The organism is Methanosarcina sp. (assembly GCF_028693135.1).
Taxonomy (GTDB): Archaea; Halobacteriota; Methanosarcinia; order Methanosarcinales; family Methanosarcinaceae; genus Methanosarcina.
Genome location: NZ_JAQUVZ010000014.1, coordinates 1 through 57671, shown reverse-complemented (window position 1 = coordinate 57671; position 57671 = coordinate 1). Strand labels below are relative to the sequence as shown.

The window sequence follows — 57671 nt, the reverse complement described above, 5'->3', positions numbered from 1 at the left end:
GCACAGGATATCCAGATTCAATGTCAATAACCATTCCTTTTACAGTATTGATCGCAACAACAGCGTCCGCCCCCCCGGATTCGGCTGCAGTTCCAATGGACGTAATGTCTGCAACATTGGGAGTCAGCTTGACCCAGACAGGAACGTTAACAACATCCTTCACCGCCGCTGTAACTGCTTCTACCAGGCAGGGGTTTGAACCGACTGCAGCCCCGTAGCCTTCGGCATGAGGACAGCTCACATTCAGCTCGAAAGCATCTGGATTTGAAGGAAGCAGGCCCTCTGCAACTTCAGCAAACTCAGCCGGATTTCCGCCGAAGATGCTTGCAATTACCGGAACTGAGGAGTTCTTTTTTGCAAATACGAGCTCCTGCAGGAAGCCGGGATAGGAAGGGTTCGGAAGCCCCATGGCATTTAAAAAGCCGCAGTCCAGCCTGACCATGCTGGGGTTGGAGTGTCCGGTTTTTGGAGCGGGACCTATGGATTTGGTCACAACAGCGCCTGCTCCCCCTTCACGCGCAACCCTGCAGAGGGAAGCGCCGGTTGTCCCAAGCACCCCGGCTGCAAGAATGGTCGGGTTTTTTAATTTAAGTCCGGTGAGAGTATACATTAAATAACTCCATTTCCTGCCCGCAGGCAGTCTCTGTATCAATAATCGGATAAATTCTCCGTACCGCATGCCTCTTTGGAGATCTGAAGAAGCGCTTCATCAGCCAGCCTTCTGCCTCCCATCTCCACAAGCCTGTGCCCCAGTTTCCTGGCTCTCTCAATACCCCCAAGCATCGGGATAACCTCCTCGACCCGAACAACTTCTCTACCATCCAGGGAAAGGACTTCAGCCAGAACCTTAATTTCTTTCTTATCAGGTTTAAGCTCGGCATAGGAACCAATAGGAGTTGTACAGCCTCCTCCGAGTTCGGAGATAAGGATGCGTTCTAGTTCAGTAACAATCCGACTCTCGGTATGGTCAAGTTTGGAAACCGCAGCTTCAGCCTCAGTGCCTGCCCTTGTTACCACTGCAACCGTGCCCTGATTCGGGGAAGGGCAGAAAAAACCAGGGGAAAGGATTTCTCCTTCAAGGTCCCAGCCCATGCGCTCGAGCCCTGCTTTCGCGAGCAGGATCCCGTCATACTGCCCTTCTTTAAGCTTCCTGAGCCTGGTGTCGATATTGCCTCTGAGCTCCTGAGTAATAAGGTCAGGCCTGTAACGCCTGATCTGGGCAGCCCTTCTCAGGGAGCTGGTGCCTATAATGGACTGTTCAGGCAGTTCGTCAAGAGGAGTCCCGTCGTACGTGAGCAGGAAATCAAATGGAGTGTCACGCTCCAGAACTGCAACAGTAGGAATCTCTGGGGGGCGGACTGTTGGCATGTCCTTCATCGAATGGACAGCAATATCGATCTCTCCTGCAAGCATGACATCGTCAAGTTCCCGGACAAAAGCCCCGACTCCTCCGGATATCGCATGCAGGGGACGGTCAGTAAACCGGTCTCCGTTGGTTTTTATAATCTTAATACTGGTTTCAACGCCCTGCTCCTTAAGAAGGCGCGCAACATTCTCGGTCTGGGCAAGCGCAAGCTGGCTGCCCCGGGTACCTATTATCATTTGGAATCCTCAAACGTTTTAAAAGATAAAATCTTCAGAGATTTTCCATATAAGCTTCGAGGGTCTTTTCAAGGTCTTCTTTGCTGTGGGCTGCAGATATGAAGTTGGTCTCAAACTGGGATGGAGGCAGGAAAACCCCGCTTGCAAGCATCCTGTGGAAGAAAGCAAAGTAGCCATCCTTGTCACACTTCAGGACCTCCTGATAGTTATGAGGCTCTGCCCCGAAGAAAATCTTGAACATGGAGGCAATTCCGCACACATTATAGTCAAGTCCTTCGTCCTCAACGATTTCCGAAAGCACAGTGCGCATATAATCTCCGGTTGCATTCAGTTTTGCATGAATATTTTCCTTTTTCAGGTAATCAAGCATGGCAATGCCCGCAGCCACCGAACAGGGGCTTCCGCTGAAGGTCCCTGCCTGATAGACAGGCCCGGAAGGAGAGATCATTTCCATAATGTCCCGGCGGCCGCCAAAGACCCCTATTGGCAGGCCTCCACCTACGATCTTTCCGAGGGTGGTCATGTCAGGCACGACCCCGAAGTATTCCTGCGCCCCGCCCATTGCGAGCCTGAACCCGGTAATAACCTCATCGAAAATGAGCAGGACATCATTTTCCAGCGTGAGTTTTCGGAGGTCTTCCAGGTATCCGGGTAACGGGAGAACAGGACCTATATTCCCCATTACAGGCTCTATAATCACTGCTGCAAGATCGTCCCGATTCTTCTCCACAAGCTCGGTCATTGTTTCAATATCGTTATATGGAGCCTGCAGGGTGTGTTTGGTGAAATCTGCAGGAATGCCGAGGGAATCAGGCTCTCCAAGGGTAGTAGCTCCCGAACCTGCCTTAACGAGCACTGCATCATGAGCGCCATGAAACCCGCCTTCGATCTTAATGAATTTATTTTTACGTGTAAAGCCACGCGCAAGGCGGAGGGCACTCATGGTGGATTCCGTGCCGGTAGAAACGAAACGGAGCATATCAATGCTGGGATAATAACCTGCAATCTTTTCTGCAAGGGTTACCTCAAGCTCGGTGGGAGTCCCATAGAGCCAGCCCTTATCAAGCTGCTGTTTGATTGCCTCCTTTATTACCGGATGATTGTGCCCGAGGATAGCAGGACCATAGGCAAGGCAGTAGTCAATATATTCGTTTCCGTCAAGGTCCCTTATCTTCGAACCGTCCGCAGAATCGGTATAAAAAGGATAGGGTTTGATTGCACGCACCGGACTGCTAACCCCGCCCGGGATGAAGGTCTTTGCTTTCTCATACATCTGTCTGGACTTATCAAGTGTTACCTCAAACGTCATATAAATCTCACCGGATGAACTTAAATGTTCGATAAAGGACTGTAAATAGATTTAAGGGAGTAAATTAAAGTGGCTGGATTAAAGGGAGTAAATTAAAGGGACTGAATCAAAGTGACTGGATTAAAGGGGGTAAATTAAGGGGACTTTAGAGCTAAAAAGACCTTAAATAAAGGTCAATTCCCGGACTGAAATGAACTCCTGGCTTAAAGTTAATCTTTAAGTGAATCAGGCTTTCTTTTTCGAGTGGGCTTCCAGAACTGAGCTTCCGGATTAAGCTAATGCTCTATTCTGTGCTCTGTATTTATCTTTATAACAGAGCCTTCACCTATTAAGCAGTTATTGATGAAACCATTGATTATAGCATACAGGCAAAAGACAGGCTTAAAAACAAAAGGTAAGAAAAGGAGGAGGGAAAGAAAACCCTGGCAGAAACCTCCTAAAAACAAGAATGCCTGAAAAAGGAGCTGTTACCTCAGCATTCGGGCAGCATCCTTTGCAAAGTAAGTAATGATGAAATCCGCTCCTGCCCTCTTGATCGAAATAAGGGACTCGTACATGACTTTTTTCTCATCAATCCACCCGTTGGCTGCGGCTGCCTTGATCATGGCATATTCCCCACTTACGTTGTATGCAGCTGTTGGCATACCTAACTCGCTCTTAACTCTGTATATGACATCCAGGTAGGGAAGCGCAGGCTTTACCATCAGGATGTCTGCCCCTTCTGCCACATCAAGGGTAACTTCCCTGAGGGCCTCGTCGCTGTTTGCAGGGTCCATCTGGTAGGTCGAACGGTCCCCGAAGGAATAACCCGATCCGGCAGCTTCCCTGAAAGGTCCGTAGAAAGCAGATTGATATTTTGCAGCATAGGACATAATGGGAATATTCTCAAAGCCGCTGAAGTCAAGGGCCTGCCGGATTGCGGTTACCATCCCGTCCATCATTCCCGAAGGAGCTACCATATCAGCTCCGGCTTTTGCATGGCTGATAGCAATTCTTCCGAGGACTTCGAGAGTAGGATCATTAAGGACTTCTTTAGTTTCAAAGTCGATTATCCCGCAGTGCCCGTGGCTCGTATACTCACACATACAGATATCCGTGATCACCACAAGTTTGTCTCCGAGTACAGCTTTGATTCTTCTGACCGCTTCCTGAATGACGTCAGTTTCCCCGCAGGAAGAGCTGCCCTCTGCGTCCTTGAATGCAGGCACTCCGAAAAGGATCACTGCAGGAATCCCGAGCTCTGCAATCTCTTTTGCCTCTTTTACGACTCCGGAGAGCGGAATATTGTATATTCCGGGCATGGAAGAAATCTCAACGGGGGAATCAATAGTCTCATTCACAAAAATAGGCTGGACCAGGTCATTCACTGACAACGTGGTTTCACGTATAAGATCCCTGATTTTACCCGTCCTCAACCTTCTTAACCTGACTTCTGGAAACATGTGATCACTCCTGAAATTGAATTGTTTTACCTGTTAATTGCTTTCTGAAATATGAACTGCTTTACCTGTAAATTACTTTAATTTGAAAATTATTTCTGCCTGTGAGTTGCTTCTGCTTTCCTGTACGTTTCTGCCTTAATCTTTTACAGCATATTGCTCTTTAACCCGTACCTGTTCTTTTGTGCAGCCGGGCTTCACGGTTTCAAGCCTCGCCCTGTCTTTATCGAGGCAGAAGACCCTTGACACCACATCCAGGAACTCTTCATTTCCAAGTTCGGCAGCCTGGCGGAGGACTTTGGTAGGCTCGGCAAGGATCTTGTTGACAATTGAATGAGTAAGATCGTCAAGCACCTCGGTTTCGATCTCCCCGATAGTATGATAGGCACTGAGCCGATTGACTGCTTTTTCCCGTTCCCTTAAGCGGACATCATAGACCTGCCGGTAAAGCTCGGAAATCAAACGGTCAGCTTTCTGACGTTTGTACTGGAGATTTAAAAGCCTGATTTCTTCCAGAATAATCTCTTCAGCCTTTTTTGCTTCTTCTTTTCGCATCTTCAGGGTCTTTTCACTGATGACTCTTAGGTTGTCGATATTACAGAGCTCAACATTTTCAAGCTCCACAACGGATTCCTCAATATCCCTGGGATTTGCGATATCGATAAGAAGGAGTTTTCTGTCCCTGCCCTTCACGGCTTCTTCAATTATTTCCCGCGTAAGGATATAATGGGGAGCACCAGTTCCACTAATCACAACATCTGCGCCCGGAAGATAGCCCCTTATATCATCAAGCTTGACCGCGTGCCCTCCGAGCTCGTAGGCGATTTCTTCGGCTTTTTTAAAGGTACGGTTTGCAATGTAAATAGCCTGAATATCCTTTTCGGCAAGAGCCTTTGCAACCAGAACCCCTATTTCCCCGGCTCCGATTACAAGCACGGATTTTCCTGTGAGCCCTCCGAAGATATCTTCAGCAAGATCTACAGCTGCCGAACCTATGGAAACCGAACCTTTATTGATCCGGGTTTCGTTCCGAATTCTCTTACCTACCTGGATAGCTTTTTCAAAAGCCGTATCAAGGATCTTTCCAGTTGTTCCCGCTTTCTTGGAATAGGCATAGAGATCCTTTATTTGCCCCAGGATCTGGTCTTCTCCTACAATCATGGACTCAAGCCCCCCTGAAAGCCTTAGCAGGTGTTCCAGAGACTCGTCATGCCCGTAAAAGTCGATTATATGGGTGGAAGCTCCCATTTCCTTTGCAAAAGAGAAAAGTATACTGCTGCTTTTGGGGGAAACTACATAGATTTCAACACGGTTGCAGGTTTTTAAGACGACGCACTCGTACACATACTCATGATTGTACAGGTTATGGAGCAGCCCGTCCAGATCTCCGTGCCAGGCGGACTCCATTTCCTCAACCTTCGCTTTTTTATGGGATATAACCATACTTGAGATTTCTGTCACAGAGAGCCTCCGGATAGAATGAATACAGGAAATAAAATGAATAATATAAGGAGTTGTAAATTAAACTTTGTCCAGAAATCCTCAGCCATTTTTCACCAAAGGGTTTCTATTTAAAGGGTTATTAGAGGGTAATTAAAAGGATAATAATTAAAAGCTTTTTCATTCACAGAGCGTTTTCTTTCTCAAAGTAGTCCTTTTCCTTTCAATGTGTCCTGCGCTTTTCCAGTCTGATTTTACTTGCCTGAATCTCTGCGATTATCGGAGATTACCCGAGATTATCGGAGATTACCCGAGATTATCGGAGATTACCCGAGATTATCGGAGATTATTGAGTATGCAATTTCTGCTGCCTTTTCATATGATTCGGAAAATCCATTCCAGACACTTTCACTTTCAAGGACTTTCCAGAGAAGTACTTTCCTTTTCCTCTGCTCCTTTACGTGCAGTTTGAGGTAAGTTCTCAGTTCGTCCTGAAGCCGGATCATATCGGAATATGCAGGAGTTATCACACCTTCGATCTGCCTGCGAGTATATTTTGAGACCGCAGGACTGTGCCCAAGGGTAGAGATCCCGATCACAAGGTCTCCTCTTTTGATGACCGAGGGGATTACAACATTACCTAAAGCATCCACCTGATTAATCAAAATATCGCTTTCCCCTGCAATATCAGTGATTTTCCGATTAAGTTCGGAACTGCTGGTTGCAGGGATAACAAGAAAAGCCCCTGAAATAATTTCATTTAACTCAGAGTCCGCTGCTGCCGAAAGATCAAGTCGGAGCAGCTTTACCTGCCCTGAAGCCTCAAGTTCCCGCAGCCTTTCGGAAAAGTCGAGGCTGACAACAACAGTATCCGCGCAGCCACAGAAAAGTTCAGCCTTGCGCTCCCCAACAGAGCCGCCTCCGAAAATAACGATTTTCCTGCCTGAAAGGTCAAGCATGAGGGGGAGAAAATTATTTGTTTCAGCCATTTTCAGGGACCTCGAAGTATAAAGATGAATTAGATGAATTAATTAGTCTGCACTTAAAGCCTGACTCCGGTTTTTTTGAACTCTTTTTCACTGAAGAAAAGGGTGTAGTCCTTAATCCCTGTGGCTTCCGAAATCTTCTCAGCCACTTTTTCGCAGTCTTCGGGGTTATAGGAATGGACCATTGTAAACAGGTTATACTGCCAGTCAGGATAGCGGGGGCGTTCATAACAGTGCGTAACTTCGGGAAATTCAGCCATGATATTCCCTACCTTTTCGATCTGTTCATCAGGAACATTCCAGACGCACATTGCATTGGCTTTTATGCCTATGGCCCGGTGCCCGATTGAAGCCGCAAAGCGACGGATCTTTCCGGCATTCTGGAGGTTTTTAAGCCTGTCAACAACCTCCTGTTCACTGATTCCAAGTTCAGAAGCAAACCCTTTGAAAGGAGAATGAGTGATTGGAATTCCGTCCTGCACGAGTTTTAGCAGTTTTACATCCGTTTTATCCATAATTTCACCTGATATCAAACTTTACCTGAATCTTAAACAGATGCTTTGTAGGAAGATCAAGAAGAGGACAACCTGTTTTCTCCCGAATTTCGCTAAGAATCCTCTCAAGCCTGTCTTTATTTGGAGCAGAAAGCGTAAACCAGAGATTATATTGTGCAGCACTTCTGAGATAATTATGGGAAACTTCGGGATACTCGTTAATTAAAATAGCAATTTCCTCTACGCGGGACTCAGGCACTTTCAGGGCTACAAGAGTGCTTACACCCCCCATATTTCTCATGCTGAGGACAGGGCCTACCCTTCTTACTGCCCCTTTCCTGTGGAGTTCACGCAGCCTTTCAATTACCTCAATTTCCGGAAGTCCGAGAATCTCCCCTAACCTGGCAAAAGGTTCGACTTCGAGGGGGACTTCCTGCTGGATAAGGTTGAGGATTCTTTTGTCGGTATCATCAAGTTCTATTACCGAAACTTCCCTACCGTTATGATCCATATCACAGGAAAAATCGACAGCCTCTTTCCGGAGCTGATCTTTCAAATTATCAATGCCAATCATCTCGATCACGATCATTTATTTCCAGGCTTGTAGATACAGTAAGGCTCTTCTTCGAGATAGTCGCCTGTAGCAGCATAAGCTCTTGCTCTGCAGCCTCCGCAGACTTTTTTGTATTCACATATGCCGCACTTTCCTTTAAGCTCTTCGGGATCTCTCAGTTTCCTGAAAACCTCGGAGTTTTCCCAGACGTCCCTGAAAGACTGTTCCCTGATATTTCCGGCAAGCACGGGAAGGTAACCGCATGGATAGACTTCTCCGATGCTTGATACAAAGCAGAAACCGGTTCCACCGAGGCAGCCCTTTGTCATGGCTTCGTAGCCGTGGGTTTTGACGGAGATCTCGATGCCTTCTTTTTTTGCCCGCTGGCGCATTATCCTGAAATAATGGGGAGCACAGGTAGCTTTCAACTGGATTTCCGATTCTTTCTGCATGTCATAGAACCAGTGCAGGACACGCTCGTAGTCTGCAGGGGATACCTCATCAGACTCTTCTCCCCTGCCTGTGGGCACAAGGAAAAAGACGTGGTAAGCAACTGCCCCCAGCTCTTTTGCAAGCTCAAAGGTCTTCGGGATCTCCTCAAGGTTGCGCCTTGAAATCGTTGTGTTGATCTGGAAAGGAAAATCTGCTTTCCTGAGGACTTCGATGCCTGCAAGCGTCCTATCAAAAGCTCCTGGCACTCCCCGAAACTCATCATGAGTCTTTGCAATCGCTCCGTCAAGGCTAATGCTCAGTCGTTGAACTCCTGCAGCCTTCAGCTTTTCCACGATTTCAGGGGTCAGGAGGGTGCCGTTTGTTGCGAGCACTACTCTGAGCCCGGCATCAGTCCCGTAACGTGCGATCTCGAAGACATCCGCTCTGGTAAGAGGTTCGCCTCCGCTCACGATGAGGATGGGTTTTCCAAGCTCGACAACCTCATCAATGAAATGTTTAGCTTCTTCGGTTGTAAGCTCACCTTCGGGGACCGAGGAAGTGGAAGACCCCCTGCAGTGCACGCAGTTCAGGTTGCAGCCCGCAGTAAGTTCCCATGCGATAAGTCTTGGTGCATTTGTCATGGTAATCAGAGATTAAGGGTTTCTTTTTTAATTAAATTCAGAGATTTTAATGGAAGTCAGAGGGAAATAAGATTTACAAATTAACGATAACCGAAAGTAGCGTCATATTTTAAAGATTGAATAGAGGTCAGAACCAATACTACTTAAAGTTAGTATAATTAAAACTTGAGAGGTCATATTAATAAAGTAATATTAATATTCTGCCATTTCAAACAGTGACCGGTGAAAAGAGAAGAGGAAGTCATGTATTCATCCGAATGGTGGGCTGAAGATTTATGATTTAAATAGTTAAACAGTTAAATGTCTGCCCGAACAGGGAGAAAAAAATAAAATGAGAAGTTGTTCAGGTTGATATCAGCTGCTGCCACCCTCCAAGTAGTTCCCACCTTGTTTCTTCTCCATATGGGTTCGGATAATCAAATTCTCGTTTGAACACAATTATCGTCTGAACGTCGTATTCCATGTCGTTTTCTAAATTGAGAGTAGTTTCGTACTTGAATGGTTTTCGGTATGTTAAAGTAATATCTTCTTCAGAAAGCAGCGTATAAGGTATTTCTTCGCCTTCGTCTGGATTATATTCCCTTGAGAATATCTGGATCCTTGTAGGGATAACATCAGTTTGTGAATCTTCGGCAAAACTGTAATCGTATGCTTGTTTATTCCTGTAATTAATATCCATTGATAGAGTAACCTGTGTGCGCGTTTCATTAATTTTGGAGGAATTATACCAACTGAAATTAGTAATCTCTACATTGTTCCCGGGAAGACCCGATTCAAACGGGAAGTACCAGGCAATAATTGCAATCAAAAATATTACTATTAAAATGCCTAAGCTTTTAAGGGCTTTTTTCGACAAAGGTTTTCTAATTAAGTAAAATGCAAGACCGATTCCTGTTAGAAGAATAAGGATAGTATAAATTGGCATGGAGGAAGAGGTTAGATTATCATCTCCTTTTTTATTATCTAAAAAAATATTCTCCTTGATAGTGTTATTTTTGTTTAAATTAGAGTAGAAGTAGAATATGCCGTACTCTTTATTAGAACTAAAAGTGTTGTTAGTAACAAGGTTATTGCTGGAATCTCCGATTGAAATGCCATTGGAATTGTTAGATAAAATGTTTCTAATTAAAGTATTTTTATCAGAAGCCAGGAGATAGATGCCAGAGTTTCCATTCTCTATGAAAATGTCATCTTTTAAGTTATTTGACTCGGAGATCCATAAAAGAAAGCCGGATTGTTTGTTGTTACCGGCAACGTTATCTGCTATTACATTTTCATGAGAGACAGTTAGACAAAGCCCATATTTGTTCATGAAAAATTGGTTATTAATTAAATTATTGGCATTTGATTTCCTGAGAGCAATTCCATAGTTTTCATTATTACTGGCATTGTTATTAACTAAAGTATTTTGATTTGATAGGTTCAAGTAAAGACCACGTTTATTTTCAGTGATGAGATTGTTCCTCAAATCGTTGTCCGTCGAATTAATTAGATAGATTCCATGCAAAGTGTTTGAAAATAGAGTATTATTTTCAATACTGCAGCCGGAAGAGGCATTTAGAACAAGGCTATCCTGAAAATTTGAAATAATATTATTTTGAATAAAAGAGTTACTGACGTTGTCTAAAAAGATTCCTGAGATTTGATTTTCACTGCTGTTCCCAGAAATTGTCAGGTCGGTTATTTCTACATTGTCTGATGTGACATGGATTATCGGTAGAGAAGAGACTTCAGGGTTTATAATTACATCTTCCGGGTTGCGAGAAATAGAACTGATTTTTAACTGTTTATCGATGGTGAGAGTTTCCGAATAGTTTCCTTTGTAGATCAGGATTGAGTCATTTTCCTGTGCAAAGTTTATTGCTTCCTGTATAGAAGAGAAATTACTGCTATTTTCATTATTAATATCTACAGTAATTGTAGTAGCAGATGCACAGTTGATAGTAAAAATAATCAGCAATGTAGTAAATAAATTTTTGAGTCTCATACTATAACCTGATCTATTTATGGACAAAAATAATAAATGAGTTGGGCTTCTCTATTTTAGCAGCTCTTCACCACTTAATTAATCAGCAGACTCGTAATGAATATCATAGTAGTCATTATTAACTTTTATATAATTAGTTCCGTTACTGGAAGTTATTTCGCCGAATTCTGATACACTTTCATGATAATCGGAAGGAACCTTAATGTTTTTCCCAGGGTTCATTACTGCTTCTTTAACATAAGAGTACTTCTCAAGATCTGCTAAACTAAATTCAATATATTCCTCAGGTGGATTCTGAAGTTTATCTGCTCTAATATACATACCAGCTCCAGGCTGGTAAATCACTAAAAAGAACACTAGAAGTAATGCTAAAACAGCAAAAGAAATAATCATTAAGGCTGTTGTTCTTGGTTTCATATAGCATTCACTCCAAACATACCATAAAAATAAAGTGCAGGATTAAACTCTGGAAAAAATAATTTAATAAGTGTTTTACCTTATAAGTTTTTTACCTTATAAGTTTTTTACCTTATAAGTGTTTCACCTTATTTCTGTAACCGTCTCAACGACTACTCCTTTTTCTTCATCGACCAGGAAATCTACTATCCTGTTTCCGGACTGAATTCTCAAAGCGGGAGCACATCCTGGGCCATCATAATTCTCAGACGTTGGATGACAGGAATAAGTCACTCCCATTATTGTCCCTCCTTCCTGAATTAACTGTCTCGTACGGTTGTCTTTGAGTGCGATTTTAGCTATATTAGAAGCATCTGTTTTGAGCCATTCTGACTCCGATTCGTCATAAGGTGGAAGTACTTCAATCACAGAGTAATTAATATCTAAATTATCTACTCCTTCGCTTACAGATGTATTAGTACTATCTGATGTCTGAGAAGAATTCTCAATCGATTCTTGGCCTATACATCCAGCGAAGCTACAGATAAGCAAAAAAATAGTCAGGAAAATAACTTTAAATTTATTATTTTTAATACAAAAAGAGTCTGCGAACAAGTTCTTTTCCTCCATATATCTTTTTTGTCTACTTTATTCTTTAATTTTATAGGAGCATAACAATAAAATATAAAAGATAATGAGACAATTTTTTACCTGCATTATTTGATTAATAGATCTTTGATTGGTCTTGTCCGTGAGTTATTGTTCAGTTCTGACTTGAAAGCCACTGGGTGGAGAGAGAGACTTTTCTGGTATTGTAAAGGGAAAGCAGACTTCACAAAATTTCAGTGATGCGGAAATTTGTTAGAGAAAAATCTGGACAGGCCTCCTCAAACAGTTTCTATCATCTGGACAGGCCTCCTCAAACAGTTTCTATCATTATCATTATTGGAGCCTCGTTATCCCAATCTATTACTATAATAGGTGTGCTCCAACGATGCAAAGATACTGGAATAGTTTCTTCTAGAACCCCATTATCCAGTGTAATCCTGAATGTATAATTTTTCATTCCGGTAGAATATAGAAGATCAAACGGTTTTGCTTCTGAAGCCCTTTCATCTGGATAAAGCTTGTATGATTCTTTAAATATTGAACTGTTGTGCGAGTCCAATATTTCTACAGTGATTTCATGGGTCCCCGCATCATTATTTCTGATTTCAAAAAAATTCGGTAAAGCCGGACCGCCCAGAAGAAATATCAATGCATAATAACCCACAATTGCAACTATGGGTATGATCAGCAAGATGAGAAGTATTTTTCTGATATTTTGCATTTGAAATTCCTCTATAATAGGAGGAGATTAGTAAATCTCCTTCTTAGCCAGTATTCGTTTTGTGGATAATTCTTGTTACTCTGCGAATATATTCCTGTTGATTTCTCGGATACCATTGATCGGCAAATTTGGAATACGATCAATCAGCAATTTTATACCGAGATTATCCCAAAACCAATTTTGTTCCTATCCCAATAAGAATTTTAGAACCATTTCCAATATGAGGAACTCAAATTATTTTTTGGAAGTAGATGTTTTGAGTCACATATTGAATTTTTGGATATGCTCATAAAAAAATACAAATAAGAGCTAACCTTTTTGTTAAAACCATGGAAGTAACGAATTGCTCGTTCCTATTTTATTCCCCATCTTTAAACCATCAACTTTTCCTTCTTCATTAGACATATAATAGGATTCTGCAATCAATTTTTTCAGCGCTGGGGTTTCTTCAGTGAGATTTGTTGTACCCAGGATTCCGTAATAAGCTATGAAATAATCTTCTCTCCCTTTAAGGAAAGGTCTCTTATACACTAGAAAGTATCCCGACGTTTCAGGGCTTTCATACCCGGTCGAGTTAAAAAAGGTGAAATCAGGGAAATTTTCAACTTCACGTATTTCAATTTCGTCTTGAAGTTCTGTACTAATATTCAGTTCCTGATGGAACGCATTACCGTTTTCTTCCAGATAGCGATAAAGCAGATATTCTCCTTTTAAAAATTTAGATTCATCATCAAAATACCAAACATTTATAAATTTTCCTCCGGAAAAATTCCTCTTATCACAGTAAGAAGAGATTTCCGGAAAAAGTGATGTACAGCTCTGTTCATGTTTTTGCCAGGATCCGGGGATGTACCATTTTGGCATGGATTCAGAAGGAGGTAAGCCGGGACCAATTTGAATGAAATTAAGTAAAAACCACACTCCAACAACAGCAACTACCAAAAAGATAAAAAATATTATCTTTTTATTCACTTTCTTATAAAACATTTACATTCCCCCTTCAATAAAAATATAATGGGTGATTAAGGTTTCACCCTTGTTGCCATAGCTCCAGTCCAGCTCCCAAAAGCCAGGTAGCTTGTAGCGGTTGTACTCCATGTATCATGTAAATCCAGTTATGGCAGATCGATAAAAATATGACAAATTATGCAGATGGTGTCCATTTTAAAAACCAGACCTTATAATTATACGCATCAGAAGATAGATTCCTCATCTTTGTTTGTATTATAATCAACAGATTCTTAAAAAGAAAAAAAATGGGTGAAAAGATCAGCTATCCAGGATAACATCTTTTACACCTTAAAAGACTCAACCCATTCCGGCCTTTCAGGAGGGTTATTCTCTAACATTTCTCTCCACTCTTCATCCGTCAACCTTTCTCCCGAGGGCTGCCAGAACTCATAATAACTCATTACAGGACCTGCTCCAAGCACTATCCTGCCGTCAGGCTGTTTATAGGCCACTACTATCAGATCCAGTTTTCCGGTTCCTTCTTCCAAAACTCCAGCAGGAGAAGTATGAACATCCGCAATTAGAGTGGACCTCTGAGACTTTATATCCACATTCTCAAGCATTGGAGCTATGTTTTGTCCGAAATTCCTGATGAATTTGTACTCTGCGTCTGTCAGTTCTTTGTTATTAAGCTCTTTAATTGAGATTTCCAGCACCTTTTCAAGGGTGTTTTCAAGGGCTGTGAAATCTTCATCCGACTGATCATCAAACACTTCCATTTCCTCCAGCCCGCGGTGTGCCATTTTTGTAAGGGCAAGCATCCTTGCATAAAATTCTGGAACTGGTTCCACATATCCTTGAACACGTTTTTCTTTCGGGGGAGGAGGACCTGTAAAGTACTCCTGCTTTGTATAGAGGATAGTATCATGCCTGAGCTCAGTCCAGGAAGCAAGGGCCGTGTTAAGCTGCTTATCTTCCCAGGCTTCGGTTTGCATAAAGGTAGGATAACCCTCGGGACAGCTTACAAGAAGAGGCTTTAAGGCGTATAGCTGTGCCCAGTAGAGGTTTTTATTCCAGTCTTCTTCGTCAAAAGCTTTAAATTCATTTTCCAGAGATATGTGAGCTTTTTTGTATTCTTCGTTTTCAGAAATACCCTGATTTTTCAGGTGTTCTTTGGCTCTTCCAGAACCAAGTAGATCCATTATATTCAGGGCAGGAGGATGGAGTTTCTGGAGGATATACGAGTCTGGCGTATATCTCTGACCCATGAACCTGAAACCTTTTGTGGCCTCAAGAGTTTCTTTTTCAGTTTCGGAGCCTGTCTGAATAATTCCACCTGTTCCGCCGTAGATTTTCGGACTTTCATATATTTCCAGTTCGGTGTTCAGTGCTGTAAGGCTTTCGTTGTCGAAACTCACTCCGTATCTATCATTCCCAAAAACAGTATCCAGAGCTTTTGCATATTCATAGGGCCCGAGGTCGTCGGAATAGCCGACATAAAAAGCCGTCACTTTGTAAATCCTGTCCCACCTGTCCCTGAGCTCTTTATCCCTATCAAAATGGTCAGAAATTAAAAAGGCCTGAATAGTCTGAATTTTTGCTTCCTTTTCCGGGTCTTCTGCAATAATCATGTCCGACTGAAGGAACATACTTATTCTACCGTGCCACATCATGGCCTTAAAATAGTTTTGCAGCTTCTCGGAGCGGGTATAGTGGCCTCTTGGTACATACTGGGAATAATCTTCTTCGTACTTGAAAATAGGAGAGGTCGCAAAACCTTCGTGAGCTTCGATAAGAGCCAGTTCGGCTTCAACCTCTTTTTTTACAAACGATGGGACCTCAAAATGATATTGTTTTGTCGAACCTGCCGGGAAAGCTTCATCAAAGTCGTAAGAGTCTTCTGCTGCCTGAACCTGTGAGGGTTTCGGCTGGAGCAGGCTCAATGCAACTGCAAAGTAGGCTGCATTTCTTCTTGCAGCTTCCTGTTCTCGACCTGAAGCGCTGTCATAATCATTTATGGAGGCTTCAAGAAGAGCTTTGTCAAGTTTCCAGAGCTCGTCGTAAAATTCCTCAGATTCGACCCTTTTTAGCGTCTCGTCGAACTGGATGTGATAAAGGTGAAGAAGAGAATCCGACGTGATGAAGATAGGAACGTCAGCTACTTTCAGGACTCTGTAAGTATCATTTACCCGTATCTGTTCTACTGTAAACTGATTTTCAATGGTTCCATTTTCAATCACAACAAACCCATTTCGGTACAGTAAATCCCTGCTTTCGTTCTTCAGGGGAATTTTTTGGATGAAATCGTCATAATTTACAATTTCTGAAGCCTGTAGAGGTAAAGAATAAGTGGGAACTTCGGCCTCGAACTGCAAGTTTTCTTTCCTGTAATATCCGGAAAAGGAGCTTTCCTTTTCAAGTTCAAGAGTATTGCTCTTGTCAGAGAAATTCTCTGCAGGAGCGGTTTTTATGGAATAATTAAATGAATCGCTCTGATCATCTGTTTGATTATCTGTCATTTCTTCCAGGCCGGTTTCTTTGACTGGTTTACTGCTGCTGTCAATGCAGCCGGAACCAGAAATAAGTGTAATCGCCAGCAGGAAGATAACTATCAATGCCCTTATTTTCAAGTCAAATCCCTCATATTTTGATTTAAGAAGACAAATTAAGGAAAAATTAAAAAAATTAAAGTTTCCCGGGAGACAGAACCAGGCAAACCCTGATGACTCTCAAAACTAACGTAATCATGCCTTTGGGAACATGGAGTCCAGAGAATCCTGGAAAGTACATTTGAACTCCATAAACTACTTTTAATTATCTCTATATAAGTTTTCTAGCCAGATCGTCAAACTGACAGGTTTCATACTCTTTTCGAGTCTGTAATTATTTCCGGGTCTTAGATTGTTTGAGACTTTGCACAGAAAACTTATAAAATAACAGTTAATGCAAACGTTTTTCACTGATATACAAAAAAAGAATCTACACAACTCTACGGTTATCTACGTCGACATTCAAGCCAGTTTATCTGAAATCCAGATGGCTACATGCCGATTATCTTTAATAAAAATTGAAAAAGAAGTAATTTGAGGCTGTGGGGTGTTATAAATTGGAATGGATTTTGGGGGAGAGAAGCCGCAATTTCACTTTGTCGTTGTACTTTCCTTTACTCCAGCAAAGTCCTGGGATTGATAAAGCCACTCCTGAGCATATGGTCGGCAAGCACGAGGGCAACCATGGCTTCGGCAACCGGCACCATGCGCGGAGGAATCGTGGGATCGTGCCGACCTTTGATTGCGATTTCGGTGTTTTCCAGAGTTATGAGGTCAACGGTTTGCTGAAGTTTACTTATGGAAGGGGTGGGCTTTACTGCTACACGGCAGACGATGTCCAGGCCCGATGAAATCCCTCCGAGGATGCCGCCTGCGTTATTGCTCGAACAGGTTATTTTTTCCCCCTCCATGCAGAAGGAATCGTTCATTTCACTTCCGCACATTCGGGCAGCCTCAAACCCTGCTCCGATTTCAAAGCCCTTGACTGCAGGGATGCTCACAAGGGCTTTTGCAAGGTCCGCATCCAGCCTGTCAAATACAGGTTCTCCGAGCCCGGAAGGCACGCCTTTTACAATAAGCTCGACAATTCCGCCGACACTGTCTCCTTCCTGCCGCAGGGCTGCGACTTTTTCAAGCATTTTTTCAGCAGCTTCAAGATCGGCACAGCGCACAGGGGTTTTTTCCACGTTTTCAAGGATTTCATCAAAAGAAAGTGTTTTTGCCCTGATCCCGCCAAGTTCGAGCACATGCCCGGCAATCCGGATTCCGTAATGGGAAAGTAAGAGCTTTGCAAGAGCCCCGCCTGCAACCCTGCCTATTGTTTCGCGGGCTGAAGACCTGCCTCCCCCACGGTGGTCTCTCATTCCGTAGCGGGCCATGTATGTAAAATCGGCATGTCCGGGGCGAGGAGTGTCTTTAATGGCATCATAAGAAGAAGACCTGGCGTCAGAATTCCAGACCAGCATGGAGATGGGGGTGCCTGTACTCATGCCTTCAAAAATTCCTGAAAGTATCTCCACCCTGTCAGCTTCGCTTCTGGGAGTGGAAACTTCACTCTGCCCAGGACGCCGACGGTCCAGTTCTTTCTGGATGTCGGCTTCGGAAAAAGGAAGACCTGCGGGCAGCCCGTCAACCACGACACCTACAGCCCTGCCGTGGGACTCGCCCCAGGTCGTGATTTGAAACATCTGCCCGAAAACGTTTCCAGCCATGCATCTTAACTGGTTTTTTTGCTATTTGATCCTTGGGGTGAGGCAGGTTCGAGGTGCACAACCACATCTGAGACGTCTTCATATTCAGCCTTCAGCATTTTGCTTACCCTGTGGGCAATAATGTGTGCATCTTCAAGGGGCATATCAGGCTGCACAAGCACATGCAGATCTATCCGGATATCGCCCATGCCTCCACGAGTCCGGATCTTGTGGCAGTCGAGAACTCCATCAACTCCCATGACAAGGCGGCAGATCTCATCTTCTTCAAGCCTGGACATGTCAAGAAGGACTCTTGAGTTCTCTTTCATAATCCTGAATCCGGCCCTGAAGATAATAATAGATATGAAAAGGGCTATTAAAGGGTCGAGCAGGGGAAAACCGAACTTTATGGCAAACAGACTTACTATAACCGAGAAAGATACATAGATATCACTTTTAGTGTGCATGGAGTCTGCAATCAGGACCTGACTTCTCAAGGCTACCCCTTTTCCCTGTTCGTAGCGTGTGACCATGTAGTTCACGCCCATTGTCCCGAGCATAATGATAAAGCTCAGGGGAGTTACCCCGGGAGTGCTCTGTAAAAGAAAACGGTGAAGTGCATTCTGGAAGATCTCAAAACTGACAAACAGAAGCAAGACAGCTATAAAAATCGAAGCAACGGTCTCGTACTTCTGGTGCCCATAAGGATGTTCCCTGTCAGGGGGACGGGATGCAATAAAAATTCCCACAAGACCCACAATATTGGATATCCCGTCAAAAAGGGAATGATATCCGTCCGCAGTCATGCTTAAAGTGCTGGTTAAGGTCCCATAAATGATCTTAGCAAAAGCTACGGCAAGGTTCAGGAACAGTACAAGAACAAGAACTTGCTGGACTTTTTTGAACCTATGCATCATCAGATGGCACCTCCAAATATGAATATGAACTGCAAAACACAGGAATACGGAACGTCAGAAACAAATGTTGGGTATAACCGGAAGATACTGTTGTTACTATAATATTTGCAGTAATTTACGTTTTATATTATAATATTCTGCTGTCCCCCCTAGCAAACAAGAAATTAAAGAGGTAAATAAGAAACCAAACGCGAAAAAGAAACCAAACATGGAAAAGAGGACAAAAAAGGAAGAAAAAGAAAAGGTGTTTTAGCACCCTGCGCCTGTCCACTGCAGATAGGCTTCAACTATTTCCTGCCCTTCAAGGAAGACAAGCCCGTGTTCTTTGCCGTACTCTTTTGAGTTTTCTTTTGAAAGGGCTTTCCCATTCTCGTCATCCAGCATCTCACAGACAACCATTGCAGGGGTGATTCCTGCCATCCGGGCAAGTGCAACTGAAAGCTCGGTCTGGCCCATGCGCTCATCGAGGAGCCCTTCGGCCGCCCTGAGGAGAGCCACGTGCCCTGGAGTCCGGAACTCGTTTCCAAAACGGACTCCGTTTCCTGAAAGGGAGTTTTCCGTGATTTCCCCTATTTTCCGGATTGTAAGGGCTCTTTCACTATCAGGGATTCCTGTTCTTGTATCCCTGTGGTTGACCCAGATGGAAAAAGAGGAATGTGAATCGTACTTAAGGTCCCCGTCTTTTTCAACAACTTCTCCAAGGGATTCACTTGTTTTACTGGCTTCTCGGACAATGTCTGCCATAAAAGGAAGCCTGAGCTGTTTTGATGCCACAGGATCTACTGCCACACAGATAAGCCCTCCTGCGTCTTTCCGCATCCACTTAACGTCTTTGTAAGTAATAGCCTTTGCAGGGATCACAAGATCTGTTTCTCCTTCCCGGGAGTCAGAGTCATAGATCTGAATCATTTTTCCATCACGTAGGGCTTCCAGTGCCCTGTTAATGCTCTCGTTACCATACTTCAGGCATTCGTATGCTGTGCTCTCTCTCATTCCTGTCCCTCCGTACCCTGCTTTGTTACCTGTGTCACAATTCTATCTCCATCTTTCAATTTCAGGGCATCTCTGAGTTTTACCGGTGCAATAATCTCAATTAAATCCGATGGGTAGTGTGTCCTTTCAGGGACGATCACAGCCGCCTCTATGCCCTCTACTCTAATAGGATAACAATTCCCGCCTCCGAAAGTGCGTTCTCCATCATTGAAACCTTCTATCCGGACAGCGGGCATTTCTAGCAACATGTTGCGAAGAGCCGAGCTGTTTTCTGAAAGCTGCACATTCAGAGTACCCGGGAAAGGTACAAAATGTAGTTTATCTTCAAATTGCTTCCTGTATCCTGGAATGTTTATATAATACTGGCCTTCGCCAAGGCCTTTAACCAGATTTCCTTCCAGTTCCAGAGTATAAGGCTCTGAGGAAAAGATCCTGTTGTATTCAACGTATTCGTTCTTTAGGATTTCAATCCCTTTTTCTGTCATTTTTATCAACTGGCCACCGGGAACTATCTTTCTTTCAATTAAACGCTCTTCTTCCATCTGCTTTAGCTTTCTTGCTGCGGTTTTAGAGCTGTCCCCCGTATGCTTGTGAAACTCACTCGAAGAGACCTTAACAGTTTTGTTTACTGCTCCTCTGAGAGCAAGTTTCTTCAGATATTCAATGTCCGGCACTGTTGGCACCCTTATTGCCTTAATTTTGAGATGCATCTCAATAATGAGATGTAAGACTACGCATTTCATTATAATAAAACTTTTGATATTAAGCAGGGATATAAGAAAAAAGGAAGCAGTGTCCCTAATAAAAATATAAAAAGTTTTACAAAACAAGTAAGTAGAATAAAAGGAATTAGAAAACAGACCTGTTATGATACAGCAGATCAATATCGAATGCCCCTTATATTCGCATGAGGAGAAAGTCTCGCACATAAAAGGACAACAACATCCCAGACCCAAAGCTTAAATTCAGGAACCGTGTATTTCTAAAATTCTTTTATATTGCTCTCGAATTTCATTTCAATGGAGCTTTTTGTGTTCAGCCTTCTCCTACAAATACTGTCAGAAGAAAACATCACCGGAGAAGTTAAGTATTTAGTATTTTGAATCCATGTACTGGTAAGACCATGATAAGAGAAATTGATATTGAGTGCCCCTCCTGTTCTCCGCGCGAGGAAGTCGGGCATGAAGTTCTGAAAGAAGGACAGAGCCCGCTTGTCCGCTGTATGAAATGCGGCCATGTACATCCGGTAAAGATAAAAACCCCGAAAAACGTCAGCGTAAGGGTTATTGTCAGCAAGATGGACACCTCAAATACCTTCAAAACCGATCTGGATTCCGAGACTGTTATTCAGGTGGATGATGAACTGGTTGTTGACGATGAAGAGACGGGAATGGTGTGCCCTATCCTGATTACCTCCCTTGAAGCTGGAGGAAAACGTGTCAATGCAGGCATTGCAGAAGAAATCGAAACAGTGTGGGGAAGGGCAATTGATGAGATAACTGTGAAATTCTCCGCACAGGAAGGAACTGAAAAAACAGACGTCGTAGAAAAACGCGTTCCCGGAGACTATGAATTTGTTGTGGGAGCAGAAGAGAGAGTTGGAAATACCAGGCTTTATATCACTAAAATAAAGGTCAGGGACGGGCTTTTCAGGTCAAGGAAGGGCGATGTTGTACTTGCAAAATATGTAAAACGCATATTTGCCAAAAAGGGAAGAAGAGAAGGGTTCGGTCAGGGTGAGAGCAGAAGAGGCCCGTGGTAAAGAAAACCACACCGAAAAAAAGGGAGTAAAAAAACAGGAAGAAGATCAGGAAGAACTGCATAAACTCGAAGAGATGCAAGAGCGCCTCATAAGAGGGCTTGAGATCCATGGAACGGATAAAAAAGTCCTTAAAGCCATGCTCAAAATCCCCAGGCATATGTTTGTCCCGGAATACGCGAAAAAGGGGGCTTACATTGACACGCCTCTGGATATCGGCTGCGGGCAAACTATCTCTGCCCCCCATATGGTTGCTATCATGTGTGATCTCCTTGAGCTTTCGGAAGGACTAAAAGTCCTGGAAATAGGGGCGGGGTCAGGATATAATGCAGCAGTAATGGGGGAACTTGTAGGGAAAAGTGGGCATGTATACACTGTTGAACGCCTTGAACCCCTTGTGAATTTTGCAAGGGAGAACCTTAAAAAAGCCGGTTACGAAAACGTTACCGTACTGCTTGATGACGGGTCCGTGGGCTATTCCAGTTATGCTCCTTATGACAGGATAGTTGTAACATGCGCAGCTCCCAAGATCCCTGAGCCTCTGCTGGAGCAGTTGAAACCCGGAGGAATAATGGTAATTCCTGTGGGGGAATATATCCAGGAGCTTATCAGAATTAAAAAAGATAACGAAGGCAATATACACAAAGAGAAAAGAGGGGGAGTTGTTTTCGTACCTTTGATAGGCAAATACGGGTTTTAAAAGAACTGAGAGCGCAACGAAGATAGAAAAGACCCGGATATAAAAAGTGTAGATTTTAATCAGCCGTTTATATTTGAATAAGCTTGTTATAATCGATTCTTCCAGCTGTTGAAGTAAAAAGTCTGGACCAAAAACGTAAAGAATCGATCTCTTTTAATAATCTTAAAAGAATTAAATAAGGTATTAATACATGTTAAATTAACTATTTGATATGGACATCGAGAATTACGAGGATTTTGAAGAAATTCATGTCAAAGATGTCTATATAGTCGATGTTTTCAGTGACCCTACCCCGGTCGTACTTCTTGAAAATTTAAAAGGCGAGATGCTTCCTATATATATTGGGCATCTGGAAGCCCTTTCAATAGGAAACGTGCTTAAAAATATCTCCCCACCTCGCCCGATGGCTCATGACCTCATGGTTAATATTTTTGACCGCATGGAAATAAAGGTAGAGGGTGTAATGATAGATGATAAGGTAGACAAAGTCTATTATGCCCGCCTCCTGATAAGAAAGGACAATAACATAATGCAGTTCGACGCAAGACCAAGCGACTGCATTGCCCTCGCCCTCAGAGTGGGAGCCCCGATAAGAATTAGAAAGAAAGTGCTGGAATGTTCCGAAATAGAGATGTCCAGACTTGAAGGCGCCCGTGTGATGAATATTTTTGGCTGAATCGCCCGAGTTGCGCCTCCCGAATTGCGCTTTGGGATCTCAGGAAATCGAAGATTTTCTGGGAGTTGCACTGTAAGTGCAACAGTACGCGGTCCTTTTCGCTGCGCTCAAGAGGACTACTTGATGGGTTTTGGCATTTCAAATCTGTTTTTTCTGCTTTTTTTGAATGGCTGCCAGACAGACTGATGGAGACACTTATATTCCACATGAATTGGAAAAGCATTTTAAGGGTAAAGGAATGTATTCGCTCGGTCTCGGGGCTACTTTCTTCAAAATCCAGATCTATTAATTGCGGTGCCGGCTTTTGTATCACTTTTTATCTGGTTGACGGCAGGCCCATGCCTATTGCGGCGCAGGGAGAGAAAAACGAAAGATCTCCTCCCCGAGGTATGGGATAGGTCAACCAGTTAATGAGGGACCACTGGCTTATTCCATCTCTGCTGATTCTAACAGCCTGCTGCCCTCAAGACTTCTATCGCTTAATTTCAATAAGCTTTTAATAACAGTTAACTTCATTATCCCTTAGATGCTCACCAAAAGAATCATACCATGCCTTGATGTGACCCTTGACAGGGCAGGCGGCTGTGTAGTCAAGGGCGTGGAGTTTGTTGACCTGAAAGAGGCTGGAGACCCTGTGGAACTCGCCAAGCGCTATAATGAAGAAGGCGCAGATGAACTTGTTTTCCTGGATATCACAGCTTCAGCTCACGGCAGGGGAACCATGATCGATGTGATCGAAAGGACTGCAGATGAGGTTTTTATCCCTCTCACAGTGGGAGGCGGGATAAATTCAATTAACGCTATCCGCCAGATCCTCCGGGCTGGGGCTGATAAGGTTTCAGTCAATACCTCAGCAGTAAAAAACCCTGATTTTATCAAAGAATCCTCTGACATATTCGGAGCCCAGTGTATTGTTACTGCTATTGACTGCAGGCGAAATACAGACATAAAGAACAATCCCGGCAAAACCATCCTGGAACTTGAAGACGGGACCCCCGCCTGGTATGAAGTGGTAATTTACGGAGGCAGGGAAACTACAGGGATTGATGCCGTGCAGTGGGCAAGAAGAGCAGAAGAACTGGGTTCAGGAGAGATCCTGCTTACAAGTATGGACCGGGACGGGACCTACGCTGGCTACGATCTCCCCATTACAAGAAAGCTCTCCGAAGAACTGGATGTCCCCATCATCGCCTCTGGCGGAGTCGGAAACCCGCAGCATATCTACGAAGGGTTTTCCAAAGGAAAAGCCGACGCAGCCCTTGCAGCAAGCATTTTTCACTTCAGTGAATATTCAATACGGGAAGTAAAAGAGTACCTGAGAGAGCGGGAAATCCCTGTAAGGCTCTGAATGCGGAAAAAAATTAAGGATGATGTTCTTTCCAGGCATACCGTTTTCAGCCTGGATTAAAAAGTACCCCGGGGTCAGTCCTACCTGCAGGCGAAAGCCCGGCATCTGCACTGACTGAGAATGCATAAGTGCAGAATGGTGTTTTGGTCAAGCAGAAGAAACTGAGAATTAGAAGAAACTGAGAATTGGAGCCCCTCTCTTCAAAAGTGGTAATCCTCATGATCACAACATTTCAGGGTCTCTACTTTCCCATGAGGTATATTTTCCGGGGCTTAGCGTATCCTGAGCCTTTATTTGTCCAGATATTCTTCTTTGTATTATATATTTACTTATATATAATTTGAGATACTTTTTTATTTATTAGAGGCAATATCTTGTTCGGAATATTATCTGGATTCGTTATTTTCTCGGGGTAATCGAAGATGTCAGAAAAAGAAACAATGGAAATTCTTGAAGGTTTGCAGTTGAAGATCCTGAACACCACCGATGAGGACTTTGTGCTTCAGGCTCAGAAAATTGAGAAAGGAAAATACAAAAAAGGCCACCAAGCTCCAGAAAAAATCGGGTCTTATGAGGAAAAGATCTTTGAGCTCATTGCATGCGAAGGAAGCTGTGCAGGTGGAGCGGATATTGAAGGCTGGGTTAAATACGGGATAGGGTGCTCAGAGGGATACTTCAAGATGCACTTCAAGCACATGGGAAAGGAAAACAAAATCAGCTATTCCTGCGAAGCCCATATGCATGATGGAAAAATGCTCTGCGAAACCTCAAAAGATAAGAAAAACGATAGGATTATAACCTGTACAATCGGACCAAAAGCATAACCCGAAAAAACATGCTATTGGATTTCCCGTAAATTCTTTAATAACCTACTCCCACTTTTATTATTTTTTTAAAAACGTTACTGATTGATTTGAAGGTTTTTTTAGAGGAATTGCGTCCTGAGCAGTTATCAGCTTACAGAAAGGAATATTTCCGCATTTTTAGATTTCATAATACCTCAGCAGGAAACCCGTTAAATTTTTAGATTTAGCGGACAGTTGACTTTTAGGATATCCAAAAAGGATGCCAAAGCTTAATTAAGAGCATACTCTCTAATCCCATCTGATGAAGCCTGCAAAACCTGAACTGTTGGCTCCAGCCGGCGGCATGGAAGCCCTTATGGCAGCCGTAGAAAACGGAGCCGATGCTGTGTATCTCGGAGCCAGGGCTTTTAGTGCCCGGGGATATGCATCTAATTTTTCAGAAGAAGAGCTTGAGAAAGCTATTGATTATGCCCATCTAAGAGGCGTAAAAATATACGTAACCGTAAACACCCTGCTCAAGGAAGGGGAAATCGAAAGTGCTCTTATCTTACTCTCCCGCTTGAGAGAAATGGGAACAGATGCAATTATCATTCAGGACCTTGGGCTTATTTCCCTTTCCCGAAAATACCTGCCCGACCTACCCCTGCATGCAAGCACGCAGATGACTCTGCACAACAGTGAAGGAGTTGCTTTTGAAAAGGAACTGGGAATCGAAAGAGTCGTGCTCTCGCGGGAAGTTTCCCTTGAAGATATAAGCAAGATGAAAGAAAAAAATGATATGGAAATAGAGGTTTTCGTACATGGAGCCCTCTGCATGTCCTATTCAGGCCAGTGCCTTCTGAGCAGTCTTATAGGGGGAAGAAGCGGAAACAGAGGATACTGCGCCCAGCCGTGCCGCAAACAGTACAGGCTGTACTGTGAAGGAAAGCAGATTAAAACCAGCGGCAGTTATCTTTTAAGCCCGAAAGATCTTAACACGACCTCAGGCCTTGGAGCCCTTATAGAAGCCGGGATAGAGTCTTTCAAAATTGAAGGCAGAATGAAAAGGCCGGAGTATGTTGCAGGTGTTGTCAGGATCTACCGCCGCCTGATTGACAGGTACCTGAAAAATCCTGCCGGGTATTCGGTTTCCGAAGAAGAGCAGGAGACCCTGACCCAGCTTTTTAACCGCGGCTTTACCTCAGGCTACTTTTTTGGAAACCCGCGTGGAAAACTTATGAGCCGGGAAAACCCCCACAACCGTGGGATTCCCGCAGGCACGGTTGTCAATTATGACAGGCGCACAAAGCGCATCCGTGTAAAACTTTCAAACTCCCTCCGCCTGGGAGACGGGATAATGGTCGAAAATGCCGAAACCAGGCCTGAAGATAAAGGAAAAATCATATCCTCGATGTATACTGAAAGGGGCCCTGTATACAGTGCAGGAAAAGGGGAAACCATAGAGATCCCCTTTGATTCAAGGACGCCCCCAGGAAGCACGGTTTACAGGACACATGATAAGAAGCTTATGGATTCCCTTAAAAAAGAAAGCGAAGTCGGAACCCTGAGACCTAAGATCCCCTTACTTCTCACAGCAACCATTGCCCCGGGAAAACCTGCCAGGCTCGAAATAAAAGACAGCGATTCAAATGTAGTGGCAGTTGAATCCGAATATCTGGTAGAAAAGGCAGAAAAAGTGCCAACCTCAAAAGCCCAGATAGAAAAACAGCTCACCAAGCTTGGAAATACTCTTTTTGAGGCAGCCGAAATTAACGTGAGTGTAGCAGAGGATATTTTTATTCCCGTAAGGCAACTGAACGACCTGAGGACGAAAGCGGTCTTTCAGCTTGAAAATCTGCGCGTATCAAAGTGGAAGCGTTCACCTCTCAAAAATCTGCAGTTCCCTGCATTCGGAGAAAAAAAGGCAACGGAAATAGAAGAAGCGGGGAAAATAAGGGAAACAGACGAAACAGGGGAAACAGACGAAACAGGGGAAACAGACGAAACAGGGGAAACAGACGAAACAGGGAAAATAGAGAAAACAGACGAAACAGGGAAAATAGGGGAAATAGGGGAAATAAAGGAAATAAAACCCCAAAAACTTCCGGGAAAGCCCCTGCTTTCAGTTTCCGTGTACTCCCCTGAAGGACTTGAAGGGGCCCTTGCAGGAGGAGCAGACTGTATTTACTTTGGAGAGGGACTTTTTAGAAGGCCGAATACAGCCGGAAACACATCCGGTAAAGATAATAAATCCAATGGAGAGGAAACTTCCGGCAGGGACCCTGATTCTATTTTTGAAAGCGCGGTTTTGAAAGCCAGAGCTGTAGGCAGAAAAATCTATTTTAATACTCCTAAAATAGTAAAGGACACCGAGATGAAACAGGTAGAAGAACTTCTCTCCCGTGTAGAAAAGTTCGGAGCTGACGGAGTCCTTGTTTCAAACCTCGGAACTTTTAACCTCGCAAAAGAAAAAAAGGTTCCGTGTATTGCAGACAGTCCCCTGAATATCTATAACGGCTATACCTTTGCGCTCCTTTTGCAGAAAGGGGCAGAAATGGCTGTAATTTCTCCCGAATTAACGCTTGAAGAACTCAAAGAAGTAGCTTCTTACGGGCCTGCCGAATGCATTGTCCACGGCCGCCTCGAACTGATGGAATCCGAACACTGCCTTGCAGGAGGGCTACTCGGGAAAGATGGAGAGCAGTGCAGTGCCCCCTGTACCTCAGGGAATTTTACGCTGGTAGACGAGAAGAATTACGAATTTCCCCTACTCATGGACTACCAGTGCAGGACTCACCTCCTGAACTCAAGGTCCCTCTGCATGCTTGAATATGTCCCTGCATTTGTCGAAAGTGGCATTTCAAGCCTGAGAATCGAGACTCTCGGAATGGACAATGTAGAAGAAATCAGGAGAATTACAGGGAAATACAGGAAAGCAATTGACACATTTTATGAGACCGGAGAGAGGGCAAAGGAAAAATGTGAGGACCTCGGGAAAGGTTTTACCACAGGGCATTACTTCAGAGGCGTGCAGTAAGAGAACCGAAATAGAAAAAAAAGTGGAAAGAGACAAAAACCGGACAAAAAAGAGCGGAAAGAGATAGCAGCTAAAAAAGGATGGTAGGATAATGGAAGAAAAGAAAGTCATAGAAAAACAGGACCCGAAAATTTTCCTGTCAGGTTCGATCCGGGGAGGAAGACAGCTTCTTGAGACATACCGGTTTATGTACGACGCCCTCGAAGAAGCAGGGACAGAAGTGCTCAGCTGGCATGTTGCAGATCCCGATCTGGAAGAAAACGAATCAAAAATGACTGAACAGGAGATCTATGATCGAGATATGGGTCTGCTTGCAAAAAGCGATGCGCTGATTGCAGAGGTGACAGTACCGTCCACAGGCGTGGGCTATGAAATCTGCAGGGCGCTTGACCGGAAAATTCCTGTGCTCTGCCTGCACAGGACTGGTGCGGCAGTTTCTGCAATGGTGCTCGGGAATCCGGATCCTTCACTGGAGGTACGGACTTATTCAAACGAGGCAGCACTTAATGAAATTATTGTAAAATTTGTTCAGGCTCTCTGAGGAAAAAAAGGCTGTAAAATCGTAGTTCGTTCTCAATTAAAAGATACTGCGGGGCATTTCCAAGCATATCTTGCATAAATTCCCAAAAAGCCACAAATTGTTCATAAAACTCAGTGATAGATATAAATAATTTGAACACTATGTAGAATCTATGGTAGTTGGAGTTCCCGAAATTTCAGTATTAATTCTGGCAGCAGTAGCAGCATTTGTGCTGTACAAAGTTCTCAAGACTGCCACCAGCCTTGCAATAAATGCAGCGCTTGGGATCTTTGCCCTGCTCATAGCAAAATTTTTGTTAGGCCTTGAAATCGCAATCACCTGGGTAGCAGTCCTTGTCTGCGCAATAGGAGGTATTTTCGGAGCCCTTGTAATAATCGTGCTTAATTACCTTAAGATAGCTTTTTTATAAAAATAAAAATAAAACATTAGATTATTGTTATATTTATATAGAGGGCATGGACCGACACAAAAAAAATAAAAGAATGCACCGATTCAGAAAAAGTATGAATTTAGTTCAAAGTTTCCGGAAAACTCCCCTAACCATGTGCCGTTTATAAGATTCCCCTCTAAAAGTTTTCTCTTTTGTTACATTTTCCAGTTCAAGAACTTCAAACTCGCAAAAAAGTTTCTTTACTTCTTTTTCAGAAAAATAATGATAAATTATCCCGTTTTGCCGGACAAAAGTTTTTTCTTCAAATGGGCTTGAAGGCTCTCCTCCGCAGCGCATATCTTCACAGCCGAAAGCCTCGAAAAAAATAAAACCGCCACTGCAGAGCAGGCGGAAGAATTCCCCGACAGCAGCTTCCCGCTCTTCTTTAAAAAGATGCTGGAGCACACCGTAACAGAGAATTCCGTCAAATGACCCGGCTTTGAAAGGAAGAGCATGCACACTTGCCCCGAGGTGTTCTGCAAACCTGCCGCTTCTGGCAAGCTGCGTGCGGGAACTTCCAAGGGCATTTAAAGAGATATCAGCCCCTACAGCAGCGTAGTGCCTTGAAAGCTCCCCAAGGTACCTTCCGTTCCCTGAGCCGGCATCAAGGACTCTCGCCTCCGGCGCAAGATAAGCCTGTAGCCCCCGGATAGACGCAGGACCTCCCCATTTGAGGTGGGTGTATTCTTTATCCCAGGCAAGGAAGTGCTCTTTTGAAGAACATGCAGGTTTTTTCACCGGTACATCCGTATCCTTTATTTTTACCTTGCCAGGGCTCTCTGTGTCCGTGAAGCCCATATCCGTTATAACTCGCCCATTGTCGGTTTCTATATTCATCGGTTTTTTCCAGATTAATCGGTATTTATTCACATGCGTTTTTCGGGGATGTACGTTGAAGCTTCCCTGAACCGGGTTATAAGGAAATCCCTCTCAAAAGAAGATAAGAACCAGCCGGCTTTAGGGCCCGAGCTCTGCCCGAGAATTGAGGTGTAAATCGCTTTGAAAAGGTCTTTTGGGTCAACCTGCGGGACCGGTTCATTTAACTGTTTCGAAATCAGCCTGTTCAATTCAGAACCTTCATCTTTTGCGGAATAGACCAGCATATGGTATTCCTCTCCGCTGATCTTCCCTCTTGCTTCGATAAGGTCTGCAAACGCCCCAAGGAAGGCTTTCTGGAGCTCCGAAAGGGTTGCTACCTGCACAGGCACATTCTCTTTTACACTGAACTTCGCAAAAGGCGGGGCGTACAGTTCAAGCCATCTGGAGACATTATCTGTAAGTTCCCGAATACACTTTTCATCTTCAATTGAAAAGCCTGAACGCTTTACGATCTTCAGCACCTGCTCGAAATCTCCCCTGGCAACCTGGAAAATTGTTACCATTTGCTTGAAAGGAATTTCCGGATGGCAGATACCGGTTGCTCGGGAGAGTTCGTAAATCTTCTTTTCAAAGTTCCCGAGGGAGGGATCATTTTCCCGGAATTTGTCCCTGAGCCGCTCGTATTCATCCACCATGGTAAGGAGAGGCTGCCCGGGGTCGAACTTGATATGTTTATCGGGTTTTGTACGGATGATAAGGTAGCGAAGGACTTCCGGAGGCACTACCTCAAGCATATCCGAAATCGAGACAACCACTCCCGTAGAAGAAGACATTGCCCCCTGCTTTCCAAGCATTATCCACTCGTAGACTATAGGGTAGGGCGGCTCGTGCCCGTAGATTTCTCTTGCAATTCGCTTTCCGGTATCATAGGAACCGCCTCTTGAGGCGTGGTCTTTTCCGAAAGGTTCCACAGTTACCCCAAGAACACCCCAACGGGCAGGCCAGTCCACTCTCCAGGTAAGCTTTCCTCCTCCTGCCATCGGCACCGTCCCGGAGTGTCCGCAAGCACATACATAGTCCACAGTTTCGGCTTCCAGGTCAAAACCCGTAACCTTCGTGGTCGTGATTTTCCCGCATTCATTACAGCGAGGATTGAAAGGGCTCCATTCTTCTGCAACTGTTTTTCCCGAAACCTCTTCAAGGATCTTTGCAATTTCATCCCTTTTCACGAGGGCGGACTTTATCGATTCGGTATACATGCCTGCCCTGTACATTTCATCCGCTCTGTAGACCTCAGGGTTTATGCCAAGGCGCCTCAAGGCTTCAAGGAAAGGTTTCAGGAAATGCTCGGCATAGTTTGCGCATTCCCCGCATGGGCAGGGAACCTCGGAAATAGGTTTTCCCACGTGCTCGGCATAACTTTCAGGAAGGAAAGGGTAGACCTTGCGCAGAGGGTCATAGTTGTCGGCAATATAGATTAAGCGGGCATCTGCGCCCCTGTCAAGGAGAGCCCTGTAAGCAGCATCAGCAGTCACAACTTCCCTCATATTGCCTATATGGATATGTCCAGAGGGGGTGATTCCTGTGGCAACAAGGTGCTTGCCACTCTTATTTAACACGTCTTCGGCTATGAAGTCCGCCCAGTGAATTGTGTCAGCCATGGTTCTCACCAGAATATTAGATAAACCGTAGAATCAGGTATAAAAACAAGAAATGAGGATATGTTCATGATTTACCTGCAGGTTTGGATTTCCTGCATAATTATCGTATCAACTGATAAACTTTGGGCTGGCAATAAAAACCCCTGAAGGTACTCCATTTATTTCCGTTTTAAGGCGCCGGGAATCAAAAAAGGAAAAAAATGGAAAAAGAACGGAAACCAGAAAAAGAGAAGGGATGAAGAAAGATAGGATCAACTCAGGGAAACAAAAAAAGGAAAAAAAGAATGGAGGTTCAAAGGCAAATTGTTTCAGGAGTCTGCAGAATTACGGAGATTTAAAATGGCACTTTAAGAAGCAAATCAAGCAAATTTGATTTACCAATAAATAAAAGCACGTATAAATATATAAATTTATCGCATTAAGTAGATCACGTTCTTAAAAAAATAAAAATAGTAGAACAACCTGATTGAAAACAACCTAAAAGGAAATCCGGAATTGAAACTGTTCAACCCTGAAAGAAAAACTGCAGATTGGAAAAACAAAGAAAAATGACTGTACAAAAATAAAAAAGAATACCCGACAATAGAAAGATTAAGAATTGAACAAAAGAAAAACAGAGATTATAATAAAATTCCAAAAAACAAAATGGAAAAGGTGGCAGGGATTTATCCCCGGAACACGGATCAGGAAGGAATTTTCCAGAGCGGTCTTCCAGAGATATTGAAGCATTTTTGATTGGTGGTCGCGTTTTTTGCTTCCTGCCGATTTTCCATTGCATGGGGGAAGGCACAGGCCGAAGCCTGAACCCAGTCCATCTTAAGCAATCTGTCTTCTGAAGAGATCGCAGGAGTTGATCTTGACATCGAGCAGCTTCTCGATGTTCATCTTTGCGGCAAGGCCCTTGGCTGCGCCGGGCACTGAGGTGATGACACCGATGTCAAGCTCTTCACGGAGTTCTCTCATAACATATTCGTCTGAGAGATCCATTGTCTCGACATTGAGCTTCTTTGCGACGTACTCTTTTGCGTCTTTTATCCTCATGTTCTTTGAGAACTGCATCCTTGCGACAAGGTCGCCTGCGGCCCTGATCCCGGTCATACCGGAAGCCATAATGTGGGAGATCGGCATACCCAGAGGGTCGCCGACCCCGATCTATATGCCGTCTACGCCGGCAATTTCGACCATTGCCTTGCTTGCCCTTGTAACAGCATCTATTGGAGGAGTCTCAAGCATCGGAATTCCGCCGACACCCATACCCATGTCAACGTGACAGGGAATAGTGGAGACTTCAACAGCTGCCTTCATGAAGGTGACAGCTCTGGCAAGGTTCCAGGCTGAGGTCTTGCTGGTGTTAGTGTTGCACACCGGACCGAAGACGTTTGCGCCTGCCTTTGCGATAAGAGGAGCCTGCTGGTGTGGCCAGAGCCCGGCAAGGGTTACGCCGTCATACTGCAGATTGCCGTGCATCCCGAGAACCATTTCTCCTGCCATCCCGGCTTCGATATACATGTTCGGGAATTCTTTCCTGAGAGCCTCGATAGCGTGGAGGGTCCCGTACATGTCTGCATCCCCGGCAGCAGCGGTTGTGTCAAAGTTGATCCCGTCTGCCCCGGAGGCAAAGAGTTTCTGCATAACCCATACGGTGTCCCTGGTGAGGTGTTCTGCGGCATGTTCCATGGAGTCCCAGGCTTCCTGAATCTTGAAAGCCTTCATAAGATCCCCGGGGTTTTCGAAGGGTCCGTCGGGGGTGTAGTACAGCCCCATGTTCGGCATTGCGCCATAAAAGAGAGGGATGACCATGTTCTGCTGGCAGGTTTCCATGGTCTGACACTCGTTTGAGATAACAGGTTTTACAGGTTTGTAGCTGTAGTCAATGTGCCCGAGCTCCATGGTGTCAGCGCCAAAGGCTCTCTCGTGCATCATGCAGCCGACAAGCCTACTGGAAGGAATACCAACACCACTGTTGCCCTGGTCCCCATCAAGCCGAAGGGTACCGATATCGTGGGTAACAGGAACTTCCATGCCCTGCTCAACACTGACTGCCTTTCCGGGCATCATCAGAATTTCTGCAAGCTTTTCAAGTTCATTACCACTGAGGACAGGAATCTCACCGAGGTCAGCGGCGTTAGCCGTACCTGCCTCAATCTCCTCAACAATCTTTTCTTTGGTAAGGAAGATACGTTTCCCGTCTCCCATCCTCAAAGCATATTCAGTTGCCATTTATATCACCATTTTTTGTGTATTCAATATTATACATGGAAAGCTGTATTCTATGGGATTCAGAACTTGGACACGAAAGTCCTTGCCTGCCAGAGGGCAATTACCGCCAGGACCAGGATGAGGACCATCCACATTATCTCTGCGGAGGGGATGAAGGAATTTGCCCAGTACGCATTGTAAGCTTCCATAGCCGCTACTGTTTGTGTCATTTTTAATCCTCCATTGATGGTTACACATATCTCAGGCAGGCATCAGAGCCGCGAGCTTTTCCGAAGTCGGTGATAACGTATTTGTGCAGGAGGAAACTTTTTTTGTAGATTCCATCCTCATCGACTTTCTGCTCTACATCCTTCAGCATCCCTCCGGATGCCAGTTCGATGATATCGAAGTTGATGCTGTCCCTGTTGTAATTCCCCTGCATGTCGTACTCTTCCTGGATCTTTGAAACGATTTCATAGTTCCATCGTTCTTTCCCATCCAGTAAAATCTCCAGAATCCTGAATTTGATAGGACGGTTTCCGCTCATTTCACTCACCTCTCAGAGTTTCAAGTGCGCTTGTGTCTTCCGTAAACATAACGAAACTGCCAATCACGCAGAGAGTGCCTCCGACAATGATAGACCACTCCGGGACATCTCCGAAGAAGAGGAAAATGAAGATGATAGCAAACAACCCGTAGAGGTTTCCGATACCCTGGCCTCTTCCGACTCCAATAAGCGGGAAGGACTTGTACCAGCAGACATAACAGAAACCAAAAGTAATCCCTGCGAAAATCAGGACCAGCATGGTCATGGGTTCAAAGGCCTGGAGTGCAAAGGAATACATCGGGTAACCGAGAAGTGCAAGCACCGGAACAACAATGATCCACCAGATAATGTTTTCTCCCAGGAACCTGAGAGTCAGCCCAACGTCAGGCTCGGAAATATCGAGACCTTTGCCTGCGATTGCACCTTCAATGCCCCAGCCGGCAGCAGCCATCAAACCTCCAAGGTATCCGATCCACTGGACATTGCCTGAGGAAAGCTCAGTCAGAAGCCCGCCTCCGAAGATCGTGATGCCTCCTACAATGATGACACCGATACCGATTGCCGCTCTCTTGGAAATCTTTTCCCCGTACCAGTAGTAAGCAAGAATCGAGCCCACCACAGGGTAAAGAAGAGCTGCAACAGCTGCAAATGCTCCGCCTATAAAGCCCATAGCAATGAATGAACCGAGAATTGCCATAGGGCCTCCGAAAATCGAGGCAAGGAAGAACCACTTGGAACACGGGTGGAATTCCTTAAGGGTCCTACCGAGTTCCTTGTATTTACCAAGCACTCCGTTCCAGAGCATAAGCGCTAGCATGACCGTAAGTGCATTAAAGGCCGTAATCAGCACGGCAGTTATAATAAGAGCTGTACCGTCTCCTCCGGTCTCAGCAATAGCGCTGTACATCTCATCGAACGGGTTAAGCACCCACACAACGGTTCCTGGAAGATACCAAATACCCCAGAATACAGCACAGAAAAGGGCCCACATGTACCCTTTACTGATTTTTCGTTTACTTTCCTGTTTTTTTAGAGATTTTAAATCCACGGAACATCCCTCCATTTTTCAGAAGCGCTATGGAATTCCCTCGGGGCATGAGTCCGTCTCAGCCCTATTCCACAGCCCGAAAGTACAGCTTGCGAACCCTCTCTAAGGGCAGTTACATCTCAGGGAACTATATACACTTTAATAATTAAGTTAGAAATTACCGTTTTTGGCATACTATACATATATTTTACCACAGTTGTAATTGCCATTTTTATCCCGTTTTAACTGCAGTTTTCAGGCTTTTTGACAATTGCTTTAAGTTACCATTTTCAAACAATTATCAGCAGCTTTGAAATTTGCATTCTTTGAAATTTGCATTAGTATTACCGTGGTGTCGTAATATTGCCTTAGTATTGCCATAGTATAGCATAATACTGAGCAGCTTCTGCAAAGTCTGTTCTATGGTTACTGTATCCCGTGAATATGACCAGATATGCAAGAAATTTTTTGTAGATACCCTCAGCTCTCGGTTTCGCAAAAACTGTACAAAATATAATTGGGCAGAAAATGCATTTGATTAGATCTTCTGCATTTTCTGCGTATTGAACTTTTTAGAGTAAGGCTGCTTTTACCTTACTGACGACATCGGTGGCACTTTCACCGTAGATGTCTGCGCCAATCTTGTCTGCCCAGTCCTGGGTGCATGGAGCCCCACCGACCATGGTCTTTACCTGGTCGCGAACACCTGCTTCTTTGAGCTGTTCTTCGATCTGGATCTGGTTGATCATGGTGGTGGTCATAAGAGCAGAGGATGCAACAATCTGGGGTTTGAGTTCCTTTACTTTTTCAATAAAGGAGCTGACTGGGACGTCTCTTCCGAGGTCCACAACATTGAAGCCTGCAATGTTGAGCATGGAGGCAACGATATCCTTTCCGATGGAGTGGATGTCACCTTCGATGGTCCCGATGACAACGGTTCCAAGGTTCTTGGTCTGAGATTTGCGCCTCTCCATTTCCGGCTTCATGACTTCAATACCTGCCTTCATTGCCTCAGCGGCTGCAAGCACATGGGGGAGGAAGAGAGTGCCCTGTTCGAACTGTTCTCCTACTTCCATCATGCCTGCGGTAAAGCCCTTCTCAATGATTTCTACAGGGTCAACACCTGCTGCAAGAGCTTCTGCTGCAACTTCTGCTGCGAGTTCGTCGTCAAAATCGGTGATTGCGTTTTTTGCTTTTGCAATGATTGCTTCTACACTTGCCATTTTTAGATCTCCTGAATATCCTGATATTGTAATTACATGCCTCTGAAGGCTTTGTCAGCTCTGTCGACAACTGCCTTCATGTCCTTGAGGATGTCTGAGTCGATTGGTTTAACTACGTGGTTCTTGAGAACGTCTACAACCTTTTCGTGTGCAGCGGCTGCAAGGTCCTTGGAGCCTGCTGCTGCCCAGTCACCGAACATGCGCCTGTCGATGAGCATAGGGTCGGAGGGGTAGTTCACAAGCTGCCTGGTCTGTTTGAGGGCGAGGAAGTTGTTTCCTATGCCTACTTTCTGGATAGACTCGACTGCGAGGGTTTCCTCATTGACAGGGACTCCCTGCAGGACCTTCTTGGTCATCTTGATGATATCGTTGTCAATAACTAGCTGTTCCATAGAGAAAGTCATACCAAGCTCAAGCATCCCGGCGCCGTAGAGGGTGTTTGCCCCTGCGAGGGCGGGAAGGAGGCAGGTCATGGTCTTCTCGTGTCCAGCTTGGTTGTCAGGGATCTTTGCATCAGACTAGGTGCCTGCCACGAATGCGGGGAGGCCATAGAACTGGGCGAGCTTTGCGACAGATGCGCTGATCAGGCCGAGTTCGGGAGATCCGACAGGAGCAGTACCCTTCTTCAGGTCGAAGGTGGTTGTGGAACTTCCGTACCAGACTTTGGTTCCGGGTACTGTGAGTTGAGCGAGAGTGATACCTGAGAGTACTTCGGCGTTGTGAGTAACCAGGGTTCCTGCAAGGTATACAGGGGAAGAACCACCGGACATTGCCATACTCAGGACGTTTACGGGGACGCCGAGGCGGGCACCCTTAATGATGACCTGGCAGGCGTTGACACTGAGCTCGAGAGGGCTGGTTGGGCAGAGGAGCATTGAGAAAATTGGCTTCTTCCTGGCTTCTTCTCCGTCACCGCCGTAGTAAGCTTTTGCGATGTCCCAGTAGTATTCGACGTTTTCGCCGACTGGATCAATGTGATGGAAGTGTTTTGCGGTGTTGGTAAGAGGAGTAAAGGTTTCGTGGACATCCTGGGCACCCTGGCCTGCAATATCTCTTGCAGAAACCGGGAGAGAGAAGTAGTCGATGTTTTCTGCCCAGTCACAGAGTTTTGCGATGTCTGCAATGTCCTGTTCTACGGAGTCAACGGTTACGTACTTCCCGTCCTGGTACTTGCACATCTTAACGCCAGTACCGAAACAGGTCCAGTGAACCTTACCGCCGGCTTCTTGCACAGTGTTGAATTTCTTGTCGCGGCCCCAGAGGACAAATCTGGATGGAGCGAGCTGAAGAGCTCTTCTTACAAGATATTCAGGGATCTTTACAATCTGAGTCTTTTCGTCAACTTCACAGCCGTTTTCCTTGAAGATCTGCCTGGCTTCCGGGTCGGAGACCTGGACACCGGGGTCCATCAGAACTTCCATTGAGGCGTAGTGAATTGCCTTAAGTTCGTCGTTAGTAAAAAGGTTTAATTCCACACCGTTAAGTGCGTTGAATCCTGCAACTGCATTACATTTTGCCATTTTGTAACCTCCGAATAAAAATAATTTAAACGAGCAGTTCTTTTGCCTTTGCAACGGCTTCACTTGCGTTTTCTGCGTAACAGTCTGCGCCGATCTTGTCAGCCCATGCCTGGGTTGCTGGTGCGCCCCCGATCATGACCTTTACTTTTTCCCTCATACCTTCTTCCTTGAGGAGTTCGATAACCCCTTTCTGTCCGGGAAGAGTTGTGGTCATAAGAGCGGAAAGCCCGATCATATCAGCATTGACTTCCTTTGCCTTCTGGATGAAGTTCTTGATTGGGACATCACGGCCGATGTCATGCACTTCAAAACCAGCAGACTGGAGCATTGTGGACACGATTGATTTACCGATGTCATGGACATCGCCTTCTACAGTACCGTTCACAATGACGGCTACTTTTGCGCTGGAAGCGCCTTCAGGCATAAGGTCCTTAAGAGCTGCAACTCCGGCAGTCATTGCGTCGGCAGCCATCATCACGTGGGGTAAGAAAAGTTTGCCTCTCTCAAAGAGAACACCCACTTCATTCATGCCTGCGGCAAGCCCTTTTTCGATAATTAATGCGGGGTCCAGTTCTCCTTTTGCCTTTTCAACGGCAGCGAGTACCGCATCCTTTTTACAGGAAATTACAGCGCCTGCAAGTTCCTGAAGTAATTCTTCTTGGCTAATGTTGCATCCTCCGTTTTAGTTTTTGAACAATGGAGACGACTCGACCCAAGATGAACATGAATAATCATGAACATTTTGGCTGCAAGCTCACGCTCTATGAGTCATGAGATGCACGAGAAGTAACTCATGATTACCATGGGTGGGAAACCATGATTACCACAAGCAAAACTACGAAATCATGAAAGATTCATGATTGTCCTGATTGGGGTTCATGAGCATTTAGCAGAGGGAGTGTTTTTGGTGCCATTTTAAATCCCGTCTGGTTACTCATCTTTATAGATGTCTCCAAATTTAGATTCGATTTACTGGTATAAATATTTTGTTAGAAAATACATCCCAAAAATGGGAGTTATATAAATACTTTTTGGATGGAACATTTTAAAGGGAGTTTTTGGGAGAGAATAAGAGAGGATCGAACGAAAAATATAAATATCAAATAGTAAAAATTGACATTTACAGGTACTTTAAAGATGAAAAGTAAAGTTAACATCGTGAATATTTAGGAAAAATATTAGTAAAGTACAATATTTAAGTATGCCCTGTAAAATGAAATATTAAAGCTACTGAAACTGTTTTGTATCAGAAACTTAAGATATGTATTTGATTGCCGATCAATTATTCCTTTTTTAGAATATTGTTTTTCCTCTTTCCATGAGTCGGAACAGAATTCAGGTCAAAAAACAGAAAAAAAGAGGAAACTATATATACTAAATATTTTACTGAGCCAGATTATTCATACAATTTCGTGCCCATGGGAAAAATAGAAATTTAAAACGTCAGCAGGCCAGGGGAGAAACATTTCAAATATAAAAGAAGAGATCGAAGAAAATGAAAAGATGGGAGAAAGTATGACCTCAGGCATACCTTAAACGTACCAACGTACCTTAAACGTACCTTAAACGTACCTTAAACGTACCTCAGAAGTACTTTAGGGCTCTCCACAAAGTCAACTACCCCTGAAATAAAGACTCAGGGGCTTGTCTAACAAGCCCTGGTTGACCAGATCCCCGATTAGGAGCTTTGGAAAATCGGTAAACGATAGGAAAGAAATAGTTACCCTTGAATGTCGCCTCAGTTTAAGGCTCTAAGGATGCAAGTTAAACAGTCCTGAGAGGTAGGGACAGTGCTTGCATCGTTAAACCTTTCCATATCAGATCGAGAGGAGGTCGGATTCCTGAATTGACTGGTTCCATCTACGCTGTAACACTCCAACTTCACGAAGTTGAAGTCCACAATTCGGATACGCATTACCCTACGTATGTAGGTGGAGGGTGATTTATTCGCCCTCATTACATTAATAAAAAACGAATTCAACAGAGCAGGACACGGGAAGTTTACGCATTCCTCCCCTGAGCTAAAGACTCAGGGGTTTCCTGCTGAGGTTCTATGAAGAGGAAAAATAGAGGTGAAGGGAAAAAATAGAAAGTGGAGAGTTATAGAGGGAATCGCAAGAGAATTTATGACAAATCTGGTTCTTTATACCCCGAAATACATAAGCTGTAAGCTCTGTTTACAAGCTCAAGCATTTTCTGATCTTCCCGCGGAATTTTTACTCCGCAAGCAAGGGAAAGGTATTCGGCAAGGTCAAATATCTTTATTTTCTCATCCTTTCCGGCTTCGACAAGGTTCTGCATACAGCCCCCGCAGTTGGTTATGATTATACCGCAGCCCTGTTTTTCGGCAGCCCGAAAACGGTCAGAAGCTACAGAAATTGACTCAGCAGGATAATTGACCCTTACGCCTCCACCAAAGCCACAGCAAGCCGAACCTTCGGGAGTTTTATTTGCAAGCTCGGTTCCGGGAATGTTTTCAAGCACATTTCTTGCTTCCATATAGACGCCCATACTCCGCGTAAGATGGCAGGGATCGTGGTAAAAGACCCTGTTTTTGAGGGTAGTTTCCGGAGTAAGTTTGCCTTCCCTTAAAAGGAGTTCCAGATATTGCGAGACCTGCAGCACCTCAAAGTCCAGTTCCCCGAACATTTTGGGATAGATTTCCTTAAAAGCTTTGAAACAGCCAGGGCAGGAAGTGATTAGAATTTTTGCCCCTCTTTTCCTGACTTCGTCGATATTTTGCTGTCCGTGCCTGCGGATAGGGCCCGGATTTCCGGCACCTGCAGATACTGCCCCGCAACAATATTCAAGCCCGCTCAGGACAGTGTAATCGACCCCCGCCTTTTCCAGAAGGGCGACAACAGCCCGGGGCATATTTTTGTTAATATAGGTACCGGCGCAGCCCGGAAAATACACGACCGAACCAGGACTTTCTATGTACGCAGGAATCTCATCCATTTCCTCAATCTTTTTGAAGATATTATTTTCAGCCTCAGGGTCCACCATAGTCTGCCTGTCCGTAAGGCCATTTTCACTTACCCATTTCTGCCGGGCAGGAGAAATAAGCATCTTGATACCCAGGTCCTCGGGACAGGCTTCAGCGCAAAGCCCGCAGGTAAGGCAGTTCATCAGGGAAGCAGGATCAATTCCGGAAGTCCCATCCAGATACCCGTAAAGCAGGTCAATCAAACCGATGTCATCGTATCGAGGGCAGACCTCGAGACACTGCCCGCATTGCGTACATTTTTCACTGTGTTTTTCCACCAGATTCATATTTTAACTCCGCATCATTTTAAACTCATGTAACTTCATTCTTATAGTGATAATTAAAACCTGGCGATCCTTAAAACCTAACGATCCTTAAAACATCTTTTTGGATTATTCCATCCCTGCAGACCATTAAATCAGGAAAGCCTACTTTTCAAAATTGTAAAGGGACCTTTCAAAGGGCTACTCAGAAATCCTAAGCCCAACATCTTTAGAAAAAAGATAAGACTAATATCCAGATATGCACTATTAATAGCCAGATAAAAGGAAGGGATTGAAATATTCGAAGACCTGAAAAACAGCGCAAGAAAGATGGTAATTCCGTTTGCCCGTTCAATACCCCTCTCCCCAAATACCCTTACCTTGATGGGTTTTGCGGTAAGCGTGGCTGCCGGAGCTGCATTCGCCCTGGGCAAATCTTTTGAAGGAGGGCTCCTGATTCTCTTTAGCGGAGTTTTTGATGCCCTTGACGGAGGAGTTGCAAGAGCAAAAGGCAGAATCACTCCTTTCGGAGGCGTGCTTGACTCGGTCTGCGACCGCTATTCCGACGGGCTGATGTTTCTTGGAATAATGGCAGGAGCGATAAACGGAAGGCTCAGCTTTACCCCCGTCCTCGGAATTGATGGCTGGCTCTGGGCTGGCTTTGCCCTTATCGGCTCTTTTCTGGTAAGCTACACCCGCGCCCGGGCAGAGTCTGCTGGCTGCCGGAAGTTGTCTATAGGAATTGCCGAACGCACGGAAAGGATGCTTATCCTTGCTTTAGGCGCCCTCTCAGGATTCCTTGGCTGGGCTCTTGTGCTGATAGCCATCTTCTCCCACATCACCATCATCCAGAGGGTTCTGCGGGCAAAAAGTATCCTGAGTAAGCTATCCGAATCCGAATTCCAGAAACCCTGAAGTTAAAATCCGGAGATCCGAAGAATAAAAAAATTAAAGAATATACCCTGCCGGCTCCCCCCTACCGATATACATTTATACTACATGTTTGATTACAATAGTTGGACGATGGCAAGTAAGAATAGGACCGTTGCCGTCTGATAAACGTAAATACTCTGCGGGGCCGTAGGGTAGCTTGGTCCATCCTGCAAGGCTGGGGGTCTTGCGACCTGAGTTCGAATCTCAGCGGCCCCACCAAACTTCATTCAGCTTTTTGATGTTTTTACATATCTTATTTTATTAGATTTTTCATTACACGTTTTTACATATCTGATTTACTGCATAATTCCTATTTTCAGCCCTTTCATCGTTTTTAAGATAATTTTTAAAAGGCTGTGGCCACGTTTTTGAATTTGTTTTTTGGGCCCCGAGTCCTCAACGACTGCGAAGCAGGCGGCCTTTCCAAAACAGAAAAGAAGACTTGAAAATTAGGATACAGGCAATTTATTGATCTTCTGTTATGATCTTCTGTATACAAAGGACGAAAGGATATGGAAGCTAAAAGACATGCATTTCCCAGATCAAAAGTAAAAAAGTATAAGAAACACATAGCAATGTCAAAAGATTCTTAGTTACCCAATCCAGTTTTTATACATATTTACTCAGTAAATTAGACGGACTGGTCGTTCACTACGAAATATTTAGAGACTCTATTTTTTCCGTGCGATTGAGATTTACGCAGTTATTTACTTGAAGCCCACCGGTTCCAGCCGCGCCGGAGCGCGGGATAAGACAGACATGAAGATGCGAATAAGGTTACCCCGGAACAATATCTGCCGATTAACCACGCCCCAAAAAGAAGAGAATCAGTTCGATTCTTCTTCCTTTTCCTTTTCTCGGGTATATTTCTCCTTAATTTTCGCAATCATTTCCTCATTAGCCTCAACAACGAAAGCTCCAATATACCCACATTCTTTACAGTGATAGACTGCTCCTGCATATCCGCCAACCTCATAGTAGATATCTGCATTCCCGCAGACAGGACAGACTTCGACTAATTTTTCCCGATTCAGAGAAATTCCCTCCTTTGATAAGGCTTACAATCCCGAATTATTAAATTATATATAAGAAGCATGATTCAAGATAAATACATAGTATTTTAACCTGATATTCAAACTGATGTTCAAAATTACATTTAGAATGAAATTCACAATGACTCAAACTGACATGCGGAAAGAAACCATGCTGCTTAACTGAAATAACCAGCCGTTTATTCTATTTCCCCGTTCCAGATTTAGATATTAACTTTAGATATTAACGATTCAAGCTTACAGTGAGTTGAAAAATGACAGAAATGATGACCCCTGCAATGCGCCAGTTTTACGAAGCCAAGCAGGCATACCCTGATGCCCTTATCTTCTTCAGGATGGGAGACTTCTACGAGTCCTTTGGGGAAGACGCAAAAACCATTGCGAAAGAACTTGAAATTACCCTGACTGCAAGGGGGAAAGACAAAACAGGGGAGAAAATGCCGCTTGCAGGAATTCCCTACCATGCCATTGACACCTACCTACCCAGGTTAATAAATAAAGGGTACAAGGTAGCCATCTGCGAACAGCTCGAAAACCCGAAGCAGGCAAAAGGGGTTGTGAAGCGGGGAGTTGTCAGGGTGGTGACCCCGGGAACAGCAATAGATTCTTCCATGTTTTCGGATGCCTCAAACAATTACCTCATGGCAGTTGCAGGAAGGGAGATAGGAAAATCCGGAAAAAGCGGAGAAAGCAGAGAAAAAGGAATGGAATTCGGAATCTCCTTCCTCGATATTTCGACAGGGGAATTCCTTACAACCCAGTTTACAGACTCGGAAAGCTTTGAAAAGCTCCTCAGCGAACTTGCCCGCATGCACCCTGCAGAATGCATCCTGCCTCCTTCCCTGTACGGGAATTCGGAGCTTGTAGCCAGGTTAAGGGACCAGACAATTGTGCAGGAATTTGCCCCCGAGATTTTCGGACCTGAGGAAGCCGGAGAACACCTGAAATCCCATTTTGGGGTCGCAACCCTCGAGGGCATGGGCTGTGAAAAGCTCGAGTTTGCAGTTTACTCCGCCTGGGCTGCCCTTGAGTATGCAAAAACTACCCAGATGAGGGACCTTGCCCATATCAATACCCTCAGGACCTACTCAAACACCGAGTTCATGGTCCTGGATTCGATTACCCTGCGCAACCTCGAAATCGTGAAAAATGTGAGGGAAGGAGGAGACGAAAACTCCCTTTATCGGACCCTGAACTTCACACAGACCCCTATGGGGAGCCGTATCCTGAAAAAATGGCTTTTAAAACCCCTCCTTTCCGTAGAAAAGATCAACCTCAGGCTGGATGCAGTCGAAGAGCTGGCAAAAACCCCTCTGCTCCGCTATGATATAAGAGACTGGCTCTCAGACGTAAGAGACATCGAACGCCTGGTAGGAAGAATAGTATACGGAAATGCCAGCGCAAGGGACCTTGTAGCCCTGAAAAAGTCCATGGACGTCGTACCTTCTATCCGGGACTGCCTGCTGGAAAAAGCCGGGTCAGAAATCTTAAAAGAGATTGCAGAAGGGCTTGCAGCTTTTTCGGAACTGGAAAACCTGGAGGAAATGATTGAAAAAGCAATTGTTGATGAGCCTCCTGTAACCGTTCGGGATGGGGGGATGATAAAGCCCGGGTACAATCCGGAGCTTGATGAGCTCCGGGATATTGCAAGCAACAGCAAAAAGTGGATTGCGATTTTTCAGCAGAAAGAGAGAGAGAGAAGCGGAATCAAGTCCCTGAAAGTCGGATATAATAAGGTATTTGGTTATTATATCGAAGTTACCCATGCAAACAGCAGCCAGGTGCCTGAAGACTATATAAGAAAACAGACAATGTCAAATGCCGAGCGTTTCTTTACGCCGGAACTTAAAGAAAAAGAAAGCCTGATCCTGACAGCAAACGAAAAGGCAGTGGCTCTGGAATACGAGATCTTCACTGAACTCACACAGGCCCTTTCAGCCCATTCAAGGGAACTCCAGGAAACAGCAGGAAGACTGGGAACCCTTGATGTCCTTGCAGACCTTGCTGAGGCTGCTGAAAACAACAACTATACAAGGCCGCAGATCACCGAAGACTGCAAGATCCTTATCAGGGACGGACGACATCCAGTCGTTGAAAGTACCGTATCAGGAGGCTTTGTACCCAATGATACCGAAATGGACTGCAAGGAGAACCAGTTTTTGCTTGTTACAGGCCCGAACATGGCAGGAAAGTCCACCTACATGCGCCAGACCGCCCTTATCGCAATTATGGCTCAGGCAGGCTCCTTTGTTCCGGCATCCCATACATCCATAGGAATGATTGACCAGGTTTTTACAAGGATAGGGGCTTTTGATGACCTTGCAAGCGGGCAGAGCACTTTTATGGTTGAGATGGTGGAGCTTGCAAATATCCTTAATAACGCAAGTCCCCGAAGTCTTGTACTGCTTGACGAAATCGGCAGGGGGACGAGCACATATGACGGGTACAGCATCGCAAAAGCAGTTGTGGAGTTTCTGCACAACAGGGGAAAGGTTGGCATCAGGGCTCTTTTTGCGACCCATTATCACCAGCTCACAGCCCTTGAAGAGAAATTAAAGCGGGTCAAAAACTACCACATTGCAGTAAAAGAAGACGGCCACGAGTTAGTTTTCCTACGGAAAATCGTTCCCGGAGCAACAGACAAAAGTTACGGGATCCAGGTCGCAAGGCTTGCCGGAGTCCCGGAAAAAGTGATCGAAAGGGCAAACGAGATTCTTAAAGAGCTTGAAAGGGAAAACGTGTTTGAAGAAGCCGAAGACGACGAAACCGGGAAAAAGAGGAAAAGCAAAGCAAGTGCACGCTATACCCAGATGATGCTTTTCGACCCCGGAAGCGGAAGTGGGAATTCGGAAAGGACAAAAGGGTTGAGCCCTGTGGAAGCAGCCCTGAAAAAGATTAACGTGGATGAGATGACGCCAATAGAAGCCATGAATAAACTCCATGAGCTGAAAAAGCTGCTTGGTTAAAAAGAGAAATGGACAAAAGAATTGCCCAGCTTGATAAAGCAAGGGATCAAGGGATCAGAGAATAACGGATTAGGGAAGAACAGATAGAAGGGCAGTAAAAGGGCAGTAAAAGGGCAGTAAAAGGGCAGTAAAAGGGCAGATGAAAGGACGATAAAAAGTAGATAAAAAACAGATGAAGGGCGAATGGAAGGAAAAGTGAAAAACAGGTGACGGGGCAGGTTGAAAAAAAGATGGACGAAAAGATGGAAGAGCAGGGAGATAAAATCCGGATTCTTGACAGGGACACGATAAATAAAATCGCAGCCGGAGAAGTAATAGAACGCCCGGCATCCGTGGTAAAGGAACTTGTGGACAACTCAATCGATGCCGGAGCAACGGAGATCCGCATCGAGGTAGAAAAGGGGGGAAAACATTCCATCCTTATCAGGGACAACGGCTGCGGGATGAGCAGAGCCGATACCCTCCTTTCATATAAAAAACACGCAACAAGCAAACTCACGCGGATCGAAGACCTTGATACGGTCTCAACAATGGGGTTCAGGGGAGAAGCTCTTGCTTCAATTACCGCCATTGCAAAGGTCGAAATCCTTACCCGCCCCAGAGAAGAGATTACCGGCACAAAAATGGTCATCCACGGAGGAAAGGTGCAGGAAACATCTGATGCAGGCACGGCTCCGGGGACCTCGATACACATAAAAGATCTTTTTTATAACACGCCTGCAAGGCGCAAGTACCTGAAAAGCGATCGCAATGAACTTGCCCATATCACAGATACCGTCATGAGACTTGCCCTGGCAAATCCGGGAATTTCCTTTACCCTGCTCAGCGAAGGAAAGCAAATCATAAGAAATACGGGCTCAAACGACCTTTTCAAAAGCCTGGTCAACCTGCTGGGACCTGATACTGCACGTTCAATGCTGCCCCTTGAGTACAGGACAGAAGACTTTGAAATCCGGGGATATATTTCAAAACCCGAAACCAACAGGGGAGGAAGCGACCAGCTTTATGTTTTCGTAAACACGCGCCCTGTTACTTCAAGAGCTATCAGCACATCTGTCCGCGAAGGATATTACACAAAGATCCCTAAAGGCCGCTATCCTGTGGCAGTGCTTGCTCTAACCCTCGATCCGGGAGAGGTGGATGTAAACGTACACCCCCGCAAAGCCGAAGTCCGGTTCAGCCGGGAAAAGGAGGTCGGGAATGCAGTCATTCGGGCAGTTGAAAAGGTCCTCTCGGAACACGGGCTTGCACCCGAGATCAGGGAAAAGGAAGGAAAAAGGTTTCAGAAAACCTTCGAGGGTTCAGGGTCCTCAGGAAAAATTCAGGCCCTGGAAACCCCTGTAACTCTGTCGGAAAAGGGAGCGACAGAGGAAATAGGGAAAGCAGCCGGAAGAGAAACTGGAAAGGAAACTGAAAGGGGTACTGGAAAGGAAGCAGAGGTTCAAGAGGAAGCCAGGGTTCCTGAAAGCGGCAGTAGACTCCTGAGAGAAAAATCCGAAGCTTACACTTATCCGATAAAAGATACGGAGAGGAGGCTGAAGAAATCCGAGCGTCTCCTGGATGCAGAGAGGGCAGGAGTCCGGGAAGTCCTGAGGGAAGGAGACCAGGGCAGTAAAAAGGGAGAGGAAAAAGCAGGGGAAAAGGAAGGGGAGAAAGCAGGAGAAAGAGAAGAGAAGAAGGTAGGAGAGAAGGAAAGAGAACTGATCAATGAGAAAACAGGGGAAAAAGCAAATGAAAGAATAAATTCAGGAGAGAGGCAAAGCCAGAAGCCAAAGAAAAAAGCAAACACCGACCTTCTCGAAGACCTGCGGATTATAGGTCAGGTCTCTAAAATGTATATCCTTGCCGAAAAAGAAGAGGGTCTTGTGCTCATTGACCAGCATGCAGCCCATGAGCGTGTCCTTTACGAGCAGGTCCTGAGGACGAAAAAGTCCAGGGTACAGGAACTGATAGCCCCTGTGGTGATAGAACTTACCCCGAAAGAAAAGGTGCTCATGGAAGAATACATCCCTTACCTGGAGGAGTATGGCTTCGGGATCTCGGAATTCGGGGACAATACCTATGTCGTTACCTTTGTGCCCGAGGTTTTCGGACGACTCGAGGACACCAGCGTAATCCATGACGTGATATCCGACCTGCTGGCTGAAGGAAAGATAAAAAAGGACACAGGAATCTCGGAAAAAGTGAGCAAAACCCTTGCCTGCAGGGCAGCAATCAAAGGAGGGGCAGCCTGCAACTCAAGGCAGATGGAAGAGCTGATAGAACAGCTCAAAGAAGCTGAAAATCCCTACTCCTGCCCGCACGGGAGGCCAACAGTGATAACCTTTACAAAAAGTGAACTTGACCGCATGTTTGCGAGAATTCCGTAAACAGTTTTGCCGGGAAAAAGAAAGGAATTGAAAAAACTCCGGGAAAATGGATTGTTCAGGAAATGTAGGGCTCCTGTGAAAACATTATCTTTCGATAAAGCGTATAGAAAGAATACTGGTAATTAGCTATGGAGATTTCAGGATGATTTCCACTGGAATATGTTACCATTATTCCTATAGATTTATATAATATAACTGATGTTGTAGGGTCGATGTCAGGCGAGTATTGACATCTGAAAAGGCATCATTCCACAAGGCTATTTTTCACACACCAACCCCAAACCCCAACAACGAATGGTACCCCCCATTCAAACCCCAACAAACCCCAACTTCCAGAAAAACGAAAAAATCCCCACTCCTGGAATGATGCCACTCTTTTCTATTATTGTTCTACGATTTGTACACTGTTCATGGATCTTTTTGAGAATCCACTGACTGTATTCTATAATCTACTGACTGTATCCTATAATCTACTGACTGTATTCTATAATCCAGTAACCTTTTATCCGGAGTCCAGCAACCTATTATGAGAATCTACTGACTGTTTTCTATAATCCAGCAACCTTCTTCCAGAAGCCAGTCTTTTTGCTCGGGTTTGCGCAGGAGCCTTGCAGGTATTTCATAAGAATCAGTTGTGTTTTGTTGAGGCTCTTCTCTTCTAATTCGTTTCCGGTTTTCAGGTAGGTTTTCAGGTCAATACATTTATAATAAAAAACCTCCGAGTATTCTTCCATGATAGATCCTGTTAACAATTTCAAGATTCCTGAAGAATGGATTGTCCGCACAGGGCTGCCCAGGGAAGAGCTTGAAAAAAACGTGGCATCCGGGATGATTGTGGTCCTGAGTGACGGGTCCGTACTCAAGAGAGGATATACCACAGGAACTACAGCCAGTGCCGCTGCAAAAGCCGCTGTCCTTTCCCTCAGAAAAACAGTGGACAGCGTATCCGTTCCCACCCCGGTCGGACTGAGAGCCTACCTTGAAGTCAGCGAGTCCTCCCCAGGGCGTGCAGTTGTAAAGAAGATCCTTAACGACCACGAATCCGATATTACCCGGGGGCTTGAATTTGTTGGCGAAGCCAGGGAAGCCAAGGGAATCACCATCTTCGGCGGAAAGGGCATAGGGGTTGTAAGAAGGGACGGGCTCCAGGTCTCGAAAGGCAAGCCAGCCATCAACCCAAAACCCATGGAACAGATCCGGGCTGCAGTGCAGGAAGCTGTAGAGGAACTGGGTTTGCAGGGAGCTGAGGTCACGATTTCGATCCCTGAAGGGGAAAGGATAGGAAAAGAGACTCTGAACAGCAGGATAGGAGTCGAAGGCGGAATTTCTGTCCTTGGGAGCACAGGTTTTGTTGAGCCCTGGAACGACCACCTTGGAGAGACGAAAGGAGACCTTATCCGCTGCACGGACAGGGTGGTTCTGACTACGGGCCGAATAGGCATGCGTTATTCTCACATGCTCTTCCCTGACTACACCGTTGTTATGGTAGGAAGCAGGATTTCGGAAGGGCTTGATAATGCTTCAGGCAATGTTATTATCTGCGGGCTTCCGGGGCTTGTCCTGAAATGGGGAAACCCTAAGATGCTTGAGGACAGCGGGTATGTAACCGTTGTTGAGATGCTTGAAATGGCTCCGGAACACGAGCGCCTGAAAGAAGCCTTTGAGATGGCGGTTGATAAAGGAAAGGGCGCAAGAATCGTTGTAATTGACAGGGACGGGTCTGTCCTGATGGACAGCAAGAGTGAGAAGCAAAAGTGAGAAGCAAAAGTGAGAAGCAAAAGTGAAAATTAAACTGAAGAAACAGACTAAAAGTAAAATTCAAGCATTGAAATTTAAGAAACTTGAACCGGACAGAGGGGAAGAAAAACTATGATTGTGGTAGGAGTCGGGGTCGGACCCGGCATGCTTACGGAAGAAGGAATAAGGGCGATAAGAAAGGCATCCGTGGTTTACGGGGCAAAAAGAGCCCTTGAGATCGCCCAGGAATATATTACCTGCGAAGCAAAAACGATTAAAGATTATAAGTCGCTCCATCTCCTGCCCGCAGATGCCGTTGTCCTGTCCACAGGAGATCCCATGTTTTCCGGGCTCGGGAAATTTGCAGGGGAAAAGGATACCGTGATTCCCGGAATATCTTCAATGCAGGCAGCCTGTGCGCGTACAAGAGTAAACCTGACGAACCTCTGTGCAATAACAGCCCACGGCAGGGACTTTGAGCCTGCAAAAGCCGAGCTGATCCAGGAATTGAAGAACGGAAGAAATATATTCCTGCTGCCGGAAGAGACCTTCGGCTCCCGCGAAGTTGCGGAAATCCTTAAAGACCTTGGACTGGAAGCCGAGCTTTATACCTGCGAAAACCTCGGCTACCCTGAAGAAAGGATCGCAAAAGGCACTCCTGATAACCCCCCAATTGCAGAAACCATTCTCTACGGCTTGCTGATCGTACAGAAAAGATGAAAACAGGGGAAAGAGGGGGAAAAAGGAAAGAGAGAAAAGGCGAAAACTTCCGGTTCAGCGTCCGGAAATTTCCGTAGACGTTCGGTTCAGCCCATGATAAAGCTAAAGACCGCGTAAAAGATTAAATCCCCGTAAATGACTGCGGTTATAAAGCCTGCTGTAATTGAGAGCATGAAAGGCAGGCCCGGAGTAACCCAGACTTCCTTTTCAATGAGCCCTTTTTTTAAGTATTCCTCAAGTTCTGGCTTCAGGTTCGCATCAAAATTGAGCCCTGCCCGTGCAAACCTCCTGCTGACAGTTCCATTTTCGTCAAGTTCGAACTTTTCAAGCAGACTCAGATGTTCCTTATTTTTCAGAGAGGATACCTCAGTCCTGTACCCGAGAAACATGTAGAAGGGCTTTTTGAGCATACCAGGCGAGAAATGGAGAAGGTTGTAGCAGAACATCCCGAGAGGCACGAATATCGTTACCAGAAGAGCATTTTCCAGCACCGTGAAGGCAAAGAGCCCTACAGGAGGCAGCCCGAACAGAGGATAAAGCTCTCCCGAGAACAGGAAAACCGGATAGAGTGGAAATAAGATGGAAAGCACTATCAGCCCCTTTGCATCCCCGCCCCCGAAGGCTCCAAGCTGGAAAAGGATGTAAATCGAAATGAAAACAACAACTCCAGAAAGAATAAGAGATTTAAGGTAGGGAATCCCTCCAGTATAAAAGTCATAGATTACAAATACCGAACCCGATGCAAGCATGTACTTCCATAACCTGTTTGAGACTCTGCGTTCCTTCAGGTCGGTATAGCACGAGTAGAGCAAAAACGGCATGGTGAAGAGGATTTTCAGGATTTCTATCATACGAACCAGGCAATTAAATTATTTCTATAGTTATTTACATTATTACTTCTTTACTTCTTTACTTTATCGCCTGATTGAAACCCTTGAAATATACAAAGGAACTGAAAACCCCTGGCCAAAAAGATGAAAATGTACTCACATAACAGGTCCGGTCAAGCCCAAAATCAGCCCGCAAGCGATAAGCTTATACATAAGAAGTTCTATTTTATGGTTGCTTAACCCTATTAATTTTCAAATGCAATCCATGGGCTCGTGGTCTAGCCGGTTATGACGTCGCCTTCACACGGCGGAGGTCCTGAGTTCGAATCTCAGCGGGCCCACTTTTTATTAATTGTTTTTCGGATTCTAAAAGCGTATTGAGCTTCTTTTCTAGTGCTTCTATTCTTGCTTTGAGGTCAGATTTTCTTCGAGTTGTGTAACTTTAATGTGCACTTTCAAAATCATAAATTTTTATAAATACCGTGGACCAAGTTATTTCACTGAAAAAGTTATCTCGATGATAATTTCCCATTAATCAATCTGAAATCTTTAGAAGCACCCGGAATAAGGAAATATTGGTGAAAGTTCTGGTAATACTCAATTATTCATCAGGTTTTTCAAAAAGAGCGGGGTACTTCTCTCTTAATGGTATTTCGAGCTCTTTGTCTAATATTGCATTATAAAGTGTCTTCACTTTAGAAAGCTGGTCAACTGTTAAATTCTTAGCCCCTTCAAGATCAGCTCCCTCAAGATCAGCTCCCTCAAGGTTAGCCTTTTCAAAGTCTACCCCTTTAAGGTTAGCTCCTCTAAGGTTAGTCCTCCCCATGTTAGCCTCTTCAAGGTTAGCCCCTTGAAGATCAGCCCCTTGAAGGTTAGATTCTTCAAGGTTAGCCCCCTTCAGGTCAGCTACTCGAAGATAAGATATTTGAAGGTTAGTATCTCTAAGGTTAGCCCCTGTTAAGTCAGCCCCTTGAAGATCAGTCCCCTTCAGGTCAGCTCCTCGAAGATCAGCCCTCTTCAGGTTAGCTTCTCGAAGATCAGCCTCTCGTAGATAAGTCCTTTGCAGCTCTAAACAATTGAATTCTCCAGCGTTATAGTAATACTTGCGTCTTCCGATGACGGTAAGAATTGCTTGAATATCCAAAAATACTTTGTTTTGGCTTTTAAAATCTTTAGCATTTATATTCTCGCTTTTGCTGGGGGAGTTATTCCTAATATAAGCAGTTAAAATTTCCATAATTGGCCAATAGTCTTTATCAGACTCATTTGCAATTCTTTCAAGGGCATATATTCCACCTAATCGAATCTCTATTGCTGGATTTCCTAATTTATCAATAGCTCCTAACTGGTCAATAGCCCTAGTGAAGCGTTCGGTGATCTGGCCTTCTTGAGCAACTTTTAGATTATCACGAGTAAAGGATGGAAAAGTGGGGATGACTACAGGTGAAATCTGTAATAATTTTGTAAAATCAAGGTTTGAAAGGCTATATTCATCTATATTTGGCAGAATATTTTCATCCTCCATACACCCGATCTTCAAAAGTTCAATCAGCCTTTCATCTTTCATCCATTTTTCTTGATATCCTTGATTCAGATCTAGTCCTAGTTCCTTAGCCTCATTTTTCAGATCTGTCAATGCGTGTTTTTGTAATTGGTCGAGAAGATTTGTGTTTGAACTCAAAGCAGAAATCAGATAAGGCCACTTTATGCTTATTGCCACAAATTTTGCAAGTTTTTTACAGTTCCACATTTCGGAAGGATTTGTTCCTTCCGTATAAGAAAAAAGTCCGATCTTAAATCCGATTGTCCTCTGAAAACGAAATATATTCAAGAATTGTTTTATACGTCGAGGGTTTCGATCAAGGGCAGAAGCAACCAATTCAAGAATATATTTCAAAGTTTCTGGTGACTCACTACAATCTTGATAGTTCAGGATTTTCTTCTCTTCGTTTGATTTTTCCTTTACGACTTCCTCATAAATCTTTTCATCTTGTACAATATCTGGATTATGTCCAGATTGGACATTTTTATTATCGGGTAATTGACTAGGCCGAGGAAGTCTTAGTTTATCTAATATCTTACTTAGATTAACATATGACCTTGGAGTTTTCGAGAAACGTCTCATTTCGTCACAAGGAGTGGTTATAAAATCCTTAAAATTCTCATTTTTAGGGCTGGGTACTTTAAAAGGGAGCTGGATGAATTTTTCAATAAACTCATACCCATATTCCAGTCCGCTGTTAGCTAGATATTTAAAAGAGTTTTCATGCTTTGAAGCGATTCCCGCAGAAATGACTCTTCTGTCCATACCTATGCAAAAATAAATATTTGCTTCATCAGAGATCATCAGGTTTATAGCCTGCATGAGTTCCGCAGCTTTTGGTATTTCACAGCGGTCCAGGTCATCGACAAAAACATAAACTCTTGAATTTTCGGCATAGGATTTTATAATCTTACCGAAATCTGTATGAAAATTCTCTATGAAAGATATGTGTTCCGTGTAATCTGGATTGGATACAAATTTACTGAAATCGAAAGGATTCACAATCGCGTCTTTAATGTCTTTTACAATGCGCAATGTTGGAGTTATAGTGAGTAGAACTCCTGTCAGTGCTAATAAAGCACTAAATAATGATCCAACTACAGAATATGACATTATATCAGGGTTTGAAGATAATATTTCCCGAACTTTTGGAACAGAATAAACGAATAAAACATACAAAGCAGAAATAAATAAAGGAATGGTAAAATAAATTGAATTTTTACCTTTCCTCTTAAACCCAAGTCTAAGATATCTCAATTTAAATTGCGCCAACAGTAGATGCAGTGGGGAAAGTTGCTCTGACAACTGATCCATTAAACTGAGTGCAAAAGCAGCCCACAACTCGTCCTCTTTTTCATATCTCCAGCTATTGAACCATACAGTGAAATACTTCTTCCTTTTCTTGGATTCATTTCGTTTTTCTATTTCTTCTTTCAATTGTTTCATGAAAGATGATTTACCACATCCCCACTGGCCCTCAATAGAAAGAGTGATTGGAGCTTCAGTATCCTCATGGGTAAGAAAATCTGCGATAGCCTCAACATATGGTTTGAATCCGAGCAAATCCTTATTTGTTGGAGTATCACAACATAAGCTTTCAGACATGTCCATACTCGTTTTGATTTATAGACTATCAAGAGAATTCAGCTTAATTGCTAATTTGAATTCATGATAAGTAATGGGTAAATTTCCTAGGGTCTAAGCTTTCTATACCTAAGTTCCGGAAAAATAGTATCCTTCTTCAATATTCAATATAAAATCTATAAGAGGATTTCTATTTGAAGCTCCTTAAAACCATAAATTCAAGAATTATCATATAGTAAATTTAACACACTATCGCAATCGGAAGAATAGCAACGTGTTGACCTAAAATATTGTTTTTATTCCTGCTCCTCGTATTTTTGGAGATCTTTGAATGATTGCTCTAGCTCTGATGGCGCTTCTAAAAGGTCAGAGTACTTTTCTTTTAATGATATGAGGATCTCTTCGTCAAACTTTGTGTCCTTAAGTGTTCTCACTCTAGAAAGCTGGTCAAGTAACAAATTGCGAGCTCCTTGAAAGTTAGCCCCTCGAAGATCAGCCCCTTGAAAGTTAGCTGCCATAAGATCAGCACCTCTAAAATAAGCTGCCATAAGGTCAGCCTCTTGAAGCTTAGCTCCTTGAAGGTCAGCCCCTAACAGGTAAGTTCCTAAAAGGAAAGCCTTTCGAAGGTCAGCATTTATAAGGTTAGCTCCTTGAAAATCCGCCATTCGAAGGTTAGCCCCTCGAAGATTGGCCCCTTGAAGATCAGCTTCTTTACCCATTATGAGATCAGTATTTGAAAAGTCAGTATCTCGAAGATCAGCTCCTTGAAGATTAGCTCCTCGAAGATCAGCTCCTTTAAGGGTAGCTCCTCGGAGATTAGCCTCTTGTAGATTAGTTCTGTGTAGATCTAAACGATCGGGTTCTCCAAATTCAAAGAAATGCTTGCGTCTTCTTATAACAGTGAGAATTGCTTGAATATCTAAAGAGATCTTATTTTGGTTTTTAATGTCTTCATGTTTGATATTATCACTTTCGAGGGATGAATTTTCCCTAATATAGGCCGTTAAAATTTCCATAATTGGCCAGTAATCTTTCTCAGATTCATTTGCGATTCTCTCAAGTGCATATATTCCACCTAAACGAATTTCTAATTTATCATTTCCTAACTGGTCGATAGCTCTAGTGAAACGTTCAGTTATCTGACCTTCTTGAGCAATTTTAAGATTTTTCCAAGCGAAATAAATTCCAATCCCGACAGCAATGCCACCTAATATTTGGGCTAATGTAGCAATGAATTGAATTGAAGTTGTACGATATTGATTAATTAAATTAGCTTTTTCTGTTGCATTTGTTATTCCATATTGAGATACTTGATTTACAGGATATGTGAATACTAAATAACTAAGGAATAAGGCAATAAGTACAAAAGAAACAGCAAAAACAATAGTAACCCATATCAATAATTTATGTTGTCTTGCCTTTTCATATGTTTCCCGTAGTGCCATAACCTATGTCCTTTATTTGAAATATTAAATTGTCCATAATCGACTGTAAACTAACATAAACATTATCATTTATACGCAAAGGAGGAACAGATCGAAAAACTAAATGAAGCCAGGCACAAACAAGCGATCCATATTCAAACCTTGATCTAGGAGAATAGCAGGTTAAACATCAAGCTGCTTCCGGAGAATACAGAAAAATCAAATTGCGTGCGACCACCCCGAAAAAAAGATAGAAGATACGAAGCAAGAAAAACTGTGCGAAAAACTGTGCCATGCCCTGTGAGAACGACCTATTTTCTGGACACTTGCATGGTTATTACGATAGTAAATTTTTGAGGAATCCCCGGTTTCGAGAGATTAAAAATATAATATTCGCCCGATACTGGCTCTTTTTCGAAAGATACGGGCTTAAAGTCGCTTTCACACGGCGGAGGTCCTGAGTTCGAATCTCAGCGGGCCCACTTTTCTTCTGATTTTTCGGATAGGCTCTAAAATGAGAGTAATACTTTGTAAAACTATTTTACTGATTTAAGTTAGGGTTGTTAAAGATTGGAATGAAATGAAATTCCGCAAAGTTACTCTTCATTAAATAAAGCAAAATACCAGGAGTGAGAAGCCTTTTACCCTCAATTCGCACGTGAATGAGAGATTGAAGATGGGAGGGCATAAAAAGTAAATAGATATCCCTGCACATAATATCTACATAAAGGGGTGACAAAATGTTCTGCTACCAGTGTCAACTACCCGCCAATAAATTGGCAGGCATGTAATAGTGCTTTGGTTGACCAGCTTAAGTCTTAATTGACTACGTTGGATTTGTCATAACACCTGCAGGTGCTTCCTCAGCTTGTAGCTCTGTTGTATAATATTAAAAGTTCTGTAGGGTAGGAACGGTGTATTATGCTTAACAAGCATTTCCAACATTAGCGAGAGGAGACACGAAAGTGCGTTACCGGAAGCAGGATTTATCTTACTTCTGAGATCGGAGAAATTCAATTATGATCTTTGTATTAAACAAAAATAAACAACCGTTAAGCCCCTGTCATTCAGCAGTTGCCAGAAAATTGCTGAAAACAGGAAAGGCTATTATACATAAAAAATATCCATTCACAATTAGACTAAAAGAGTTGAAATATTCCGAAAATAAAGCTGAATTCCGATTAAAAATAGACTATGGAAGCCGACACACAGGTTTAGCTATCTTAAATGGTTCTAAAGTAATTGGGCTTGCTCAAATCCATCACAAAACCAGTATTAAAAG

General features: G+C 44.1%; 46 protein-coding genes, 2 tRNA genes and 2 pseudogenes (1 of these 50 running past the window's edge). 16 read left to right on the top strand and 34 right to left on the bottom strand.

The window, feature by feature from the left end:
- The 19 genes from PHF18_RS08860 to PHF18_RS08770 all read right to left on the bottom strand — a co-directional run.
- Window positions 1-610 carry the 5' portion of a dihydroorotate dehydrogenase gene (locus PHF18_RS08860; protein WP_300101325.1) on the bottom strand. 296 nt of this gene lie to the left of the window's left edge, so 610 of the gene's 906 nt are visible here — the first part of the coding sequence; it begins with the start codon at window positions 608-610; its stop codon lies beyond the left edge, outside the window.
- Between the two features lie 38 nt (window positions 611-648).
- Complete coding sequence (gene hemC, locus PHF18_RS08855) at window positions 649-1602, bottom strand: hydroxymethylbilane synthase (RefSeq protein WP_300101322.1); 954 nt, start codon at window positions 1600-1602, stop codon at window positions 649-651.
- 34 nt (window positions 1603-1636) lie between these two features.
- Complete coding sequence (gene hemL, locus PHF18_RS08850; RefSeq protein ID WP_300101319.1) at window positions 1637-2911, bottom strand: glutamate-1-semialdehyde 2,1-aminomutase; 1275 nt, start codon at window positions 2909-2911, stop codon at window positions 1637-1639.
- A gap of 467 nt (window positions 2912-3378) precedes the next feature.
- Entirely contained in the window at window positions 3379-4353 is a 975-nt protein-coding gene (gene hemB, locus PHF18_RS08845) for a porphobilinogen synthase (RefSeq protein ID WP_300101316.1), read from the bottom strand.
- A gap of 135 nt (window positions 4354-4488) precedes the next feature.
- The gene (hemA, locus tag PHF18_RS08840; protein ID WP_300101313.1) at window positions 4489-5811 is read right to left on the bottom strand and encodes a glutamyl-tRNA reductase; all 1323 of its coding nucleotides are present in this window, start codon (window positions 5809-5811) and stop codon (window positions 4489-4491) included.
- Between the two features lie 305 nt (window positions 5812-6116).
- A complete protein-coding gene (locus tag PHF18_RS08835) occupies window positions 6117-6779 on the bottom strand; it encodes a bifunctional precorrin-2 dehydrogenase/sirohydrochlorin ferrochelatase (RefSeq protein WP_300101310.1) in 663 nt (220 codons plus the stop codon).
- Between the two features lie 53 nt (window positions 6780-6832).
- On the bottom strand, window positions 6833-7291 hold the full coding sequence (gene ahbB, locus PHF18_RS08830) for a siroheme decarboxylase subunit beta (RefSeq protein ID WP_300101307.1): 459 nt from the start codon (window positions 7289-7291) through the stop codon (window positions 6833-6835).
- Window positions 7292-7295: 4 nt separating this feature from the next.
- Window positions 7296-7859, bottom strand: coding sequence for a siroheme decarboxylase subunit alpha (gene ahbA / locus PHF18_RS08825; RefSeq protein ID WP_300101304.1), 564 nt, complete (start codon window positions 7857-7859; stop codon window positions 7296-7298).
- Complete coding sequence (gene ahbD / locus PHF18_RS08820) at window positions 7856-8905, bottom strand: heme b synthase (RefSeq protein ID WP_300101414.1); 1050 nt, start codon at window positions 8903-8905, stop codon at window positions 7856-7858. The genes ahbA and ahbD overlap by 4 nt, the downstream gene beginning before the upstream one ends.
- Before the next feature lie 334 nt (window positions 8906-9239).
- The gene (locus tag PHF18_RS08815) at window positions 9240-10883 is read right to left on the bottom strand and encodes a right-handed parallel beta-helix repeat-containing protein (protein WP_300101302.1); all 1644 of its coding nucleotides are present in this window, start codon (window positions 10881-10883) and stop codon (window positions 9240-9242) included.
- A gap of 78 nt (window positions 10884-10961) precedes the next feature.
- The gene (locus PHF18_RS08810) at window positions 10962-11300 is read right to left on the bottom strand and encodes a hypothetical protein (RefSeq protein ID WP_300101299.1); all 339 of its coding nucleotides are present in this window, start codon (window positions 11298-11300) and stop codon (window positions 10962-10964) included.
- Window positions 11301-11423: 123 nt separating this feature from the next.
- Window positions 11424-11909 carry a hypothetical protein gene (locus PHF18_RS08805; protein ID WP_300101296.1) on the bottom strand — a complete coding sequence of 162 codons (486 nt, stop codon included), beginning with the start codon at window positions 11907-11909 and terminating at the stop codon, window positions 11424-11426.
- A gap of 289 nt (window positions 11910-12198) precedes the next feature.
- Window positions 12199-12609: a hypothetical protein gene (locus PHF18_RS08800; protein ID WP_300101294.1), complete on the bottom strand. Its 411-nt coding sequence runs from the start codon at window positions 12607-12609 to the stop codon at window positions 12199-12201.
- Window positions 12610-12930: 321 nt separating this feature from the next.
- Window positions 12931-13596, bottom strand: coding sequence for a hypothetical protein (locus tag PHF18_RS08795; protein WP_300101291.1), 666 nt, complete (start codon window positions 13594-13596; stop codon window positions 12931-12933).
- A gap of 305 nt (window positions 13597-13901) precedes the next feature.
- On the bottom strand, window positions 13902-16079 hold the full coding sequence (locus PHF18_RS08790; RefSeq protein WP_300101412.1) for a DUF3160 domain-containing protein: 2178 nt from the start codon (window positions 16077-16079) through the stop codon (window positions 13902-13904).
- 644 nt (window positions 16080-16723) lie between these two features.
- The gene (gene aroC / locus PHF18_RS08785; RefSeq protein ID WP_300101288.1) at window positions 16724-17821 is read right to left on the bottom strand and encodes a chorismate synthase; all 1098 of its coding nucleotides are present in this window, start codon (window positions 17819-17821) and stop codon (window positions 16724-16726) included.
- 5 nt (window positions 17822-17826) lie between these two features.
- Window positions 17827-18717: a cation diffusion facilitator family transporter gene (locus tag PHF18_RS08780; protein ID WP_300101285.1), complete on the bottom strand. Its 891-nt coding sequence runs from the start codon at window positions 18715-18717 to the stop codon at window positions 17827-17829.
- A 249-nt stretch (window positions 18718-18966) separates the two neighbouring features.
- A complete protein-coding gene (ribB, locus tag PHF18_RS08775) occupies window positions 18967-19710 on the bottom strand; it encodes a 3,4-dihydroxy-2-butanone-4-phosphate synthase (protein WP_300101282.1) in 744 nt (247 codons plus the stop codon).
- Window positions 19707-20420: a winged helix-turn-helix domain-containing protein/riboflavin kinase gene (locus PHF18_RS08770; protein WP_300101409.1), complete on the bottom strand. Its 714-nt coding sequence runs from the start codon at window positions 20418-20420 to the stop codon at window positions 19707-19709. Before PHF18_RS08770 ends, ribB begins: the two co-directional genes overlap by 4 nt.
- Before the next feature lie 413 nt (window positions 20421-20833).
- Between PHF18_RS08770 and PHF18_RS08765 the strand changes: the two genes are divergently transcribed.
- The 8 genes from PHF18_RS08765 (at window position 20834) to PHF18_RS08730 (ending at window position 28965) form a co-directional block, all read left to right on the top strand.
- Window positions 20834-21472, top strand: a complete 639-nt coding sequence (locus PHF18_RS08765; protein ID WP_300101280.1) for an HVO_0476 family zinc finger protein — start codon at window positions 20834-20836, stop codon at window positions 21470-21472.
- Entirely contained in the window at window positions 21411-22169 is a 759-nt protein-coding gene (locus PHF18_RS08760) for a protein-L-isoaspartate O-methyltransferase (RefSeq protein WP_300101277.1), read from the top strand. The genes PHF18_RS08765 and PHF18_RS08760 overlap by 62 nt, the downstream gene beginning before the upstream one ends.
- Before the next feature lie 211 nt (window positions 22170-22380).
- Complete coding sequence (locus PHF18_RS08755; protein WP_300101274.1) at window positions 22381-22845, top strand: bifunctional nuclease family protein; 465 nt, start codon at window positions 22381-22383, stop codon at window positions 22843-22845.
- Window positions 22846-23371: 526 nt separating this feature from the next.
- Window positions 23372-24193, top strand: a complete 822-nt coding sequence (gene hisF, locus PHF18_RS08750; RefSeq protein ID WP_300101271.1) for an imidazole glycerol phosphate synthase subunit HisF — start codon at window positions 23372-23374, stop codon at window positions 24191-24193.
- 422 nt (window positions 24194-24615) lie between these two features.
- On the top strand, window positions 24616-25017 hold the full coding sequence (locus tag PHF18_RS08745; RefSeq protein WP_300101268.1) for a hypothetical protein: 402 nt from the start codon (window positions 24616-24618) through the stop codon (window positions 25015-25017).
- A gap of 283 nt (window positions 25018-25300) precedes the next feature.
- A complete protein-coding gene (locus PHF18_RS08740; protein WP_300101265.1) occupies window positions 25301-28015 on the top strand; it encodes a DUF3656 domain-containing protein in 2715 nt (904 codons plus the stop codon).
- A 91-nt stretch (window positions 28016-28106) separates the two neighbouring features.
- Window positions 28107-28556 (top strand): nucleoside 2-deoxyribosyltransferase, encoded by a 450-nt coding sequence (locus tag PHF18_RS08735; RefSeq protein ID WP_300101262.1) that lies wholly within the window; start codon window positions 28107-28109, stop codon window positions 28554-28556.
- 151 nt (window positions 28557-28707) lie between these two features.
- Entirely contained in the window at window positions 28708-28965 is a 258-nt protein-coding gene (locus tag PHF18_RS08730; protein ID WP_300101259.1) for a pro-sigmaK processing inhibitor BofA family protein, read from the top strand.
- A gap of 105 nt (window positions 28966-29070) precedes the next feature.
- Here PHF18_RS08730 and PHF18_RS08725 read toward each other — a convergent pair whose 3' ends face one another.
- The 11 genes and pseudogenes from PHF18_RS08725 to PHF18_RS08675 form a co-directional block, all read right to left on the bottom strand.
- Window positions 29071-29823, bottom strand: coding sequence for a class I SAM-dependent methyltransferase (locus PHF18_RS08725; protein WP_300101256.1), 753 nt, complete (start codon window positions 29821-29823; stop codon window positions 29071-29073).
- Window positions 29824-29852: 29 nt separating this feature from the next.
- Window positions 29853-31466 (bottom strand): lysine--tRNA ligase, encoded by a 1614-nt coding sequence (gene lysS / locus PHF18_RS08720; protein ID WP_300101254.1) that lies wholly within the window; start codon window positions 31464-31466, stop codon window positions 29853-29855.
- Window positions 31467-32149: 683 nt separating this feature from the next.
- Window positions 32150-32290 (bottom strand): hypothetical protein, encoded by a 141-nt coding sequence (locus tag PHF18_RS08715; RefSeq protein WP_300101251.1) that lies wholly within the window; start codon window positions 32288-32290, stop codon window positions 32150-32152.
- A pseudogene (gene mtbB / locus PHF18_RS08710) lies at window positions 32283-33686 on the bottom strand ([dimethylamine--corrinoid protein] Co-methyltransferase). The gene PHF18_RS08715 and the pseudogene mtbB overlap by 8 nt, the downstream one beginning before the upstream one ends.
- Before the next feature lie 59 nt (window positions 33687-33745).
- Window positions 33746-33895, bottom strand: a complete 150-nt coding sequence (locus tag PHF18_RS08705; RefSeq protein ID WP_300101248.1) for a hypothetical protein — start codon at window positions 33893-33895, stop codon at window positions 33746-33748.
- A gap of 20 nt (window positions 33896-33915) precedes the next feature.
- On the bottom strand, window positions 33916-34212 hold the full coding sequence (locus PHF18_RS08700; protein WP_300101243.1) for a hypothetical protein: 297 nt from the start codon (window positions 34210-34212) through the stop codon (window positions 33916-33918).
- A 1-nt stretch (window position 34213) separates the two neighbouring features.
- The gene (locus tag PHF18_RS08695; RefSeq protein ID WP_300101240.1) at window positions 34214-35275 is read right to left on the bottom strand and encodes an EamA family transporter; all 1062 of its coding nucleotides are present in this window, start codon (window positions 35273-35275) and stop codon (window positions 34214-34216) included.
- A 536-nt stretch (window positions 35276-35811) separates the two neighbouring features.
- Window positions 35812-36462 (bottom strand): B12-binding domain-containing protein, encoded by a 651-nt coding sequence (locus tag PHF18_RS08690; RefSeq protein WP_300101237.1) that lies wholly within the window; start codon window positions 36460-36462, stop codon window positions 35812-35814.
- Between the two features lie 32 nt (window positions 36463-36494).
- Window positions 36495-37982: pseudogene (mttB, locus tag PHF18_RS08685) on the bottom strand ([trimethylamine--corrinoid protein] Co-methyltransferase).
- Between the two features lie 25 nt (window positions 37983-38007).
- Window positions 38008-38649: a dimethylamine corrinoid protein MtbC gene (gene mtbC, locus PHF18_RS08680; RefSeq protein ID WP_300101407.1), complete on the bottom strand. Its 642-nt coding sequence runs from the start codon at window positions 38647-38649 to the stop codon at window positions 38008-38010.
- A gap of 1457 nt (window positions 38650-40106) precedes the next feature.
- Window positions 40107-41255: a (Fe-S)-binding protein gene (locus PHF18_RS08675; protein ID WP_300101234.1), complete on the bottom strand. Its 1149-nt coding sequence runs from the start codon at window positions 41253-41255 to the stop codon at window positions 40107-40109.
- 306 nt (window positions 41256-41561) lie between these two features.
- Here PHF18_RS08675 and PHF18_RS08670 point away from each other — a divergent pair, with 306 nt between their 5' ends.
- The 4 genes from PHF18_RS08670 to mutL all read left to right on the top strand — a co-directional run bounded on the left by PHF18_RS08670 (window position 41562) and on the right by mutL (window position 48551).
- On the top strand, window positions 41562-42146 hold the full coding sequence (locus PHF18_RS08670) for a CDP-alcohol phosphatidyltransferase family protein (protein ID WP_300101231.1): 585 nt from the start codon (window positions 41562-41564) through the stop codon (window positions 42144-42146).
- Between the two features lie 159 nt (window positions 42147-42305).
- Window positions 42306-42383: transfer RNA gene (locus PHF18_RS08665), tRNA-Pro, on the top strand.
- Between the two features lie 1087 nt (window positions 42384-43470).
- Entirely contained in the window at window positions 43471-46182 is a 2712-nt protein-coding gene (gene mutS / locus PHF18_RS08660; RefSeq protein ID WP_300101227.1) for a DNA mismatch repair protein MutS, read from the top strand.
- A gap of 230 nt (window positions 46183-46412) precedes the next feature.
- Entirely contained in the window at window positions 46413-48551 is a 2139-nt protein-coding gene (gene mutL / locus PHF18_RS08655) for a DNA mismatch repair endonuclease MutL (protein ID WP_300101224.1), read from the top strand.
- 548 nt (window positions 48552-49099) lie between these two features.
- On the opposite strand, the gene PHF18_RS08650 is transcribed toward mutL, so the two are convergent.
- Window positions 49100-49285 (bottom strand): hypothetical protein, encoded by a 186-nt coding sequence (locus PHF18_RS08650; RefSeq protein WP_300101221.1) that lies wholly within the window; start codon window positions 49283-49285, stop codon window positions 49100-49102.
- Between PHF18_RS08650 and PHF18_RS08645 the strand changes: the two genes are divergently transcribed.
- Window positions 49284-50309: a cobalt-precorrin-5B (C(1))-methyltransferase gene (locus PHF18_RS08645; protein WP_300101218.1), complete on the top strand. Its 1026-nt coding sequence runs from the start codon at window positions 49284-49286 to the stop codon at window positions 50307-50309. The genes PHF18_RS08650 and PHF18_RS08645 overlap by 2 nt on opposite strands.
- A gap of 111 nt (window positions 50310-50420) precedes the next feature.
- A complete protein-coding gene (locus tag PHF18_RS08640; protein ID WP_300101214.1) occupies window positions 50421-51008 on the top strand; it encodes a cobalt-precorrin-7 (C(5))-methyltransferase in 588 nt (195 codons plus the stop codon).
- Window positions 51009-51094: 86 nt separating this feature from the next.
- On the opposite strand, the gene PHF18_RS08635 is transcribed toward PHF18_RS08640, so the two are convergent.
- Window positions 51095-51859 (bottom strand): A24 family peptidase C-terminal domain-containing protein, encoded by a 765-nt coding sequence (locus PHF18_RS08635; RefSeq protein WP_300101211.1) that lies wholly within the window; start codon window positions 51857-51859, stop codon window positions 51095-51097.
- A 246-nt stretch (window positions 51860-52105) separates the two neighbouring features.
- Between PHF18_RS08635 and PHF18_RS08630 the strand changes: the two genes are divergently transcribed.
- A tRNA-Val gene (locus tag PHF18_RS08630) sits at window positions 52106-52179 on the top strand.
- A 260-nt stretch (window positions 52180-52439) separates the two neighbouring features.
- Here PHF18_RS08630 and PHF18_RS08625 read toward each other — a convergent pair.
- Together PHF18_RS08625 and PHF18_RS08620 are read right to left on the bottom strand one after the other, a co-directional pair.
- The gene (locus tag PHF18_RS08625) at window positions 52440-54986 is read right to left on the bottom strand and encodes a P-loop NTPase fold protein (protein ID WP_300101208.1); all 2547 of its coding nucleotides are present in this window, start codon (window positions 54984-54986) and stop codon (window positions 52440-52442) included.
- A gap of 275 nt (window positions 54987-55261) precedes the next feature.
- The gene (locus PHF18_RS08620; protein WP_300101205.1) at window positions 55262-56410 is read right to left on the bottom strand and encodes a pentapeptide repeat-containing protein; all 1149 of its coding nucleotides are present in this window, start codon (window positions 56408-56410) and stop codon (window positions 55262-55264) included.
- Between the two features lie 998 nt (window positions 56411-57408).
- On the opposite strand from PHF18_RS08620, the gene PHF18_RS08615 reads away from it, so the two are divergent.
- A partial coding sequence (locus tag PHF18_RS08615; RefSeq protein ID WP_300101202.1) for an RRXRR domain-containing protein occupies window positions 57409-57671 on the top strand: 263 nt, incomplete at its 3' end.

Bases quoted from the DNA above. Each gene is read 5' to 3' on its own strand.
- hemC (WP_300101322.1), bottom strand. From the start codon at position 1,602: ATGATAATAGGTACCCGGGGCAGCCAGCTTGCGCTTGCCCAGACCGAG.
- hemL (WP_300101319.1), bottom strand. From the start codon at position 2,911: ATGACGTTTGAGGTAACACTTGATAAGTCCAGACAGATGTATGAGAAA.
- hemB (WP_300101316.1), bottom strand. From the start codon at position 4,353: ATGTTTCCAGAAGTCAGGTTAAGAAGGTTGAGGACGGGTAAAATCAGG.
- PHF18_RS08835 (WP_300101310.1), bottom strand. From the start codon at position 6,779: ATGGCTGAAACAAATAATTTTCTCCCCCTCATGCTTGACCTTTCAGGC.
- ahbB (WP_300101307.1), bottom strand. From the start codon at position 7,291: ATGGATAAAACGGATGTAAAACTGCTAAAACTCGTGCAGGACGGAATT.
- ahbA (WP_300101304.1), bottom strand. From the start codon at position 7,859: ATGATCGTGATCGAGATGATTGGCATTGATAATTTGAAAGATCAGCTC.
- PHF18_RS08815 (WP_300101302.1), bottom strand. From the start codon at position 10,883: ATGAGACTCAAAAATTTATTTACTACATTGCTGATTATTTTTACTATC.
- PHF18_RS08810 (WP_300101299.1), bottom strand. From the start codon at position 11,300: ATGAAACCAAGAACAACAGCCTTAATGATTATTTCTTTTGCTGTTTTA.
- PHF18_RS08805 (WP_300101296.1), bottom strand. From the start codon at position 11,909: ATGGAGGAAAAGAACTTGTTCGCAGACTCTTTTTGTATTAAAAATAAT.
- PHF18_RS08800 (WP_300101294.1), bottom strand. From the start codon at position 12,609: ATGCAAAATATCAGAAAAATACTTCTCATCTTGCTGATCATACCCATA.
- PHF18_RS08795 (WP_300101291.1), bottom strand. From the start codon at position 13,596: ATGTTTTATAAGAAAGTGAATAAAAAGATAATATTTTTTATCTTTTTG.
- PHF18_RS08790 (WP_300101412.1), bottom strand. From the start codon at position 16,079: ATGACAGATAATCAAACAGATGATCAGAGCGATTCATTTAATTATTCC.
- aroC (WP_300101288.1), bottom strand. From the start codon at position 17,821: ATGGCTGGAAACGTTTTCGGGCAGATGTTTCAAATCACGACCTGGGGC.
- PHF18_RS08780 (WP_300101285.1), bottom strand. From the start codon at position 18,717: ATGATGCATAGGTTCAAAAAAGTCCAGCAAGTTCTTGTTCTTGTACTG.
- ribB (WP_300101282.1), bottom strand. From the start codon at position 19,710: ATGAGAGAGAGCACAGCATACGAATGCCTGAAGTATGGTAACGAGAGC.
- PHF18_RS08770 (WP_300101409.1), bottom strand. From the start codon at position 20,420: ATGCATCTCAAAATTAAGGCAATAAGGGTGCCAACAGTGCCGGACATT.
- PHF18_RS08765 (WP_300101280.1), top strand. From the start codon at position 20,834: ATGATAAGAGAAATTGATATTGAGTGCCCCTCCTGTTCTCCGCGCGAG.
- PHF18_RS08755 (WP_300101274.1), top strand. From the start codon at position 22,381: ATGGACATCGAGAATTACGAGGATTTTGAAGAAATTCATGTCAAAGAT.
- hisF (WP_300101271.1), top strand. From the start codon at position 23,372: ATGCTCACCAAAAGAATCATACCATGCCTTGATGTGACCCTTGACAGG.
- PHF18_RS08745 (WP_300101268.1), top strand. From the start codon at position 24,616: ATGTCAGAAAAAGAAACAATGGAAATTCTTGAAGGTTTGCAGTTGAAG.
- PHF18_RS08740 (WP_300101265.1), top strand. From the start codon at position 25,301: ATGAAGCCTGCAAAACCTGAACTGTTGGCTCCAGCCGGCGGCATGGAA.
- PHF18_RS08735 (WP_300101262.1), top strand. From the start codon at position 28,107: ATGGAAGAAAAGAAAGTCATAGAAAAACAGGACCCGAAAATTTTCCTG.
- PHF18_RS08730 (WP_300101259.1), top strand. From the start codon at position 28,708: ATGGTAGTTGGAGTTCCCGAAATTTCAGTATTAATTCTGGCAGCAGTA.
- PHF18_RS08725 (WP_300101256.1), bottom strand. From the start codon at position 29,823: ATGAATATAGAAACCGACAATGGGCGAGTTATAACGGATATGGGCTTC.
- lysS (WP_300101254.1), bottom strand. From the start codon at position 31,466: ATGGCTGACACAATTCACTGGGCGGACTTCATAGCCGAAGACGTGTTA.
- PHF18_RS08705 (WP_300101248.1), bottom strand. From the start codon at position 33,895: ATGACACAAACAGTAGCGGCTATGGAAGCTTACAATGCGTACTGGGCA.
- PHF18_RS08700 (WP_300101243.1), bottom strand. From the start codon at position 34,212: ATGAGCGGAAACCGTCCTATCAAATTCAGGATTCTGGAGATTTTACTG.
- PHF18_RS08695 (WP_300101240.1), bottom strand. From the start codon at position 35,275: ATGGAGGGATGTTCCGTGGATTTAAAATCTCTAAAAAAACAGGAAAGT.
- PHF18_RS08690 (WP_300101237.1), bottom strand. From the start codon at position 36,462: ATGGCAAGTGTAGAAGCAATCATTGCAAAAGCAAAAAACGCAATCACC.
- PHF18_RS08675 (WP_300101234.1), bottom strand. From the start codon at position 41,255: ATGAATCTGGTGGAAAAACACAGTGAAAAATGTACGCAATGCGGGCAG.
- PHF18_RS08670 (WP_300101231.1), top strand. From the start codon at position 41,562: ATGGTAATTCCGTTTGCCCGTTCAATACCCCTCTCCCCAAATACCCTT.
- mutS (WP_300101227.1), top strand. From the start codon at position 43,471: ATGACAGAAATGATGACCCCTGCAATGCGCCAGTTTTACGAAGCCAAG.
- mutL (WP_300101224.1), top strand. From the start codon at position 46,413: ATGGACGAAAAGATGGAAGAGCAGGGAGATAAAATCCGGATTCTTGAC.
- PHF18_RS08645 (WP_300101218.1), top strand. From the start codon at position 49,284: ATGATAGATCCTGTTAACAATTTCAAGATTCCTGAAGAATGGATTGTC.
- PHF18_RS08650 (WP_300101221.1), bottom strand. From the start codon at position 49,285: ATGGAAGAATACTCGGAGGTTTTTTATTATAAATGTATTGACCTGAAA.
- PHF18_RS08640 (WP_300101214.1), top strand. From the start codon at position 50,421: ATGATTGTGGTAGGAGTCGGGGTCGGACCCGGCATGCTTACGGAAGAA.
- PHF18_RS08635 (WP_300101211.1), bottom strand. From the start codon at position 51,859: ATGATAGAAATCCTGAAAATCCTCTTCACCATGCCGTTTTTGCTCTAC.
- PHF18_RS08625 (WP_300101208.1), bottom strand. From the start codon at position 54,986: ATGTCTGAAAGCTTATGTTGTGATACTCCAACAAATAAGGATTTGCTC.
- PHF18_RS08620 (WP_300101205.1), bottom strand. From the start codon at position 56,410: ATGGCACTACGGGAAACATATGAAAAGGCAAGACAACATAAATTATTG.